We start from the raw sequence: 55205 nt of genomic DNA on the forward strand, positions 1-55205 counted from the left end.
TGACCGAAGGAGCAACCGCATGAGTGCCAACACCCGGATCGTCGTCGGCGTCGACGGCTCGCCCGCCTCGGAGCAGGCGCTGCGCTGGGCGGTCGACTACGCCAAGGCCGTCGGCGGGACGGTCGACGCCGTCACCGCCTGGGAGTACCCCGCCTTCTACGGCTGGGGCGGGACGGCCGTCCCCACCGGGGAGTCCCTCAATCCCGAGGAGCTGGCCGGCCAGACCCTGGCCGAGAGCGTCGCCAAGGCCGTCGGCACGGACCCGGGGGTGCCGATCAGCGAGAGCGTGATGCCCGGCAACGCGGCCGGCGCCCTGCTGCAGGCGGCCAAGGGCGCCGCGCTGCTGGTCGTCGGCAGCCGCGGTCTCGGCGGCTTCTCCGGCGTGCTGCTCGGCTCGGTCAGCCGCCACGTCACGGAGCACGCGCCCTGCCCCGTGGTCGTGGTGCGGGAAGGCCAGGTCGAGGCCCCGTAGCCGAGGCGCGTAGCGGCGAGGGGCCGGTGCCGCACCGGGCCGCCGCGCGGACCAGAATGGAGACATGCCAGAAGGTGACTCCATCTACCGCGTGGCGGCCCGGCTGCACGAGGCCCTCGCCGGTCAGCAGCTGACCAGCGCCGAGCTGCGGGTGCCCGCGCACGCCACCGCCGCGCTCGCCGGGCGCCGGGTGCTGGAGGTCCGCCCGCGCGGCAAGCACCTGCTCACCCGCCTCGAAGGCGGGCTCACCCTGCACACCCACCTGCGGATGGACGGCCACTGGGAGGTCTACCGCCCCGGCGAGCGCTGGACCGGCGGCCCCGCCTTCCAGATCCGCGCCGTCCTCGGCACCGAGCACGGCACCGCCGTCGGCTACCGGCTGCCCGTCGTCGAACTGCTGCGCACCGCTGACGAACGGCGGGCCGTCGGCCACCTCGGCCCCGACCTGCTCGGCCCCGACTGGGACCCGGTCGAGGCCGTCCGCCGCATCCTCGCCCGCCCCGCCCGGCCGCTCGTCGAGGCCCTGCTCGACCAGCGCAACCTGGCCGGGATCGGCAACGTGTACGCCAACGAACTGTGCTTCGTCGCCGGGGTCACCCCGTGGACCGAGGTCGGACAAGTGCCGCACCCCGACCGGCTGGTGGAGCGGGCCCGGCAGATGCTGGAGGCCAACAAGCTGCGCCCCGGCCACATCACCACCGGCGACACCCGGCCCGGCTACCGGCACTGGGTCTACGGCCGGGCGGGCCGCCCCTGCCCGCGCTGCGTCACGCCCGTGCTGACCGGGCGCCAGGGCGAGGCCCCGCGGGACCGGGCGGTGTTCTGGTGCCCGTACTGCCAGCGCGGGCCGGCCCCGACCGCCCCGGCTGCCAGAGCCGCTGAGGCCGGAACGTCCGCAACATCCGGCGCGCCTGCCGCGCCCGCCAGGTCCGTTAGGTCCGCTCGACCAGGGCGGGGTGCCGCGGGTCGTCTACCCGTACGGTGAGGTCGGCGGCCTCGGCGGGCCCGGTCTCCGCCTCGTAGCGGGCGAAGGCGGGCAGCGTCCACTGCTCGTCCGCCGGAGTGCGGCGGGCCAGCGCGGCCGGGGTGAGCGCCAGGTGGACGCTCAGTTCGAGCGGCAGCCAGCGGCCGAGCAGCAGGGCGCCGTCCAGCAACAGCACGCCACCGGGCGGGAGTTGGACGTACGGGGCGCGGGTCGAGCGGTCGGTGGCCGGGTCGCGCAGCGAGGGCAGCACCCGACCGGTGCCGCCCGGCTCCAGCGGGTCCAGCACCTCGCGCAACAGGGCGCCGTCGTCCAGCCAGAGGTCGTGGAAGGCGTCCGCGTCCCGGTGGCCGTACTCCAGCCGGATCGAGGCCGGGCGCAGGAAGTCCACCGCCGACACCCGTAGCGCCGGGCGGCCGCGCAGCCGCAGCGGCTCCACCAGGGCGTCGGCGAGCAGCCCGGGCCGGGCGGCCGCGGCGCCGTCCACGGCGACCCGCAGCCACCGCTCGCCGGCGCCGGGCAGCTCGGTGATCCGGTCGGCGAGCAGCTCGGCCAGCTTGTCGGGGGAGATCGGGTGTACCTGCACCAGCACATCCTGCCGCCCGGGGCGCTCCCGGCCCAGCGGTTTCAGGTCAGCGGTTCAGGCCGGCGCTCTCAGGTCAGCGGTTCAGGATCGCGCTCTCAGGTCAGCGGGAGCGCGTGCAGGACGTCGTCGTGGCCGGCGTAGAGGCGGGAGTCGTCGGCGGCCAGGTTCCAGACGTCCTTGCCGGGGCCGGAGTCGTGGAAGGTCCACCCCGGGGTGCCGGTCGCGGTGTAGATCGCCGCCACCCCGCCCGCCGCCGGACCGGGGACGTACAGCGTGCCGCCGACGACCAGCGGACGGCTGCGGTTGTCCAGCAGGAACGGCAGCTTGACGGACCAGAGCACCGCGCCGGTCCGTGTTTCGAGGCAGGTGACGACGCCGTCGTTGCGCAGGACGAAGACCCGGACGGTGTCCGGGACGGGCGGCAGGGCCCGCCAGGACTCCCCCCGGGCGGCGGTGTGGTTCCAGGCCGGCTTGCCGTCGGGGCCCAGCAGGTACACCCCGCCGTTGCTGTCCGGCACGAGGAAGCTCGTCCCGGAGGCGACGCACCAGCCGAAGTCCTGGGTGACGGCGGCGGTCGACACCTCCTCGCCGGTGGTGGCGTCCCGGACCACCAGCTCGATGCGTTCGCCGGTCGACCGGACGCAGGCCAGCAGGTTCTTGTTGTAGGGGGCGGTGGCGGCGACGGGCCGTTCCTGGTGGTCGACCGCGACGGACCAGAGCAGGGAGCGCTGGTCCAGCCGTACGGCGAAGATCCGGCTGCTCGGCGCCGAGGCGTCCGAGCGCGGCCAGCTCAACAGGCAGCCGTAGAGGACGCCCGCGCTCAGGCAGGTGAGCTGGACGTCCCCGTCCAGTTCCTCGGGCAGCGCCAGGCTCCAGTCGGCGGCCGGGTCGGTGAGGTGGTGGGCGTCCAGATGGCCGCGGGAGGTGGCGGTGAACAGGTAGTCGCGCCAGACCGCGATCTTTCCGGCGGGCAGTTCCAGGTCGCTCGGCCAGCCCTTGGGTGCCGGCGGGTCGAACACCAGCAGCCGTCCGGGACGACCGGTGCCCGGGTCGAGGGCCTGCCACCCCGCCTTGGAGAGGAACGCCGGCCCCTGGGGCGCGGCGAGCAGCCGCTCCGGGGTCATCACCTGCGGGCCCCGGTAGGTCCACAGCGGCGTCGGCCCGGACAGCGCGGTCGGCTGCGGCCGGCTCGGCGACGGCGAGGGCGTCGAACCGTCGCCCTCCACCCGGCCCAGCGCCCACGCCGCCCCGCCGGCCGCCAGCACCCCGGCCCCGATCAGCAGCCCGCGCCGGCTCAGCCGGGGGCCGTCACCGTCCGGACCCCCACCGCCGAGCACGTCCCCGGACACCGCGTCCGCACCGTCCGCCTCCCCGTCCCACTGCCAGGCGGCGTCCTGCACCGGCCCCTCGGGCGACTTCATCCGGTCCTCACTCCCACCCCCGGCGGCCACCGTGCCACCACCTGCCGGGGAGGATATCGAACAGTCCCCGAACCATCCCAAGCCACGACCGTGGCCGCACTAGGCTGGTGCGCCCGACCCAACGAGTACCGGCCCGCCCAGGAGGCCCGAGGATGTCCACCGCGACGGCCGAGCAGTACGACGGCTGGACCGAGGAGCAGTGCGCCGACGTGGAGATCGTCGGTGGGGAGGTGGTCGCTCGTCCGAGCCGCTCGGCCCGCCACAACCGGATCGCTCGGTTGGTGGCGAACGCCCTGGACGACGCGGGCGGGGCCGACTGGAACGCCGACTGCGGCTTCGACCTGCGGCTGCGGGACGTGCCGCTCGACAACCGCCGCCCGGACGTGGTGGTCTACCGGGCCGAAACGGTCGAGGAGATGCCGGCCAGGCCGGAGCACGTGCTGCTGTTGGTCGAGGTCGTCTCACCGGGCTCGGAGACCACCGACCGGGTGGTCAAGCCCGACCAGTACGCGAAGGCCGGAATTCCCTTCTACTGGCGGGTCGAGCAAGCGGCGGGCCGGGTGGCGGTCGTCCACACCTGTCTGCTGGACGAGGCGAGCCGGGTGTACCGGGCCGGGGAGGTGTTCACCGGACTGGTGAAGGCCGCGGTGCCGTACCCGGTGGAGGTCGACCTCACCGATCTGCCGTAGCGCGTCACCTGCACGGTGGAGTGGTTCGCTCGGCCGGGTGAGGGCGTCCGTGCCGGGGCGGGTGGGGCCGGTGGGCCGGCCGGGGCGGGCGGGGCTCGTCTTGACACGGTTCCGGGCCGGACGTAGCAAGGGAGCATGCGCGATCCGCGGCCGACCGGCGGGGACGCCGAGCCGGTCCGTGCGGCGGGCCCGGAGGCGGCGCACGCGCGGGACGAGCTGTTGGCGGAGGCCGTCCGGGAGGTGCTGGCGTCGACCGCGGCGTACGGGGCGATGGTGCACCTGCGCTCGCGGGACGGGCGGTCCCTGGTGCTGCGGACCCTCGCCGGGGTGCCGCTGTCGATCATGAGTCCGTTCCGCCGGGTCGCGGCCGCCGGGCCGCTGCCGGTCGCGGTCTGCTTCCGCACCGGGCGGACCGTCACGCTGTCCGACTCCGAGGACACCGTGCGGCGCTTCCCGCAGCTGGCCGTCGGGCTGCCGTACGACTTCGTCTCCGCCTGCGTGCCGGTGGGGCACGGCGGGGAGCGGTTCGGGGTGCTCAGCGTGCTGTGGCCCGCCTCGGACGACGGGGTGCCGGACGGGGACGGCGGGCGGCCGGAGGCGGTCGCCTCCCGGCTGGGCGCCGGGCTGGCCGGGGTGGCGGCGGCCGGGCAGCCGGTGGAGCCGGCCGGGGACGCCGCCGTGGTGGAGCTGTCGCCGCCGACGGCGGTGACCACCCGGGTCGGGCTGTTCGACTGGGACGTGGCCAGTGGCGCGCTCGCGGCGGACGTGCAGTTCCGGGAGATCTTCGGCTTCGGGCCCGGTGAGTTCGACGGCACGGTGCGCTGCCTGACCGGCCGGATCGCCCCCGGCGACGTGCCCGAGTTCCGGGCCGCCGCCCGCACCGCCCTGGAGCACGGCGAGGTGCTGGCGGCCCGGGTGCGGGTGCTCGGACCGGCCGGCCGCCCGTACCCGGTGGAGCTGTGGGCCCGGGTGCCCGGGGCGATCTCCGACGGCGGGACCCACCTGGTCGGCGCCGTCCTGGACGTCCGCGCCCTGACCGCGGCCGCCGCCGCCGTCGAGCGGCTGCACGAGGGCCTGCTCTCGCTCGACCCGGACGGCCTGATCAGCTACGTCAACCGGGCCGCCGAGCCGCTGCTCGGGGCCGGCGCCGAGGAGCTGGTCGGCCACCACCCCTGGGAGGTGCTGCCCTGGCTCGCCGACCCCTTCTACGAGAACCGCTACCGCGCCGCCCTGCTCTCCCAGCAGCCCACCGCCTTCCTGGCCGTCCGCCCGCCGGACGGCTGGCTCGCCTTCTCGCTCTACCCCGACCCGCACGGCGTCACCGTCCGGATGGTCGCCGCAGAGGCCCCGCCGGGCGCGGCCGAGCCGCCGACCGCCCTGGCGCCGCCCGCAGCCACGGCCGGTGCGGGCACGGGCGGTGCGGGCACGGGCGGCGTCGGCAGCACCCACCACCTGCTCCAGCTGGCCAGCGCGCTCACCGAGGCCGTCACCGTGCGGGACGTCTGCCGGGCGGTGGCCGAGGAGATCCTGCCGGCCTTCGGCGGCCAGGAGCTCGCCATCTACGGGGTGCGCGAGCAGCGGCTGCACCTGGTCTCGCAGAGCGGCTACCCCGACGGCTTCCTGGACGGCTTCGAGGGCACCCCGCTGGACGCCCGGGTCCCCGGCGCGGAGGCGCTCAGCACCGGCACCCCGATCTTCTTCGAGTCGGTGCGCGAGCTCGCCGCCGCCTACCCGGGCCTCGCCCTGGACGAGATGGGCGCCTGGGCCTTCCTGCCGCTGATCGCCTCCGGCCGCCCCGTCGGCAGCTGCATCCTCGGCTTCGACCGGGCGCACCCCTTCACCGTCGAGGAGCGCGGACTGCTCACCGGCCTCGGCGGCTTCATCGCCCAGGCCCTGGAGCGGGCCCGGCTGTACGACGCCGAGTTCGTGCTGGCCCGCGGCCTGCAACAGGCCCTGCTGCCGCACCGGCTCCCGCAGGTGCCCGGCATCCGCACCGCCGCCCGCTACCTCCCCGGCACCCAGGGCATGGAGATCGGCGGCGACTGGTACGACGCGATCGTCACCGGCGACGACCTCACCCTGGTGATCGGCGACGTCGAGGGCCACAGCGTCGGGGCGGCCGCCGCGATGGGCCAACTGCGCAGCGCGGTCAGGGCGTTCGCCAGTGGCGGCGAGCCGCCCGGCCAGGTGCTGGCCCGCACCAACCGGCTGCTGCTCGACCTCGACCCGGGGCTGCTGGCCAGCTGCTGCCTGGTGCGCCTCACCCCCGCCGACGGCACCGTGCGGATCGGCCGGGCCGGCCACCTGCCGCCGGTGCTGCGGCACCCGGACGGACGGGCCGAGGCGCTGTACGTGCCGGGCGGGCCGCTGCTGGGCGTGGACGAGGGGGCGGCGTACCCGGTCAGCGAGCTGCGGCTGCGGCCCGGGTCGCTGCTCGCCCTCTACACCGACGGGCTGGTGGAGGACCCGGCGCTGGCGATCGACCAGGGGGTGGACCGGCTGCGGGCGGCGCTGGCGCACGGGCGGGCGGGGGAGGCACTGGAGGAGCTCGCCGAGCGGCTGCTGCGCGAGGTCGGCTCGACCGGGCGGGTGGACGACGTGGCGCTGCTGCTCACGGCCTTCGGGACCGACGGCGGCGTGGGCGGCCTGGACGGCGGGACGGACGGCGGGGTGGGCGGAGGCCCGGGCGGCGCCGGAACGGCGACTTTCGTCGGCCCGGGCGGCGACGAAGGGTGACCGCGGCCGGGGCGGCCGCCCGGTTAGCCTCGACGGGTGGAAGCAATCGCACGGGCCTGGTCGACAGTGGTACGGACGGCGCTCCCGGGGCCCTGGCGCCCCCGGCGAGTGGTCGGCGAGGCCGTGGCGGCCCTGCTGATGGGCGTGCTGGCGGCCCTGCTGGAGTTCGTCGCCGCCACCGACCTGGCGGTGCCCTTCGGGCTGGCCGTCGCCGCGCTGTGGCTGCTGCGGCGCGGCTTCCCGGCGACGGTGCTGGTGCTGGCCGGGACGCTGGCGGGCTGGTCGCTCGGGCCGTTCCCGCTGCTGGTGTGCGCGGGCTGGGTGGCCGGGGCGCGGATCGGCCGGGTGTGGCGACTGGTCGGCGCCTTCGTGCTGAGCTACCTGATGTTCTCCATGTTCGGGATGCTCAAGGACGGCGCCTCGTACTCACCCAAGCTGATCATCGGCTTGTCGCTCGGCGTCTTCCTGGTCTTCGCCGGTCTGCCCGCCCTCTACAGCCGCTACCGGGCGCAGCGCCGCGCCCTGCTGGACGCGCTGCGCGAGCGCAACGACCAGCTGGTGCGCGAGCGGGCGATGGTGGTGCACCAGGCCCGGCTGCGGGAGCGGCACCGGATCGCCCAGGACATGCACGACAGCCTGGGCCACCAGCTGGCGCTGATCTCCGTGCACTCGGGCGCGCTGGAGGTGGACCGCACCCTCAGCGACCGGCAGCGGGAGGCGGTCGGGGTGCTGCGGCAGGCGGCGGTCGCGGCCATGCGCGAGCTGCGCGAGGTGGTCGGGGTGCTGCACGACGAGTCGACGGCGGTGCCGCCCGCGGTCGTCGGCGCCCCGGGGCCGGCGGGCTCGCGCGGCGGGGTCGACGGGATCGAGGGGTTGGTGGAGTCCTCCCGGGCGCCCGGGACGGTGGTGGAGCTCTGCGTCGAGGGGGAGCGGCGGCCGCTCGCGGCGGCGGTCGACCACGCGGCGTACCGGATCGTGCAGGAGGCGCTCACCAACGCGCACAAGCACGCCCCCGGCGCGCCGATCGCGGTCGCGCTGCGGTACGAGCCCGACGCGCTGGTGGTGGAGGTGACCAACCCCCGCGCGCCGGAGCTCGTGGGCGCGCGCGCCGGCGCGGGGCCGGTGGTGAGCGGGGGGCAGGGGCTGACCGGCCTGCGGGAGCGCGCCCGGCTGGTCGGCGGCATGGTGCACGCGGGCCCGACGCCCGAGCAGGGCTTCCGGCTGGCCGCCGTCCTCCCGTACGAGGGGGCGGAGGCCGAGGGCGCCGCCGCCCTGACGGCCGAGGAGGAGTGGGCGGCCGGCGGGCTGCCGCCGGTGGACGGCGCGGAGGACGGCCGGCGCCGCCCGGCGCTGGGCTGCGCGGCCGGGGTGGGGGCGGTGACGCTGGTCGTGGCGGGCCTGGTGGCCTGGGGAGTGGTGGCCTTCGTCCGGGGCGCCAGCGACTCGACGGTGCGGCAGTCGGTCTACGACCAGATCCGGGTGGGCGACTCGCGGGGCGAGGTGCTGAAGCAGCTCCCGCCCGGCAACGACTTCTTCACCTCCGACTTCCAGTCCGCCGGGCCGCCCCGGCCGGAGGACTCGCACTGCCGCTGGTACTCGCTGGCGAAGGAGGGCCAGGGCGACTCCTGGTCGGACAACCACGTGGCCCGGTTCTGCTTCAAGGGCGGGGTGCTGGTGGAGAAGGTGGAGTACGTGACCGGCTGACGCCGCCGTTCCGTCGGGGGCCGCGCCGGTCCGTCGCGCGGGGTCCGTCGCGCCGGCCCGCTTCCCCGGCCCCGGGCGGGAGGCGGGTGCGGCCGGGATGTGAGGATGGAGTTCCAGCCGCACCACCGTTCGAGGGGAATGACCAGCGTGATCCGAGTCCTCGTCGCCGACGACGAGCCGCTCATCCGGGCCGGGATCAGGATGATCCTGGGGTCGGCCGAGGACATCGAGGTGGTCGCGGAGGCCGCCGACGGCCGGCAGGCGCTGGAGCTGGCCCGGGCGCACCGGGTGGACGTCGTCCTGCTGGACATCCAGATGCCGGTGATGGACGGACTGACGGCGCTCGGGGAGCTCGGCAGGGTCGCGCCCGGCGCACGGGCGATCATCCTCACCACCTTCGGGGAGCGCGAGAACGTCCTGCGCGCCGTGACCGAGGGCGGCGCCGGGTTCCTGCTCAAGGACACCGCGCCGAACGAGCTGATCCAGGCCGTCCGGGCCGCGGCCGGCGGGAACGCCTTCCTCTCCCCGGCCGCCACCCGGCACATCGTGGACTCGCTGGCCGCCGGGCGCAGCGGCTCGGCGGCCGCTCGCAGCGCGCAGGCGCGGCGCCGGCTGGAGGTGCTCACCGGGCGTGAGCTGGAGGTGCTGGCGCTGCTCGGGGAGGGCCTGTCCAACGCGGACGCGGGGGCCCGGATCCACATGAGCGAGGCGACGGTGAAGACCTACGTCAGCCGGATCCTGGCCAAGTTGGGCTGTGAGAACCGGGTCCAGGCGGCGCTGCTGGCGCGGGACGCGGAGCTCGACGGCCGTAGCTGAGCGGGGTCGCGTGGTCGCGGTGGGTGTCGCCGGTGACGGATGCCACTCAATCGGCGGTCCGAATCGGGAACTCCGGATGGACTGGTGACGGTCCGTCATTTTCCGATTGCGGACGGTCGATGGTGTGCGGGAGTCCACGAACGGACAGATGTGAGCGCGGGCACGGAAATTGATCGTTCGATCTTTAAAATGCGGTCAAACCTGGTCGAACCGGGCGCCTTTTCTTGATCGATACCGCCGGTAACAGTCAACTGACCTGCGAGAACCAAGAATTGCTTGCTGAGCCCCGGATGTGCCCCTAGCTTTCTTGGCGGCGCAACGAGCGCCACCCGGGTTCACCCCGACGCACGGCCCGCCGACTGACCCCCGGCGCGAGGGCGGTGCCCGCCGACGAGACCGGCCCGAACGGGCCGTCGGCGAGTGGAGGTGGCCGGGGCGGCACGGCACGTCCGACACGTGCCCGGCCGCCCGACGAGCGAGGTGAGCGCAACCGACCGGCCCGTGTCCCGGGCCTGGTTCCGCCTGCCCGCCCGGGGCTTGCCGAGAGGACATTCATGACTTCCCGTCACGAGACCGCCGCTGCCACCGAGACCACCACCAGCAAGCGCAACCGCCTGCGGATGGCGGTCGTCGCGGGCGCCGCCGTCGCGGCCCTGCCGGTGGCCGGCCTCGTCACGGCCACCTCGGCCTCCGCCGCACCCTCCTCGACCTGGGACGCCGTCGCCCAGTGCGAGAGCGGCGGGAACTGGAGCATCAGCACCGGCAACGGCTTCAACGGCGGACTGCAGTTCACCCCCTCCACCTGGGCCGCGTACGGCGGAACCGCGTACGCCCCCCAGGCCAACCAGGCGACCAGGGCGCAGCAGATCGCCGTCGCCGAGAAGGTGCTCGCCTCGCAGGGGCCGGGGGCCTGGCCCGTGTGCTCCCAGAAGGCGGGCCTGAGCAAGGGCGGCGCCCCGGCCGCCGTCGACACCTCGGCGGGCTCGGGTGCCGCGGACCGGGCGGCGCCCGCCGCCAAGCCGGCCAAGCGGTCCGCGAAGGCGGCCCCCAAGGCCGCGCAGCAGGCGGCTCCGAAGGCGGCCGCCCCGAAGGCGCAGCCGCACGCCGCGCAGGCCCCGCAGGGCCGCCCGTCGGCCAAGCCGGCGCAGTCCGCTCCGGCGGCGGCGAAGAACGCCACCGGTGGCGAGTACACCGTCCGCAGCGGTGACACGCTGAGCGACATCGCCGCCAAGTTCGGCGTCGACACCGACGGCCTGTACGGCAAGAACGCCCGCACCATCGGCGCCGACCCGGACCTGATCTTCCCCGGGCAGACGCTGACCGTCTGACGCTCCACCACGCTGCGACGCGATCCGGCGGCCACCCCTGCGCGGGGTGGCCGCCCGGCGCGTTCGGGGTCCTGGCGCATCGGGTTCGCTGGAGCCCTGCACCAGTAAGGTCGTCTGATGGTCCGACTGATCAGTGACAGCGAGCTCAGCGCCTCCTCCGTGGTGGCCAACAGCACCATGAACCGCGAACGCGGACTCGGTGGCGTGAACAGCTACACCCGCGAGCTGGGCTTCGACCCCGCCGCCTGGCTCCGGGAGCACGGTGGCGCCGCGCCCGGCTGGCTGGACCTGTGCAGCGGGGAGGGACGGGCACTGGCCGAGGCGGCCGGGGCGCTGCCCGCCGGCGCCGAGCTGACGGGGGTGGACCTGGTCGGACCGCTGGTCCCGCCGCCCGTCCTGGCGGCCGGGGCACGGCTGCGGCTGGTGACGGCGGCGCTCGCGGACTGGGTGCCCGAGCGGTCGTACCAGCTGATCACCTGTGTGCACGGCCTGCACTACCTCGGCGACCAGCTCGGCGCGATCGCCCGCTCCGCCGCCTGGCTGGCCCCGGACGGCCGCTTCGCCGCCCACTTCGACCCGGAGTCGGTGCGCCGCCCCGACGGCTCCGGCGCGGGCCGGGCGGTGCTCGCCGCGCTGCGGGCGGCCGGGTTCGAGTACCGCGCGCGCCGTCACCTGCTGCTCCTGGACGGCGGACGGTCGGTCGTACTGCCGTTCGCGTACGTGGGCGCCGACCCGGCGGCCGGGCCGAACTGGACCGGGCAGCCGGCGGTCGGGTCGTACTACCGGCGGGCGGTCGTGCCCCCGGGGCGCGCGGAGTCGTGGGCGAACGCTGTAGTTGAACGTTGAACGCAACGTCTGAATACCGCCGGAGACGTCAAGGGATCCGGATCAGGATCGACTCACACACCGAGAGCGGAACGCCGGCCGGGCCCACGGCCGGGACGCGATCGGAACACGGTGCACGAGGAGATCCGAAGACATGACGATGAACGGTGCTGCGGCGCTCGACGGCAAGGTGGCCCTGGTGACCGGCGGCAGCCGGGGGATCGGGGCCGCGGTCGCGCTGCGGCTGGCCGAGGACGGCGCCCACGTGGCGCTGACCTACCAGGGCTCGGCCGAGCGGGCCGAGGAGGTGGTCGCCAAGATCACCGCGATGGGGCGGACCGGCTGGGCCGTGCGCGCCGACAGCGCCGACCCGGCGGCGGTTCGCGCCGCGGTGGCCTCGGTCGCCGAGCGGTTCGGACGGCTGGACATCCTGGTGAACAACGCCGGCGTGGGCGCCGGCGGGCCGATCGAGGAGGTCGGGTTGGAGGAGCTCGACCGGGTGCTGGAGGTGAACGTCCGGGCGCCGTACCTGTACGCCCAGGCGGCCGTCGAGCACCTGACCGAGGGCGGGCGGATCGTCGCCATCGGCAGCTGCGTGGCCCAGCGCGTCGTCTTCCCCGGCGCCGCGCTCTACGCGACCAGCAAGGCCGCGCTGATCGGCCTGACCAAGGCGCTGGCCAGGGAGCTCGGCCCGCGCGGGATCACCGCCAACCTGGTCCACCCGGGCCCGATCGACACCGACATGAACCCGGCCGACGGCGACTCCGCCGACTTCCAGCGCGGCTTCGTCGCCCTCGGCCGCTACGGCACGGTGGCGGAGGTCGCGGGCGCCGTCTCCTACCTGGTGGGTGAGGACGGCCGCTACGTCACCGGTGCGGAACTGTCGGTGGACGGCGGATTCGCCGCCTGACCTCCCGTTCGGCGGGGGTGGCGGTGTCGTGCCGGGCGGTCGTCGGCGACCGCGCTTACGATCGCCCGGCACGACCCGTGCGCCCCCCGACCGAGAGGTGTGCCATGACCGCGGTGGACGACCCGGCCGACCCGGTGGACCCGATCGGGCTGCTCGCCCGGGCCCTGGCCCAGACCGCCGGGCTGATCGACGGCACCGGCGTCGAACTGGCCGGCCACCCGACCCCCTGCCGCTCCTGGGACGTCGGCGACCTGATCAGCCATCTCCTGCACGACCTGGGGCAGTTCACCCTCCGGGCCGAGGGCGGGCAGCCGGACTGGAGCCGGCCCTTCGACCGGGTCGAGGAGGACTGGCTGCACGCCTTCGAGGCCGGGGCCGAGCGGCTGGTCGAGGCCTGGCGCGCCGCCGGGGACCTCACCGGCACGGTCGACCTCCCCGGCGGCGCCACCCTCCCGGCCCGCTTCCCGGTCGACCAGCAGACCACCGAATTCGCCGTCCACGCCTGGGACCTGGCCCACGCCACCGGCCAGTCCACGGCCGGCCTCGACCACGAGGTCGCGCAGGCGGCGCTCGACTGGGCGCACGGCGCCCTCAAACCCGAGTACCGAGGCGAGGAGGCCGAGCACCACGCCTTCGCCCCCGAGGTCCCCGCCCCACCGGACGCCCCGGCGTACGACCGGCTCGCCGCCTTCTTCGGCCGCGACCCCGCGGCGGGCACCGGTGGATAGGGTCCACCGCGGCTGTCCGCGGCCGGTGGGTCAGTGCGTCCGGCCGGTGGGTCAGTGCACCCGGCCGGTGGCCGCGGCGCGTTTGATGGCCTCGCGGATGCGGGGGTAGCTGCCGCAGCGGCAGATGTTCTGGATCTGGTCGATGTCGGCGTCCGTCGGGTCGGGGGTGCGGCGCAGCAGGGCGACGGCGGTCATGATCTGGCCGGGCTGGCAGAAGCCGCACTGGGCGACGTCGCAGTCGATCCAGGCCTCCTGGACGGGGTGGAGGGTGTCGCCGTCGGCGAGGCCCTCGATGGTGGTGACGGTGCGGCCCTCGCACTCCTTGACCGAGTGGGTGCAGGGCTGGAACTCCTGGCCGTCCAGGTGGCTGGTGCAGGCGCGGCAGACGCCCACGCCGCAGCCGTACTTGGGGCCGGTGACGCCGAGCTTGTCGCGCAGGACCCAGAGCAGCGGCATGTCGTCCGGGGCGTCGACGCTGACGGGCTGCCCGTTGAGGACGAAGGTGTGGGTGGGCATGGGGGTCGACGTCCTCAGAAGTTGATCGGGAAGGAGCGCGGGCTGGTGCCGGTGGCGCGGGCGTAGGCGTTGGCGACGGCGGCGGAGGCGGCGGGGACGCCCAACTCGCCGGCCCCGCCCGGGGATCCGCTGGGCGGCATCAGGTGGATCTCGACGGTCGGCGGGGTGTTGCGCTGCCGGGCGTAGTGGAAGTCGGCGTAACTCCCCTCCCGGAAGGCGCCGTTGTCGAGGTGGTTGCCGGCCTGGAGGACGACCGAGATGCCGTCGATCAGCGCGCCGGTCAACTGGGCCTCCAGGCCGCGCGGGTTGATGACCTGGCCGACGTCGGCGGCGATGACGGCCTTGGTGACCCGGGGGTTGGCGCGGTCGGTGGCGTCCAGTTCGACCAGGTAGGCGGCCCGGCCGCCGTTCTCGTCGTGGTAGCCGACGCCCTGGGCCTGGCCCTCGGGCATCGGGCGGCCCCAGTCGCCGGCCTTGGCGAGGGTGTCCAGGAGGGCCCGGCCGGCGGCGTCGCGCACCCGGGCGCGGCGGAAGGCGACCTCGTCCTGGCCCATCCGGCGGGCGAGTTCGTCCATCATGATCTCGTCGGCGACCCGGACCATGCCGGAGTAGACGGAGCGCCAGCTGCCGGTGTGCACCGGGAGCGGGAGTTCGGCGAGCAGCTGGGTGGGGATGCCGACGTTGTACGGGTTCTTCTCGGTGAGCAGGAAGAAGGCCTGGGCGAGGCTGATCCCGGCGACGGAGAGGTTGAACCCGGCGCCGGTGAGGGCCTCGCCGAGGCCGTGCGAGAGGTCGGTGCGCACGGTGGCGGCGCGGTGCTCCCAGCTGAGCACCTGGCCGAGGCCGTAGGTGGCGCGGATGCGGTGGTGGCTGGCGGGTCGCATCCGGCCGTGCCGCATGTCGTCGTTGCGGGTCCACATGAGCTTGACCGGGCGGCCGGCGGCCTTGGAGATCTGGGCGGCCTCCAGGGCGGCGTCGAAGAACAGCCGGCGTCCGAAGGAGCCGCCGCCGCGGACGACGTGGACGGTGACGGCGTTCTGCGGCAGGCCGAGTTCGGCGGCGATGGTCTGCTGGGCGATGATCGGGCTCTGGGCGGCGAACCAGAGTTCGGCGCGGCCGGGCCGGACGTCGGCGACGGCGGTGAGCACCTCCATCGGCGCGTGGTTGACGAAGGCGAAGTCGAACTCGCCGTCCAGGTACGGGGTGAGCAGCGGCGGCAGCAGGAACGGCGCGTGCGCGGCGCGCAGTCCGGCCCGGACGTCCTCGGTGGAGAGGCCGGCGGCCGGGCCGGGGTTCCAGGTGGTGCGCAGGGCGTCGCGGGCCTTGAGGGCCTGGTCGAAGGTCTCGGCGAGGACGGCGACGCCGGTGGGGATCTGGACCACGGCCAGGACCCCGGGCATGGCGCGGGCGACCGAGGCGTCCAGGGACTTGAGGGTGCCGTTGACGGTGGTCGGGCGGGCGACCACGGTGGGTGCGGCGCCCGGGATCCGGAGGTCCCCGGCGTACTTGGCGCGGCCGGTGACGATGTCGCGGGCGTCGATGCGGCCGGTGGGCCGGCCGACCAGGCGGCGCTGGTCGGCCGGCTTGGGAGTGGCGGACACGGCGGGCACGACCACGGTGGCGGCGTCGGCGGCGAGTTCGCCGAAGCGCAGGAGCCGGCCGTCGGGGGCGAGGACGGCGGAGCCGGCGGTGCGCAGGGTGGTCGCGGGAACCTTCCAGCGGTTCGCGGCGGCGGTAACCAGCCGGGCGCGGGCGGCGGCGGCCGCGGCGCGCACCGGCTCGTACAGCGAGCGCACCGAGTTGGAGCCGCCGGTGAGCTGGTAGAAGAGCAGTTCGGGGCGGCCGTCGGAGAGCGGCACGTCCACGTCGGTGAGTTCGGCGTCGAGTTCCTCGGCGACCAGCATGGCGATCGCGGTGGTGAGGCCCTGGCCGACCTCCAGCCGGGGCAGGTACAGCGCGGCACGCCCGGCGGGGGTGATTTCGAGCACCAGCAGGTGGGCGGTGGGCAGGCCGGCGAGGATCATCGCGTCGCCGAGGTCGAGGACGTCGGGGATGCCGGGCAGGCCGAGCAGTTGCGGGGGCGCGGAGGCGTCGCGGGTGGCCGCGGCGGTGCGTTCGGCGGCCCGGGCGGTGGCGGGCGCGGCGGCGTCGAGGCCGAGCCGGGCGGCGACGGTGAGGGTGGGGGCGGCCAGCAGGTAGGTGAGGAAGCGGCGGCGGTCGGCGGGCTCGGCGGGGTTCGCGGGGCCGGTGGGGCCGACGGGGTCTTCGTCCGGGGCCTCGCGGCCGGCGAAGCCCGAGCGGGCGGTGGAGGTGCTGATGGGAGGGGCCCTTCGAGCCGGAGACGGCGCCGGATCGGGCGGGCACGGACGGCCCCGGCCCCGGTGCCGGATGGCGGACGCCGTTGAGCATAGGAGGGCGTTACTGACGGGTCAACACGGCCAATCTTGGCCCTCCGGCCGGACGGTGGAGGTGTCCGGTCCGCTTCGTCCGGGGGAGTCGGAGCGGGTACGGAGGGGGCTTCGGCCGGGCGGCCGAGGCGCCGGCCGACCGCGCGGAGTGCCGCCGTACGATCAACAGGGCGCCGTCGTACGGGAGTTCACGGCTCGCCCGACGGTGCGGCGGGGCTCCGGAAGTGGACCGGGAAAATTCAAGATCAATGGACCTGTCGGCCGGTCCACTTCTTCCCTAGGCTGGGCCTCGCCCGACCGCCTGGATCCGACAGGAGAGAAGTGCCGAACCAGAGCGCCGCCCGGCTCGCCCTGCTGCCCCCCGCCGGCCCCCAACGCACGCTTGCCGCAGCCCAGTTGGCGAGCGCGGTGGGCGACGGCGCCTACTACACCTGCTCCGCGCTCTACTTCACCCGCGTCATCGGGATGTCGCCGACCGCCCTCGGCTTCGGACTCGCCGTCGCCTGGGCGCTCGGCTCGCTGGCGGGTGTCCCGCTCGGCGCCCTCGCCGACCGCCGCGGCCCGCGCCGCACCGCCGTGGCCCTCGCGCTCGCCACGGCCGGCGTGGTCGCCGTCCTCCTGGTCGTCCGCTCCTACCCGCTGTTCCTGCTCGCCGTCTGCCTCTACGCCACCGCCCAGTCCGGCCTCACCGCCGCCCGGCAGGCCCTGGTCGCCGGCCTGGTGCCGACCGCCGAGCGCACCGGACTGCTCGCCCACCTCCAGTCAACCCTCAACGGAGGACTGGCCGTTGGCGCCGCCATCGGCGGCATCGCGCTCACCGTCGGCACCCGGGAGGCCTACTTCGGGGCCTTCACCGTCACCGCCCTCGGCTTCCTGGCCGGTGCGCTGGTGCTGCGCCGGCTGCCCGAGGCCCCGCCCGCACCGGCCGACCCGGCCGCCGGACCACGACTGGCCGTGCTGCGGGACCGCCGCTACGCCGCCGTCACCCTGGTCAACACCGTGCTGCTGCTGCGGATGCCGATGCTCAGCCTGATCCTGCCGCTGTGGATCGCCCAGCGCGCCCCCGGCCTCGGCTGGCTCGGCTCGGCGCTGTTCGTGCTCAACACCCTGGCCGTGCTGGCCTTCCAGGTCCGGGCGGCCCGCGACGTCAGCGGACTGGACTCGGCCGTCCGGGCCGTGCGCTCCTCCGGGGTGCTGCTGCTCGCCTCCTGCGCGGTCTGCGGACTGTCCGTGCTGTCCGTCCCGGTGTGGGGCTTCGCCGCCCTGCTGGTGGTCGCGGCCGTGCTGCAGGTGGTGGGCGAGATGCGGCAGTCGGCCGGCTCCTGGCAGCTCGGCTTCGACCTCGCGCCGCCGGAGCGGATCGGCCAGTACCAGGGCTTCTTCGGCACCGGCGTCGCCGTCGCCCGCACCCTGGGGCCGCTGCTGCTCACCACGCTGCTGCTGGACGGCGGGCTCACGGGCTGGCTGGTGCTGGGCGGGGTGTTCCTCGCCGCCGGGTACGCGATGGGCCCGGTGGCCCGTTGGGCGGCGCGCGACCGCGACTACCTGCCCCCGGCCCCCGCGCCGTCCTCCTCGGCCGTCGGGGCCACCGCCGCCGAGGCGCCGTAGAGATCGTCGTCGCCGCCGTACGGCGCCGCGCGCCCGGCCCTGGAGGCCGGCCGCTCGGAGCGGTCGGCGAACAGGTCGTCCGGCGCGTCCTCCACCAGGCCGTCCGGCGTCTCCTCCACCAGGCCGTCCGACCGGACCGGCCGGCCGTCCCGCCGCTCGTTCCCGGTCATCGCACGCTCCAACCGCCGCTGCTGCTGTTCCGGATACGGCCGATGCTACTCCGCGGGCCCGCCGCGCAGCGCCCCGCGCGGGCCCCGCGCAGCGGGCCCCGGAAACCGCTGGCCCCCGCCCGCCGCCCGCTGGCATGCTGGCCGCGTGGACAGACCCCAGATCTGGCTCGACCTCGCCCCTGAGCTGCACCTCTTCGTCTCCGCGCCCCGGCGGGCCGGCCGCACCGCGCTGCGCACCGACGGCACCTCCAGCCTCGGCCACCTGGTCGAGTCGCTGGGTGTGCCGCTCACCGAGGTCGGCGCCCTGCTGGTGGACGGCCGCCCGGTGCCCGACTCGTACGTCCCGGCCGACGCCGACCAGGTCGGCGTCGCCGCCGTCGCCCGGCCGCAGCCCTCGCCCGCCCCGCCGCGCTTCCTGCTGGACGTCCACCTCGGCACCCTCACCCGCCGGCTACGCCTGCTCGGCATCGACGCCGCCTACGAGAACCCCGACATCGGCGACGCCGCGCTGGCCGCCCGCTCCGCCGCCGAACAGCGCGTCATGCTCTCACGCGACCGCGGCCTGCTGCGCCGCCGCGAACTGTGGGCCGGCGCGTACGTCTACAGCCACCGCCCCGCCGAGCAACTGCGCGACGTGCTCTCCCGCTTCGCCCCGCCGCTCGCCCCCTGGAGCCGGTGCACCACCTGCAACGGCACGCTGCGCACGGTGAGCAAGACGACGGTGCGCGAACAGCTGCACGACGGCACCGAGCGCTCGTACGACGCCTTCGCCCAGTGCGCGGACTGCGGCCAGGCCTACTGGCGCGGGGCCCACCACGCCCGGCTGGAGGCCATCGTCACCGACGCGGTGCGCGAGTTCGGGGGAGTCTCGGGGTAGCGGAGCCGGGCTCCTCGGGGTTCTCTCGGGGTCGGATACGGACCGCTGCGGATGGTGGGCCGTCCGGCGGGCGTGGTCTGATCGGCGACGGGGGACGAGCCCAGGAACTCCTTCGTACGAGAGAGGCCGGGTCGTCGGATGAACGATCAGCCAGTGCACCAGCCCGCACCGCACCACTCCTCCTCACCCGAGCACCAACCCTTCGAGAGCGCCGAGCCCGCCACCGCCCCGGTGGTGACCGCGCCCGACGGCGCCGTGGTCCGCCCGCTGCTGGTCCTGGACGGGCTCGGCAGCCTCGCGGTCTTCGAACTCGCCCCCGGGCAGGTCACCCACGCCGTGTCGCACGCCACCGTGCAGGAGCTGTGGCAGGTCACCGCCGGCCGCGGCGAGCTGTGGCGGCGCCAGGACGGCCGGGAGGAGGTCCACCGGCTCGCCCCGGGGGCGGCCGTCTCGATCCCGCTGGGCACCGCCTTCCAGTTCCGGGCCGACCAGGACGCCGACGGGCCGCTGCGCATCACCGCCGTCACCATGCCGCCCTGGCCGGACACGGACTCCGAGGCGCGCCCGGAGGAAGGCCCCTGGAAGGCGACCGTCCGATGAGCCGGGGGAGGACGGCCCAGCGGCGGTTACGCCGCACCGCCGCGGCCGCCGTCGCCGCGCTCACCCTGTTCGGCCTGGGTGCGGCCCCGGCCGTCGCGGACACCGGCACCGCCGCACCACACCTCCAGTCACGCTACGTGGCCATGCCCGACGGCGTCCGCCTCGCCGTCGACGTCTACCTGCCGAACGGCACCGAACCCGGGGCCGAGCTGCCCACCGTCCTGGTCACCCAGCGCTACTGGCGCGCCCGCGTCCTGGCAGGCCAGTCGGGCGGCACCAGTGGCGAGGCCGAGGCCTGGAACGCCAAGGGCTACGCCTACGTCGTCGCCGACCTGCGCGGCACCGGCGCCTCCTTCGGCACCCTGACCTCCGAACTGGGCGCGGACCTGGTCGCCGACAGCGGCCCGCTCAGCGACTGGATCGCCGCCCAGCCCTGGTCCAACGGCCGGGTCGGCACCACCGGCGTCTCCTACGGCGGCGACACCGCGATGCTCGCCACCGCCCTCGGCAACCACCACATCACCGCCGCCGCACCGATCTCCTACGACTTCGACCCCTACGAGGACCTGGTCCGGCCCGGCGGGCTGCTGATCGAGCCCCGGCTCGCCCCGTACGCGCTGCTGCTGCGCATCCTGGACCAGGCCGGCGGCACCACCTGCGAGACCAGTGCGCAGACCCGGCAGCTCTGCGCCCAGGTCGGCCTCACCGGCCTGACCCCCCGTCCGGTCGACGGCCCGGACGGACCCGCCCTGATGGCCGCCGCGCGCGCCGAGCACGCGAACAACGCCAACCTGGTCGACATGGCGCAGCAGGGTGTCCACCGCGACTACCGCAACGGCCCGCAGAGCTGGACGGTCGGCAGTGTCGGCGAGCAGACCGACGCCGTCGAGGACGGCGGCGTCCCGGTGCTGACCCGGGCTGGCTGGCTGGACGCGGGCACGGCCAACGGCGTGCTGTCCCAGTTCAGCGGCCTGTCCAACACCCAGGACGACTGGATCGGCCCCTGGAACCACGGCGCCGGCTGGCTCGCCGACCCGTTCCGCCCCGCCCGGCCGCTCACCCCGGCCGAGCACGAGCAGAACGACCAGCGCGTGGTCGACTTCTTCGACCGCTACGTGCGCGACGGCGCCCGCCCCGACGGCCGGCGGCAGGTGCACTACTACACCTTCAACGAGGACGTCTGGCGCACCACCACCCGCTGGCCGGTGCCCGGGACCCGCACCCGGCCCTTCCGGCTCGGCGCGGGCAACACCCTCACCGAGGGGCGGGCCGGGGGCGGCCCGGCCGGCTCCGACCTGCTGAGCCTGGACCCGACCGCCGGCACCGGCCCGCTCGACCGCTGGAACACCAACCTCAGCGGCAGCAAGGTGAGTTACCCCGACCGGGCGGCCGTGGACGGCAAGCTGCTCAGCTACACCACCGCGCCGCTGACCGAGCCCGCCACGGTCACCGGCAACGGCAGGGTCACCCTCGACGTCACCGGCCTGGCCGGCTCGGCGGACGGCGCCCTGCACGTCTACCTGGAGGACGTCACCCCGGACGGCCGCGCCACCTATCTGACGGAAGGTCAACTCGCGCTCGCCGACCGGGCTGTGGCCGACTCCGACGACAACCCCGACTGGCGCCGGCTGCGCACGCCCCGCAGCTACGCGGCCACCGACGCCACGCCCTTCCCGCAGGGGCGGGCGCAGCGGGTGGTGATCGACCTCCAGCCGGTCTCGGTGCTCTTCCGGGCCGGCGACCGGATCCGGCTCACCGTGGCCGCCGCCAACCCCGACTCCTTCCAGCTGCTCCCGGCCGACGGCCGCGCGCAGTACCGGATCGGCTACGGCGGGCACGGCGGCGAGTCCGGTTCGGTGCTCGAACTCCCGCTGGTGCAGCGGTAGTTACCTGCCCGCCAGGCCGAGGGTCCAGATGTGCGAGCTGTAGCTGCCCATCCGGGTCGGGTGGCGCTCGACCAGGGTCGCGGTCAGGCCCTCGGGGCCGCGGTGCAGTGAACCGGTGAAGCGGTGCCGGTCGGCGGGGTCGAGCGGGAGCAGTTCGGCGAGCACCGCGTCGTCCAGCTCCCGCCCGACGGCACGCAGCACTCCCGCGTCCAGCACCAGCAGGGTGCCGTCGGGCAGCACCAGCGGCTCGGGGGCCAGGGCGTCGCTCAGCAGCGGGCCGGGCTCGACCACCCCGCCGGGCAGCAGTCGCACCACCCGGCTGCCGGTGGGGTGGCGGCGGTCGGTCTCCACCACCCGCAGGCCGGTGCCGGCCGGTCCGGCCGTGCCGACCACGTAGTGGCCGTAGCTGTGCCAGGAGTCGACCACGGCGCCGTCCCGGTCGTGGGCCCTGGTGTCGAAGGCGCCGTAGCCCTCCAGCCCCAGGACGAAGCGCCCGTCGCCGAGCGCCGCACCGCGTTCCCCGCGCAGCTCGGCGACCGGCGTGCCGTCGGCGAGGTCCAGCAGCAGGGCCGGGCCGAGGTGGCCCCAGGCGGTGTAGTCGAAGGAGGTGGTGGTGACCAGCACCCGGTCGGCGGACAGGTGCGCCGCGTTCGGCCGGCCCGGGCAGGGGCGGCGCCAGCGGACCTCGCCGGCGGCGTCGACCCAGCTGAGCTCGCCGTCCCCGCCGTGCAGCGTCCAGCCCTCGCGCCGCGCCAGCGGCCCCGCCGGGCGCCCCTGCGGACGGCCGCCGGGCTCGCGGCGGTGGTTCATGACCGTGACCTGCCAGCTCCCCATGGTGCGGATGCTATCGGCTGGGCCCGAACGACGGGTGTCGTTTCGGTAGCCGCTCACGGCACCCTGACGGCGGACAATCTTCCCAGGACCAGTGGAGGAGGCGAGAGTGGAGCCCGTGGAACCCGTGGGGCCGGCGGAGTTCGAGGTGATGATCGAGATCCCGCAGGGATCGCGCAACAAGTACGTGATGGACTTCGACGCGGGCCGGATCAGGCTGGACCGCACCCTCTTCACCGCCACCCGCTACCCCGCCGACTACGGGTACGTCGAACGCACCCTCGGCGGTGACGGGGAACCGCTGGACGCACTCGTCCTCGGCGGCGAACCCGCCGTCCCCGGCTGCGTGCTCACCTGCCGGGCGGTCGGGATGTGGGTGATGCGCGACGAGCGCGGCCCCGACCAGAAGGTCCTCTGCGTCCCGGCCCGCGACCCCCGCTACGCCGACCTGCGGGACATCGGCGACCTGCGCGAGTTCGACCTGCTGGAGATCACCCACTTCTTCCAGGTCTACAAGGACCTGGAGCGCGGCACGTCGGTCGAGGGCTCGCACTGGGCGGGCCGGGACGCCGCCTACGCCGAGATCGCCGAATCGCGCGCCCGGGCGGCGGGCACCCGCTTCGCCCGCCCGGCCTGAGCCCGGGCCCACGGCCGGGCCCGGGCCCAGCGGTTCGTCGACTCAGAGCCGCGCGCTGCTCAGGATCGCGCGCACCTGGGCGGCGATGGCGGCCTCGTTCTGCTCGAACTCCGGTGAGGTGACGCGGTCCTGCCGGTCCGGGAGGCCGGTGAGGACCGGGGTGTGGAGGTGGCCCCCGGGCAGCGCGGGGGCGAGGTCGAGGCGCAGGCGGTTGGAGCGGTAGGCGACCTCGTTGGAGAGGTAGCCTCCGCCGCCCCCGGCGACGGCGCGGGAGCCGGGGGTCGGCCCGTCGGGGCGGTCGACCGGGGCGGTGGCGCCCGCGGGGATCTCGGTGACGGGGGAGTTGAGCAGCACGGGGTAGGGCTGCTGGACGGCCGTCATGGCGTCGGTGGGCAGGGTGGTGCGGATGAACTGCGGGCCGTCGCCGAGGCCCGGGGCGTCCACCGGGTGCTGCCGGGTGCCGCCGGAGAGCGCGGCGGCGTTGTCGGTGTACGGGTCGGCGGAGCGGGCGCGGCCGGCCCAGGCCTCCAGGGTGAACTTGCCGGGATAGCCCTGGCTGATGCTGGTGATCAGGTCGGCGGACTGTGGGCCGCCGGGCTCCAGGTGGGGGCCGAAGGCGCGTTCCACGATGCCCTGGTCGAAGTCGCGGTAGCGCACCGGCAGGACGACGGCCCGCACCTCGGCGGTGCTGCCGTCGGCGAGGGTGATCCGCTGCCCGTGCAGTTGCAGCACGGCCGCGCCGGAGGGGTTGGCGCGGCGCGCTTCGGTGTCCAGGCCGTACGGGTCGAAGCCGCTGACGAAGATCCGTCGGACGCCGGGGTCGGGTTCGTCGGCGAAGCCGTCGTCGAGGCCGCGCGAGGCGTCCTCGAAGCGGGCCCGCAGCTCGGCGTGGTCGACGTCGAACGGGGGCTGCCACTGGGCGAGTTGCACGGTCATGGCGAGTCGCGCCCAGTACAGCGGGCGGTCGTCGAGGGCGGGCAGTTCGCCGCCGGGCCGGCGGCCCTGGGCGCGGTCGAGGCCGGCCTGCCAGAGCTTGCGGCCCCAGCTGTCGACCACCCGCTGGGCGCGGTGGGCGGTGCGGGCGGCGCAGAGGGCGGCGGGGAAGTCGTGGAGCAGGTCGGCGAGGCCGGAGCGCTCGGTGAAGGCGGCGGTCCGGGCGTCCTGCAGCCGGGCCTGTTCGGCGTCCGGCGGTGCGGTGGTGACGGTCCGGCAGCCGGCCGGTGCGGCCTGGGCCCCGGCGGCGGGGGCGAGCAGCGCGGCGAGGGTGCCGACGAGCGCGGTCGCCAGGGCGGCGCGGCGGGTGGCGGAGCTCGCGGCGCGGCGGGTCATTGTCATGGCCACTGACACTAGGCGGCGGGCTGACACCCCGCCAGGGTGCCTGCGCCGTACCCGTAGGCTGAGCGGGTGACACCCCTCGATCCGACCGTGAAGTCCCTGATCAGCGACCCCTACGGCGCCTACGCCGGGCTGCGCGCCGAGGCGCCCGTGCACCGGGTCACCGGCCCGGACGGGCTGCCCGTCTGGTTGGTCACCCGCTACCCGGACGTCCGCCGGGCGCTGGCCGACCCGCGGCTGGCCCTCGACCGGTCGCACGCCGCCCCCGGCAACTACCGGGGCTTCGCGCTGCCGCCCGCGCTGGACGCCAACCTGCTCAACATGGACCCGCCGGACCACACCCGGATCCGCCGCCTGGTCGGGCAGGCCTTCACCCCGCGCCGGATCGCCGCCCTGCACGCCCCGGTCGAGCGCGTCGCCGAGCAGCTCCTGGACGCGGTCGAGGCGGCCGCCGGGCCGTCCGGCCGGGTCGACCTGCTCGCGGCCTACGCCTCCCCGCTGCCGATCACCGTCATCTGCGACCTGCTCGGCGTCCCCGAGGACGACCGGCAGGACTTCCGTGCCTGGACCGACACCCTGATCACCCCGGACCCGGACCGCCCCGAGCAGGCCCGCGCCGCCGTCAAGGCGATGCTCGGCTTCTTCACCGGCCTGATCGAGCGCAAGCGCACCAGCCCGGCCGACGACCTGCTCTCCGACCTGATCGCCGTCCGCGACGACGGCGCCCAGGGCGGCCAGGTCGAGGGCGGCGCCCAGGACCGGCTGAGCGAGGACGAACTGACCTCGCTGGCCTTTCTGATCCTCTTCGCCGGCTACGAGAACACCGTCCACCTGATCGCCAACGCCGTCCTCGCCCTGCTCACCCACCCCGAGCAGCTCGCCGCCCTGCGCGCCGAACCGGAGCTGATCGCGGGCGCCGTCGAGGAGTTCGCCCGCTTCGACGGCCCGGCCCCGCTGGCCATCCGCCGCTTCCCGCGCGAGGACGTCACCATCGGCGGGGTCACCGTCCCGGCCGGGGAGACGGTGCTGCTCGCGCTGGCCTCCGCCAACCGCGACCCCGAGCAGTTCGCCGACCCCGACCGGCTCGACCTGCGCCGCCGCGAGAACGGCCACCTCGCGCTCGGCCACGGCATCCACTACTGCCTGGGCGCCCCGCTGGCCCGGCTGGAGACGGCGCTCGCGATCACCGCCCTGCTGCGCCGCTTCCCCGACCTGGCCCTGGACACCCCGGCCGAGGAGCTGCGCCACCGCCCCGCGCTGCGGGCCCGCGGCCTGCTGGAACTCCCCGTCCGCATCGGGTCGCAGGGGCGGGAACCGGCGTGAGCTCTACAGCGTTGTCGTGGTCGAACAGCGTGATTCGGACGGTGGTGGAGGAAACCCCATGAGTGTGGCCCTGACGAAGGGTGGCAACGTCTCCCTGAACCGGCAGGCGCCCGGCGTGCGGTCCGTCCGGGTGTGCCTCGGGTGGACGGCCGGAGCCGGGTACGACCTGGACGCCAGCGCGCTGCTGTGCGGCCCGTCCGGGAAGGTCCTCACGGACCAGCACTTCGTCTTCTTCAACAACCTGCAGAGCCCGGACGGCGCGGTCCGCCACCTGGGCTCCGGCGGGGGCGGCGAGGACGCGGAGCGGATCGAGGTCCGGCTCGGGGACGTCTCGGCCCAGGTGGAGAAGGTCGCCTTCGCGGTGGCGATCTACGACGCGGCGCAGCGGCGGCAGAGCTTCGGCCAGGTGCGTCGTGCGTACGTGCGGGTCGTCGACGCGGACAGCGGCACCGAGGTGGCGCGCTACGACGTGACGCCCGAGACGGGCAGCGAGACGGCCATGGTGTTCGGCGAGCTCTACCGCAACGGCGCGGACTGGAAGTTCCGCGCGGTCGGGCAGGGCTACGCCTCGGGGCTCGCGGGCATCGCCACCGACTTCGGGGTCGACGTCCTGCAGCCCGCGCCGGCGGCTCCGGCCCCGGCCCCCGTTTCCGCGCCCGTACCGGTCGCGCCCGCGGCGCCGCCGGTCGTCCCCGCCGTTCCGAAGACCCAGCCAGCTACAGGGAGTTCACCCGTGACGTGTTTCTTCGACCCCACCCACGGCGCCGGTTCGGCCGTGGTGCTGTGGCAGCCGCAGTGGGGCGTGCCGCGCCAGGTCGAGACCTGCGCCGCCTGCGCCCAGCGGGTGCAGACCACCGTCCCGCCGTTCTACACCCCGCCGCAGGCCGGTTATCCGCAGGCCGGTTATCCGCAGGCGGGCTACCCGCAGCAGGCGCAGCCGCAGGTGCCCGCCCAGCAGCAGGAGCAGGGCGGCCGCCGCTTCGGCACCGGCGCGATGATCGGCGCGGGTGCGGCCGGCCTGGTCGGCGGCATGCTGCTGAACGAGGCGCTGAGCGACGACGAGCCGCAGGTGGTCGTCAACAACTACTACGAGGACGACGACTCCTTCTTCTAAGCCGCTTCCGCGCGACCGTCGGCGGTGACGCCCCCTCGCTCAGCCGGTGCGGTGCAGGTCGCACTGCTGCTGGATGGCCGAGGGGGCGTCGCTGCTGACGATGGCGACCTTCGGCACCGGGCCGGTGGTGGGGGCGTCCTCGGTGGTGCAGACGAGCTGCTGGATGGCGGGGGCGGACAGCGAGGCGGCGGGCCAGGAGAGCCGCAGGGTGACCACGCCGGGGGTGGCGGTGGCCTGGACCCGGCCGTCCTTGGGGAGGTCGCTGTACAGCCCGGTGCGCCGTTCGGTCTGGTCGGGCCCGGCCAGCAGGGTGTCCAGGGTCTGCTGGAGGTCCTCGCGCTCGGCGCTGGGCCGGATGGCGGGCCGGATGCCGTGCTGGTCGAGGAAGTACAGCCGGGTGCCGGGCTGGACGCCGGTGGCCGGCTGGCCGCTGCGGACCGAGCCGGTGGTGGAGATCGAGCAGCCGCCGGTCAGCAGCAGGACCGCGGCCAGCGGGACGAGTCGGCGGAGGGTCACCATTCCTCCTCCCCGTCCAGTCCGCGGGGCAGGACGAGGGTGAACACCGCTCCGCCGTCCGGCACGTTGGCGGCCTCGATGAGGCCACCGTGCAGCCGGGCGTTCTCCTGGGCGATGGCCAGGCCCAGGCCGCTGCCCTCGGAGCGGGCCCGGGACTTGTCGGCCTTGTAGAACCGGTCGAACAGGTGCGGGAGTTCGGTGGGCGGGATGCCCGGACCGTGGTCGGTGACGGTGAGCACCAGTTCCTCCTCGCTGCCCCGCAGGGCGAGCCGCACCGGCGGGCGGCCGTGGCGCAGGGCGTTGCCGACCAGGTTGGCGACGACGACGTCGAAGCGGCGCGGGTCGAGCCGCACGGGCAGGGCGGCGGGCAGGTCGAGGTCGACCTGCTCGCCCCAGCCGCGCAGGTCGAGGGTCTCGCGCACGGCGGTGGCGGCGTCGACGGTCTCGGTGCACAGCGGGGCGGCCCCGGCGTCCAGCCGGGAGATCTCGATCAGGTCGTTGACCAGCCTGGTCAGCCGTACGGTCTCGTTGCTGATCATGCGCAGTGCGGTGGCGGTGTCGGCGGGCAGCTGTTCGGCGTCCTCGTCGAGGATGTCGGTGACGGCGAGCATCGCGGCCAGCGGGGTGCGCAGTTCGTGCGAGACGTCGGCGGCGAAGCGCCGGCCCTGGGACTCGATGGCGCGCAGTTCCTCGATGGTGCCCTGGAGGGTGCGGGCGGTGTGGTTGAAGGTCTTGGAGAGCTGGGCGAGTTCGTCGTGCCCGGTGACGGTCAGCCGGGTGTCCAGCCGGCCCTGGGCCAGGGCCCGGGCGGCGTCGCCGAGCGCCCGGACCGGCCGCAGCACCTGGCGGGCGGCCAGCAGGGCGAGTCCGGCGGCCAGCACGGCGGCGAACGCCCCGGCCCCGGCGGCGCCGGCGAGCAGGGCGGAGGCGGCGCTCTGCTCGCGGTCGAGGGGGAGCAGGGCGAAGACGGTGAGCCCGGACGCCCCGGCGGGGCCGCCCTTCGCGTAGCTGACGGGGACGCCGACGGCGAGCCAGGGGTGGCCGTCGGCGGCGAAGCGCTGGAACGCGGCGTGGCCGGTGTCGACGGTGTGCTGGAGGGCCGGCGGGACGGCCACGGGCTGGGTCCACTCCGAGTGCTCGGCGCCGTAGGAGGCCAGCACCCGCCAGTCGCGGAAGCCGCCGGTGCCCGACAACTGGGCGGCCAGGCGGTCGAGTTCGCCCTGGGTGGGGGGGAAGGGCAGGGCCGGGGCGAGCACGTCGACGCGGCGGCGCAGCTCGTCCAGGGCGGTGTCCTTGGTCAGGTCGAGGGTGGAGGTGGTGGCGGCCCGGTAGGTGAGGGTGGCGGTGGCCAGCGCGCTCAGGGCGGCGACGGCGACGAAGGCCACCAGCAGGCGTGGCCGCAGCCCGGCGACGGCGCGGCGCAGCCGGACCAGCCGCGGCGGGTGCGGGCCCGTGCGCGGCGGCGGGTCGTCGGACGGTCGGGGCGCGGCGGCCGGTGCGGGGTCCGGGGTGGCGGCGGCGCTCACTGCGGCCCGAAGCGGCCGCGGCGGAGGCCGCAGCGCGGGCCGCGGCGCAGGCAGCCGCGCGGGCCGAGCGCCGGGGCCTCGGGTGCGGAGTCGTCGTCCTCGAACAGGAATAGCCGTGCCATGGGAGTCAGTATCGGGGGTTGACCTGGGGCAATGCGCCACGGGGGCGGTTCGGGGGTGGGTTCTTGCCAAAAACTCATACATCGCTCACAGGCTGCGCGGGCGCCGGTCAGTCGATGACCACCGCCATCTGCCCGTAGGTGGCGTAGCCGTCGGCGAAGTCCTCCTCGGAGACCGTGGTGCGGCCCCGGGCGGGATCGTTGAGCGACACCCTGCCGCCGCTGAACCCGGTGACCACGACGGTGTGCTCGGCCGGCCCGGCGTACAGCACGCTCCGGCCGTCGTAGGCCGTGTAGGTGGTGCTCCTGAGGTGGCGCCAGAGGTAGTCCACCCAGACGATCGCCGGGTGGCCGGCGGCCAGCTGGTCCTTGAGCTGCTGGACGGAGACGCCCGAGCCGTCCTGGCGCACGGTGAGCCCGTACGAGCGGGCGGCCGCGGCGACGGGCGGGGAGTAGACGCCGAAGCCGGTGCCGGCCGACTCCGAGCCGTCCGGGTCGCCGACGAAGGCTACGTAGGGGTCGCCGGACAGCGGGCCGGAGTGGCCGAACTCCGGATGGTCCCGGTCGACGCCGATCCGGTCCAGGATCTGCTGGTCGTCGGCCCTCACCCCGCGGGCGGCGAGGAGCATGCGCAGCGCGGCCGCCTCGCAGTCGTCGCCGAGCTGCTGCTCGTAGTAGGGCACGGACACGGCCACGGTCACGGCTGCGGGAGCGGCCGAGGCGGGGCCGGAGCCCGCCGCCAGGGTTGCGGTGGTCAGGACGGTGAGGCAGGCGGCCCGTGCGCGTGAGGTGATCGTCATGGGCATGACGCTACGAAGGATGGTTGCGCTCCGCAGCCGGTGGGCGGCGATCAGGTGACGGACCGTAGGCGCCGAGGCGCCCGTCTCGGCCCGCCTCAGCCCGTCTCGGCCCGTCGGTACGCCCCCGCCCGGGCGGCGGCCTCGGCGGCGGCCGCGGCGCGGTCGGCGGCGGCCTCGTCGAGCGGTTCGGCGGTGGTGAGCATCCGGTAGTAGAGCGGCGCCGAGACGGCCCGGATCACCTCGAACGGGTCGGTGCCGGGCGGGAGTTCGCCGCGCTCGACGGCCTCGGTGACGCACGGCGCCCACTCCTCGACCCGGCGCCGGTAGAAGTGCCGCAGCGCCTCGGCGGTGCCCGGGTCGCCGTTGGCGGCCACCAGGACGGCGCGGAACAGCGCGCCCTGCCGGGGGTCGGCCAGGGTGCGCCGGACCAGTCGGGCGTTGGCCCGCAGGTCCTCGGCGAGTGAGCCGCTGCGGGTGCGCGGCAGCGACTGCTCGGCCATGTCGGTGAGCAGGTCGGCGACCAGGGCGGTGGTGCTGCCCCAGCGCCGGTAGACGGTGGTGCGGCCGACCTCGGCGCGCTGGGCGAGGTCGCCGAGGTCGAGGCCGGCGAAGCCGTGCTCGACCAGGGCGTCCTCGGCGGCCCGCAGGACGGCGGCGCGGACCCGGGCGGTGCGGCCGCCGGGGCGGACGGTGCCGGGGGTGGAGGGCTCGGTGGGCTCGTCGACCATTAACGGGATTCCTGTTCCATTAGCTGGATGGAGTCTGCTAGCTTCGAGACATCCTAACGGAACGGGAGTCCCATTAGTGGCTCCGAGGGGAGAACCGTCATGACCACCACCACCACGGCACCCACCGGCATGGAGTACCGCCGCCTCGGCGCCTCCGGCCTCAAGGTCCCCGCCCTCAGCCTCGGCACCGGCACCTTCGGCGGCCGCGGCCCGCTGTTCGGCGCCTGGGGCAGCACCGACGTCCAGCAGGCCCGCCGCCTGCTCGACATCGCCCTCGACGCCGGGGTCACCCTCTTCGACACCGCCGACGTCTACTCCGACGGCGCCGCCGAGGAGGTGCTCGGCGAGGCCCTGCGCGGCCGCCGCGACCAGGTGCTGATCTCCACCAAGGCCGGCCTGCCGCTCGGCGACGGCCCCCAGGACGCCGGCACCTCCCGGGCCCGGCTGGTCCGCTCCGTCGAGGACGCGCTGCGCCGCCTCCGCACCGACCACCTCGACCTCTTCCAGCTGCACGCCTACGACGCCGCCACCCCGATCGAGGAGGTGCTGGCCACCCTGGAGGACCTGGTCCGCGCGGGCAAGATCCGCTACACCGGCGTCTCCAACTTCTCCGGCTGGCAGCTGATGAAGTCCCTCGACCTGGCCGAGCGCCACGGCCGCCCCCGCTACGCCGCCCACCAAGTCTACTACTCCCTGGTCGGCCGGGACTACGAGTGGGAGCTGATGCCGCTCGCCGAGCAGGAGGGCGTCGGCGCCCTGGTCTGGAGCCCGCTCGGCTGGGGCCGCCTCACCGGCCGGATCCGCCGCGGCGAGCCGCTCCCGGCCGGCAGCCGGCTGCACGACACCGCCGACTACGGCCCGCCGGTCGAGGAGGACCTGCTGTTCCGGGTCGTCGACGCCCTGGACGAGGTCGCCGCCGAGACCGGCCGCAGCGTCCCCCAGGTGGCGATCAACTGGCTGCTGCGCCGCCCGACCGTCTCCTCCGTGATCATCGGCGCCCGCAACGAGGAGCAGCTGCGGCAGAACCTCGGCGCCGTGGGCTGGTCGCTGACCCCGGAGCAGGTCGCCCGGCTGGACGCCGCCAGCGCCCGTACCGCGCCCTACCCGTACTTCCCGTACCACCGGCAGGAGGCCTTCGCCCGCCTCAACCCGCCGCTCGCGGGCTGACCTCGCCGGGGCTGACCTCGCCGGACCCGGCCCGGCGGGGCCCGCTCTCCAGCGCCTCGCGGCGGTCAGCCCAGCCGGTCGGCGGCTTCGAGGCAGGCGGCGATCGTCGGCTGGTGGGCCGTGCCCTGGCGGACCGCGGTCTCGATCGTGCGGGTGAGCGTGGTGTCCGACACCGGTCGTACGGTCAGCGTCGGCGGGAGGCGGTCGGTGGCGATCCGGGGGATGAGCACGGTGTGGCCGCCGCTCGCGGCGAGGGCGGTCATGGCGGCGAAGTCGGTGCAGGTGTGCCGCACCCGCGGGGTGAAGCCGGCCGAACGGCAGGCCTGGAGGACGGCGTCCCCGCAGGGGGTCTGCGGTGGGGCGGTGATCCACGAGGTGTCCGCGAGCTCCCGCAGGTCGACCGGCGCCCCCGTGCCGCCCGTGCTCGTCGCCGGGCCGGCGGCCGGGTGGTCGGCCCGCAGCACCGCGACCAGCGGATCGGTCCGCAGGGTGCGGGTCTCGATGCCGGGGTACGGGGGCGCGGCGAGGTTGGTGTAGCGGTAGACGAGCGCGACGTCGGCGCGGCGCTGGAGCAACAGCCGTACGGCGGCCTCGGGTTCGGCCTCGGTGATGTGCACCTCCAGGCCGCGGTGGGCGCGCTCCAGGGCCTCGCCGAGCGGGGCCGCGACCGGGACCAGGGCGCTCGGGAAGCAGGCCAGGTGCACCGGGCCGGTCGGTTCCCCGGCGCCGGTGCGCAGCCGTTCCCGGGCCTCGTCGAGCGCCGCGAGCACCGCCCCGGTGTCCGCGGCCAGCCGGTGCCCGGCCGCGGTGAGGTGGACGGAGCGTCCGGTGCGCTCCAGCAGGGCGGTGCCGGCCTCCTCCTCCAGCAGCCGCAGCTGCTGGGAGACGGCGGAGGGCGTGACGCGGTGGAGTTCGGCCACGGCGGTCACCGTGCCGTGCGCCTCCAGGTCGCGCAGGAGGACGAGCCGTCGGACATCGAGCATCAGTCCAGCTTAAGGGCCTGCTGTAGGAGATGTAGCTGGACGCGGGGGCGTGTGGACGGCGAACCTGACTGCCCCGACCCCAGTCCCCGAGCAGTACGGGAGTGTCTTCGTGCGCGCCACCGTGATCCACGGCCCCAACGACATCCGGATCGAGGAGGTGCCCGACCCGGTGGTCCGGCGGCCCACCGACGCGGTGGTGCGGGTGGTCAACGCCTGCATCTGCGGCAGCGACCTGTGGGCGTACCGGGGCGTCGCCGCCCGGGTCCCCGGGCAGCGGATCGGGCACGAGTTCCTCGGCGTCGTCGAGGCGGTCGGCCCCGAGGTGACCGGCTTCGCGCCGGGCGACTTCGTGCTCGCCCCGTTCGTCTGGTCCGACGGCACCTGCGAGTTCTGCCGCGAGGGCCTGCACACCTCCTGCCCCGAGGGCGGCTTCTGGGGGTCGGTCGGCTCCGACGGCGGCCAGGGCGAGGCGGTGCGGGTGCCGTTCGCCGACGGGACGCTGGTGAAGCTCCCGAAGGAGGCCGCCGGTGAGGAGAAGCTGCTGCCCGGCCTGCTCGCCCTCTCCGACGTGATGAGCACCGGGCACCACGCCGCGGTCTCCGCCCGGGTCCGCCCCGGTGCCACCGTCGCCGTGGTCGGCGACGGCGCGGTCGGCCTGTGCGGCGTGCTCGCCGCCCACCGGCTGGGCGCCGGGCGGATCATCGCGCTCGGCCGGCACGAGCGGCGCACCGCGATCGCCCGCGACTTCGGCGCCACCGACGTCGTCGCCGAGCGCGGCGAGGCCGCGGTCGAGGCGGTCCGGGAGCTGACCGGCGGACTCGGCGCGCACGCCGTGCTGGAGGCCGTCGGCACCGAGGAGTCGATGCGGACGGCCCTTTCCATCACCCGCGACGGCGGCACGGTCGGCTACGTCGGCGTGCCGCACGGCGGCTCGGCCGGCGTGGACATCTCGCAGATGTTCGACCGGAACGTCTCGCTGGCCGGTGGCGTCGCCCCGGCCCGCGCCTACATCCCCGAACTGCTGCCGGACGTGCTCTCCGGCGCCATCGACCCCGGCGCGGTCTTCGACCGCACCGTGGACCTCGACGGCGTCCCGGACGGCTACCGGGCGATGGACGACCGTACGGCGCTCAAGGTCCGCATCGCGTTCTGACCGCCCTGCCCCCCGGGCCGCGGCTGCCCTCTTGTTCAAAGTTGATCGACTGCCCTATCTTTTGCTCAGCTTCAAGCAACTCGTTGCAGATTCGAGCAGGGGGATCGATGGCCCACGTCGCCGCCGAGAACGTCATCGCCCTGGACATCGGCGGCACCGAGATCAAGGGCGCCGTGGTGGCGGCGGACGGCACGGTCCTGCGCAGTGAGCGCCGGCCCACCCGGCCCGCCCGCGGCGGTGGCGCGGTCATCGACACCGTGCTCGACTGCGCCGCCGAACTCACGGAACTCGCCCGGCGGGCCGGAGCCCCGCCGCGGGCCGTCGGCGTCGTCGCGCCCGGCCTGGTCGACGAGGCCGCGGGCACGGTGGTCAAGGCGGTCAACCTCGACTGGCACGACATCCCGCTCCGCCACCGGGTGGCCGAACACCTCGGCCTCCCGGTCGCGTTCGGCCACGACGTCCGGGCCGGCGGCCTCGCCGAGGCCCGCCTCGGCGCCGGGCGGGGCAGCGACTCCTTCGTCTTCGTCCCCGTCGGCACGGGCATCGCCGCCGCCGTGGTGACCGGCGGCCGCGCCCAGGGCGGCGCGCGCGGGATCGCGGGCGAACTCGGCCACCTGGTCGTACGGCCCGGCGGCGAGCGCTGTGCCTGCGGCGGCCGGGGCTGTCTGGAGACCGTCGCCTCGGCCTCCGCGATCGCCCGCCGCCACGCCCGGCTCACCGGCACCCCGGACCTCGGCGCCGAGGACGTGCACCGGCGGGCGACCGCCGGCGAGTCCGTCGCCGCCCAGGTCTGGGCCGAGGCGGTGGCGGCCCTCGCCGACGGCCTGGCCGCCACCGTCACCCTGCTCGACCCGGAGCGGATCGTGATCGGCGGCGGCCTCGCCCGGGCCGGGGCGGACCTCCTCGCCCCCCTGGCCACGGCACTCGCCGAGCGGCTGGCCTTCCGCACCCCGCCCCGGCTGGTCGCCGCCGAACACGGCCGCAGCGCGGGCTGCCTCGGCGCGGCCCTGCTGGCCCGGGACCTGCTGGCCGGGGACCCGTCGGCCGGGGACCCGTCGGCCGGGGACCCGTTCGTCCAAGCCCCGTCGCCCGTCGGAGGCACGCCGTGATCCTCACCGTCACCCTCAACACCGCCGTGGACGTCACCTACCGCCTCGACCGGGTGGCCCGGCACGGCAGCAACCGGGTCGGTACCGTCACCGAACGGGCCGGCGGCAAGGGCGTCAACGTCGCCCGGGTGCTCGCCGCGCTCGGCCACGACACCGTGGTCACCGGCCTGGTCGGCGGCGCCACCGGGAAGGCCCTGCGGGCCGACCTCGCCGCCGCCGGGCTGCGCGACGCACTCCAACCGATCGCGGGCCCCACCCGGCGCACCGTCGCCGTGGTCGAGGACGCCACCGGCGACGCGACCGTCTACCTGGAACCCGGCCCCACCGTCACCGCCGAGGAGTGGTCCGCCTTCACCCTCCGCTACCGCCGACTGCTGCGCACCGCCCGGGCCGTCGTCCTGTCCGGCTCGCTGCCCGGCGGCGTGCCACCGGACGCCTACGGGCAGCTGGTCGCCCTCGCCGCCGAGGCGCGGGTGCCCGCCGTCCTCGACGCCGAGGGGCCCGCCCTGCTCGCCGGACTGGCCGCCGGCCCCGCCCTGGTCAAGCCCAACGCGGCCGAACTCGCCGCGACGGCGGGCCCGGTGGACCCCCTCACCGGCGCCCGGCTGCTGCGCGCCGCCGGAGCCCGCGCCGTGGTCGTCTCCCTCGGCCCCGGCGGGCTGCTCGCCAGCACACCGGAGGGCGACTGGCGCGCCCGCCCACCCGAGGACGCACGCGGCAACCCGACCGGCGCCGGCGACTCGGCGGTCGCCGCCCTCACCGCGGGCCTGGTCGCCGCAACCCCGTGGCCGGAGCGGCTGGCCGAGGCTGTCGCCCTCTCCGCGGCGACCGTGCTCGCCCCGCTCGCCGGCAGCTTCGACCCGGCCGACCACCGGCGACTGCTCCCCCTCGTCCGGGTCCACCCGGTCCATCCGGCCGCACCGGGCTCCGCCCCGCAGGGAGAAGCGCACCCCTCGTAACCCGGCGGGTACGTCGGTGAATCGGCTGCGCCACCCTCGGACGCGGGCACCGCGGCGTGACCCTGGCCCGCGCACTGCGCACTGCGCGCGGTGCCCGGCGCTGGACGCCACCGACACCACCCCGGCCCTCTGACGGGGCGGCTGGAACGGGCGACGGGCCAGCGGTACGAAAGTGGTTGCTGAGGCGCGAATGGCTGCAGCATCTTCCGTTCGACCGGCCCGGCTGTCAGCATCGGCGCACACCGCCACCGCTGCCGCCATCTTCACCGCCACCGCCCGTGGGGCCCGAGGGAGTCGCCGATGCACCGCCGTGCCCCGTCCGGCCGGATCGACCTGCTGCTGCGCGGCGGCAGCCTGGTGGACGGCACCGGGGCTGCCGCCCGGCGGGCGGACGTGGCGGTCGTCGGCGACCGGGTGGCGGTCCTGGCGCCGGGGGCCGGGGCGGTGGACGCGGTCGAGGTGGTGGACGTCACCGGGCGGGTCGTCACCCCCGGCTTCATCGACGTCCATACCCACTCCGACGCCCTCACCGCCACCTTCGACGGCGCGGACCACGGCACCGAGGAGCTACGGCTGGCCCCGCTGCTCCAGGGCGTGACCACCGAGATCGCCGGGAACTGCGGCAGTAGTCTGTTCCCCGCGCTGCCGGCTCGGCTGCCCGCCCTCGCCGAGCACCTGCGGGTCACCTTCGGCCTCGGGCCGGTGCGCCCGGCCCGGGACTTCGCCGGCTTCGCCGCCGGGCAGCGGCCCGGCCTGCGGCGCAACCACCTGGCGTCGCTGGTCGGCCACGGGACCCTGCGGGCCGGGGTGATGGGCTTCGCGGACCGCCCGCCGACCCCCGGGGAACTGGCCGCGATGTGCGAGCTGCTCGACCGCTCGCTCGGCCAGGGCGCCGCCGGGTTCTCCACCGGTCTGATCTACCCGCCCGGCTGCTACGCCGGCACCGAGGAGATCGTCGCCCTGGCGTCGGTCGCCGCGCGCCACGGCAAGCCGTACGTGACCCACCTGCGGGACGAGATGTCCCAGGTGGAGAAGGCGCTGGAGGAGGCCCTGGAGATCGCCGCGCGCTCCGGCGCCGCGTTGCAGGTCTCCCACCACAAGACCGCCGGCCGGCACGCCTGGGGCGCCACCGTCCGGACCCTGGCCCGGCTGGACCGGGCCCGCGCCGAGGGCGTGGACGTGCTCTGCGACGTCTACCCGTACACCGCGGGCAGCACCGTGCTGTCCGCGATGCTGCCGCCGTGGGCGAGCGAGGGCGGGCCCGCCGCCCTGCTGGCCCGGCTGGGCAGCCCCGAGGTGCGGGAGCGGATCCGGGCGGACCTCGTGCACGGGGTGGAGGGCTGGGAGAACACCGTCGGCAACGGAGGCTGGGACCTGATCTCGGTCGCCGCCGCCCCGGCCCGCCGCTCCGCCGAGGGTCGGCGGATCGCCGAGCTGGCGGCCGAGCGCGGCGCGGACCCGGTGGACCACGTCTGTGAACTGCTGCTGGAGGGGCGGGGCGAGGTGACCATCATCAGCCACTCGATGCGCGAGGACGACGTCCGCCGGGTGCTGGCCAGCCCGCTGTCGATGATCGGCTCGGACGGGGTGCCCAAGCCCGGCCGCCCGCACCCGCGGTGGGCGGGCAGCTTCGCCCGGGTGCTCGGCCACTACGGGCGGAGCCAGGGGCTGCTGCCGCTGGAGCTCGCGGTGCACAAGATGACCGGACTGCCCGCCGCGCGCTTCCGCCTGGACGGGCGCGGGGTGCTGCGGGACGGCGCGGTGGCGGACCTGGTGGTGCTGGACCCGGAGGCCGTGCTGGACCGGGCGACCTTCGAACGGCCGCTGCTGCCGCCGGAGGGCGTGGAGACGGTGGTGGTGGCCGGGCGGGTCGCGGTGCGCGAGGGGCGGCCGACCGGGGCCCGGGCGGGTGAGGTGCTCCGGGTCCGGTGACACGTCGTGGCCAGACGGGAGCCGCCCGGCCCGACCACCCGCTCCGCCGGCCCGCTCAGCCCGCCCAGCGCCGTTCCAGCAGCGAACCGGTCTCCGCCGCGGCGGCGTCGAGTTCGGTGAGGAAGGCGTGCAGCACCGGGTTGCGGTTGGTGGCCCGGGTGGCCACCCCGATCCGGCGGTGCAACCGGGGGTGGTCCAGTCGGCAGACGTGCACCCCGGCGTCGTCGGCCAGGCCGAGTGCGGGGATCAGCGCCACGCCCATCCCGGCCCGGGCGAGGTTGACGGTGACCTGGTAGTGGTCGCTGCGGCAGCGCACCCGGGGGCGGAACCCCTCGGCCGCGCAGGCGCGTTCGAGCACCGGCTCGCCGATGCCGCCGCCGTGGGTGCCGATCCAGCTCTCGTCCGCCAGCTCCGCCAGCCGCACCACCGGGCGCCGCCCCAGCCGGTGCCGGGGCGGCAGCACGACCAACTGCGGCTCGGCGAAGAACATCCGCACCCGCACCGTCGCCTCCCGGCACCAGGGGTCCAGCGGGTGCTCGAAGACCACGGCCGCGTCCAGCCGGCCCGCCTCCAGGTCGGGCACCAGCTCCTGCGGCTGGCCCGTCACCAACTCCAGCTCCACCCGCGGGTACCGGGCCGCGAAGCCGGACAGCGCCCGGGGCAGCAGGTCCAGCCCGGCCGAGACGAAGAAGCCGACCCGCAGCACCCCGGCCGTCGCCTCGGCGTGTGCCCGCAGGTCGTCCCGGGCGACGGCCATCAGGTCGGCGATCGCCTGGGCGTGCTCGGCCAGCCGGGCCCCCGCCGCCGTCAGCCGCAGCGACTGCGGCGCCCGCTCCACCAGCGCGACCCCCAGCTCCTGTTCCAGGCGCGCGAGTTGGTGCGAGACGGCGGACGGGCTGAGGTGCAGTGCCTGCGCCGCGGCCACGATGGTGCCGCGGCGGGCGATCTCCAGCAGGACGAGCAGGCGGGCGCTGTTCAGCATCGGCCCAGACTAGGACCCGCCTTCCGGACCCTCCCCGGAACCCCGGGGCTCAGGCGCCCCGCTGGGCGTTCGCCGGTTCCGGGGCCGGCCGCGTGGTGCTGCCGTCGCCCGCGACGTCGAGGCGCAGCAGGTCGTACTCGGTCTCCCGGCGCACCACCAGCCGGGCCCGGCCGTCGCGGACGAAGACCACGGCGGGCCGCGGCAGTTTGTTGTAGTTGGAGGCCATCGCGTAGCCGTAGGCGCCGGTGACCGGGGTGGCGAGCAGGTCGCCGACCCGCAGGTCGGCCGGCAGGGCCGCGTCGTCGATGATCACGTCGCCGCTCTCGCAGTGCTTGCCGACCAGCCGGGCCCGGTACGGGCGGTGCGCCTCGGGGCAGCGCGGCAGGAAGGCCTCGTAGCCGGCTCCGTACAGCGCGGGCCGCAGGTTGTCGCTCATGCCGCCGTCCACGCTGACGTACGTGCGCACGTCCGGGATCCGCTTGACGGTGCCGACCCGGTACAGGGTCAGCCCGGCCCGGGCGGCTATCGAGCGGCCCGGCTCCACGCCGACCTCGCCCGTCCAGCCCGCGCCGCGCACCGCCGCGCGCACCCGCGCCGCCCAGACGGCGAAGGGCGGGGCGCTCTGCCCGCCCACGTAGGCCACGCCGAGGCCGCCGCCGACGGTCAGTCCGGCGACCGCGCTGTCCACCGCGAAGCGGGCCACCGCGGCGGCCCCGTCGGCCAGTTCGGCCGGGTCGAGGACCTGGGAGCCGACGTGGGCGTGCACGCCCTCCAGCCGGACGGCCGTGGAGGCCGCGGCCCGGCGCACGGCGGCCGCGGCGGCGCCGTCGGCGAGGCCGAAGCCGAACTTGGAGTCGTGGCCGCCGGTGCGGATCGCCTCGTGGGCGCCGGCCGCGACGCCGGGCGCCACCCGCAGCCGGATCCGGGCGGGCGGCAGGCCCTCCACGTGGTGCAGCCGCTCGATCCGCTCCAGTTCGTCGAAGCTGTCCACCACGATGTGGTGCAGTCCGGCGGTCATCGCGGTGCGCAGCTCGCCGTCGTCCTTGTTGTTGCCGTGCAGGACGATGCGGTCCGGCTCCACCCCGGCGTACAGGGCGGTGCGCAGTTCGCCGCCAGAGGCGACGTCCAGCAGCAGGCCCTCGTCGGCGACCAGCCGGGCCATGGCCGTGCAGAGGAAGGCCTTGGAGGCGTAGGCCACGTTGCCCGGGCCGAAGGCGGCCACCGCCTCCCGGCAGCGGCTGCGCAGGTGCTCCTCGTCGTAGACGAAGAGCGGGGTGCCGTGCTGGCGGGCGATCTGCTCCAGCAGGACGCCTCCGACGGCCAGGCCCTCGGGCCGGACCTCGGCGGTGAGCGGCAGCAGGCCCGGCTCGACGGGGGAGTCGGCGGACGGCGGGGCGGGCGGCGCAGCGGACACGGTTCTTCCTCCCGGCAGGCTGATTCGCTGCTCATCCTCGGGCCTGGGGGAGGGGGCGAGAAAGCGCATTCTTCGGGCCCTGAGCCGTACCTTCCTCGATGCTCGCGGGGTGTCGGCGGGCCGTCAGACCTTGGCGTCGTTCTTGTGGCGGGCGGTGGCCGGGAGGCCGTTGGCGAGGTCCTCGGTGAGGAGGCGCCAGGCGATGGCGTCGGCGGCGGTGCGGAGTTGGGGGCTGCGGGGGCGGCCGGCGTCGGCGTCGAGGCGGGCGTTGAGCCAGCCGGACCACGCGCGGGCGAGGGAGCGGACCTCCTGGGTGCCGGCCTCGGTGTGGGTGAGGCGGTCGCCGTCGCGGGTGAGGTAGCCCTCGGTGGCCATCCGGTCGAAGACCGGTTCGAGGACCTCGGGCGGCAGCTTCTTGCGGGTGGCGATGAGGTCGAGGGAGGCGTGGCCGAGGGCCTTGGTGTGGCCGGCCACCTCCATCAGGGCCCAGGCGCCGGCGAGGTCGACGCGGGTGTCGGCGTCGCCGACGATGGTCCGTACGGTGTCCAGGTCGATGTCGCGCACGATCTTGCTGACGGCGTACTCCAGGTGCGGGTCGGAGTCGCTGGTGGTGGGTTGGGCGAAGCCCTCGCCCATGTCGGTGGAGCCGGCCCGGGTGGTGTCGCGCAGCTGCACCTGCTTGAGGAACAGCGCGACCACGAAGCCGACCACGGCCACCGGGATGGTCCACAGGTACACGGTGTGCAGGGCGTCCGAGTACGACTGGATGATCGGCGCGGCCTGGTCGGCGGGCAGCTTGTGCAGGCCCTGCGGGCTCTCCCCGGCGTGCACCAGGACGGCCGGGTCGGCGCCGGTGAGCCGGGCGGAGGCGGCGACGCCCTTGGCGAGTTCGGTCTTGAGGCCGTTGGCGTAGATGGTGCCGAACACGGCGGTGCCGAAGGAGCTGCCGATGGTGCGGAAGAAGGTCACCCCGGAGGTGGCGGTGCCGAGGTCGGCGTAGTCGACGGTGTTCTGCACGGCGATGGTCAGCACCTGCATGCTCAGGCCGATGCCGACGCCGAGCACGAACATGTAGAGGGAGGCCAGCGCGGTGCCGGTGCCGGGTTCGAGCCGGGACAGCAGGTAGAGGCCGACAGCCATCACCAGGGTGCCGGCGATCGGGAACAGCCGGTACTTGCCGGTCTTGCTGACCACGTTGCCGCTGGCGATCGAGGCGATCAGCAGGCCGATCACCATCGGCAGCATCCGCACGCCGGAGACGGTCGCCGAGTCGCCGTCCACGTACTGGAGGAAGGTCGGCAGGAAGGTCAGCGCGCCGAGCATCGCGAAGCCGACGATGAAGCTGAGCACCGAGCAGACCGCGAACACCGGGTTGCGGAACAGCCGCATCGGCAGCATCGGTTCGGCGGCCCGGGTCTCCGTCCAGCAGAACAGTCCGAGCGCGACCGCGCCGCCGACGAACAGGGCGATGATCACCCCGGAGCCCCAGGCGTACTGGTTGCCGCCCCAACTGGTCGCCAGGATCAGGGCGCTGGCGCCGACCGAGACCAGGGCGATGCCCAGGTAGTCGATCACCGGCCGCACCGCCGAGCGCACCGAGGGGATGGTCCGGGCGGCCGCGATCACCACGACGACGGCGATCGGCACGTTCACGTAGAACGCCCAGCGCCAGGACAGGTGGTCGGTGAACAGCCCGCCCAGCAGCGGCCCGATGACGGTGGCCAGGCCGAACACCGCGCCGATCGCGCCCTGGTACTTGCCGCGCTCGCGCAGCGGGATGACGTCCGCGATCAGCGCCATCGCGGTGACCATCAGCCCGCCCGCGCCGATGCCCTGGACGGCCCGCCAGGCGATCAGCAGGGTCATGTTGGTGGACAGGCCGCACAGGAACGAGCCGCCGACGAAGACGATCGCCGAGACCTGGAAGATCAGCTTGCGCCCGTACAGGTCGCCGAACTTGCCCGCCAGCACGGTGGCCACCGTCTCGGCCAGCAGGTAGGAGGTGACCACCCAGGACATGTGGGCGGCGCCGCCGAGGTCCGAGACGATGGTGGGCAGCGCGGTGCCGACGATGGTCTGGTCGAGGGCGGCCAGCAGCATGCCGAGCACGATGGTGGCGAAGACGACGTTCCGCTGCCGTACGTCGAGCACCGGCGGGGCGGAGGGCTGGGTCTCGGTGGCGACAGTCATGCCGCCAGCCTCGGGCGGCTCGGGGCCGGTCGCGATCCGGTTCGTCCGTTCGGGTGAGCACCCCGCGCACCCGGGGCCGGACGGGGTTCGGGTGGCGACGGGGTTCGGCCCAGGTGAGGATGAGCCGGAGCAGAGCCGGCACCAGTCCGCGGACACCGGGAGGAGGCTCCCCATGACCGCCCCACCCTCCCGCGACGCGGAGCCCCCGCGCCCGCAGCCGCCCGGCGCCTCCGCCGTCGGCGGGCGGGCGGAGGCGCGGCGCTGGCGGGCGCTGACGGTCTGCCTGGTCGCCGGGTTCATGACCCTGCTGGACGTCAGCATCGTTAACGTCGCCCTGCCCACCGTCCGGGCCGGACTGCACATGTCCGACAGCGGCCTGCAGTGGGTGCTCAGCGGCTACGCGCTGGCCTTCGGCCTGGTGCTCGTCCCCGCCGGGCGGCTCGGCGACGCCCGCAGCCGGCGGGCCGTCTTCCTCACCGGGCTCGCCCTGTTCACCGCGGCCAGCGCGCTGGCCGGTGCGGCCCAGGACCAGGAGTGGCTGGTGCTGGCCCGGCTGTTCCAGGGCGCGGCCGGCGGGGTGCTGGTGCCGCAGGTGTCCGGCTTCATCCAGACCCTGTTCCAGGGCGCCGAACGCGGCCGGGCCTTCGGCGCGCTGGGCGCGACCATCGGGCTGTCCACCGCCGTCGGACCGCTGCTGGGCGGGCTGTTGATCCACGCGTTCGGCCCGCAGGACGGCTGGCGCTGGGTGTTCCTGGTCAACCTGCCGATCGGGCTGGTCGCCCTGCCGGTCGCCTACCGGCTGCTGCCGCCGCCCCGCCCGGCCGGCGAGCGGGCCGGGCAGCGGGACTTCGACCCGGTCGGGGTGCTGCTGCTCGGCGCGGGGACGGTCGCCCTGCTGCTGCCGTTCGTCCAGGAGCAGCAGTGGCACAGCCCGGCCCGCTGGCTGCTGCTGCCGCTGGCGGCGGTGCTGCTGACGGCCTTCGTCGGCTGGGAGCGCCACTACGCGCGGGAGCGGCCGGCCGGGCGGCGGCGCGAACCGCTGGTCAGCATGGCGCTGTTCGCGGTGCGGCCGTACGCGGCGGGGGTGCTGCTGTCGCTGGTGTACTTCGCCGGGTTCACCGCGATCTTCTTCATCTTCACGCTCTACCTCCAGGCCGGGCACCACTACTCGGCTCTGACGGCCGGTCTGGCGATCACCCCCTTCGCGGTCGGTTCGGGCGTGGCGGCCGCGGTGGGCGGGCGGCTGGTGAGCCGGTACGGACGCCGGCTGGTGGTGGCGGGGCTGCTGCTGGTGCTGGGCGGCCTGCTGGCCTCGGCGTTGGCGGTGCAGCTGTGGGACGGGCCGCTGGTGGGCTGGACGACGCTCGGCCCGCTGCTGGTGGCCGGTGCGGGGAGCGGTCTGGTGATCGCCCCGAACCAGACCCTCACCCTCCAGCACGTCCCGCTGACCCGCGCGGGCAGCGCCGGCGGTGTGCTGCAGACCGCCCAGCGGGTCGGCTCGGCGGTCGGCATCGCGGTCGTCGGCTCGGTCTTCTTCGCCCACGCCGGGGGGCGCCGCCCGGACTGGGCGCTGGCCTTCCAACTGGGCGTCACGGTCGCGGCCGGGCTGGTCCTGGCGGCGCTGCTGGTCGCCCTCGCCGAGGAGTGGGCGGGCCGGCGGGAGGCCGCCGGCCCCGTCAGTGGTGACGGCCCCGTCAGTGGTCGCGGCCCCGTCAGTGGTCGCGGCGCCGGATCGCCACCGCCGCGATGAGGACCGAGGCGAGCGCCCACACCGCGTAGCTGGTCCAGGAGCCGGCCACGGTGGCCGGGTAGTCGCTGGGGCGCATCCCGACCAGGGTGGTGCGGGCCAGGCGCTGCCAGGCCGGGAAGGGCAGGGCGTGCAGGAGATCGGCGGACCAGCGGTAGCGCTCGGTGACGAAGGAGGGCAGGAGGAACAGCACCGCGATGGTGCCGACCACCGCGCCCGCGCTGTGCCGGATCAGGGTGCCGAGGCAGAGCCCGACCAGCGCGCAGACCGGGGCGAACAGCGCGGCCGCGGCCACGTACCGGAAGGCGGTCGGGTCGGTGATCGACTGGCCGATGCCGCGGTCGGCCAGGACGGCCTGGGTGATGCCGAAGGAGACGCCCGCGGCGACGGTGCCGAAGCCGGTCATCACGCCCGCCAGCACGCCCGCCTTGGCCAGCAGCACCGCCCGGCGGTCGGGCACGGCGGCCAGGGTGGTGCGGATCAGCCCGGTCGCGTACTCACCGGCGATGACGATCGCGCCGAGGCCGCCCGCGACCAGCATCATGATGTCGGCGGAGCCGATGTGGAAGGAGTCGTTGAGCGCGGTCTGCGCCATCACCGCCGGATCGCCGTCGCCGGGCGTGTAGGTGTCGTGGGTGTACTGGGCCGCCTTGTAGTTGGCGGCGATGATGACGAGCGTGCTGATGCCGAGCACCCAGGGGATGGAGCGCAGCGACCAGAACTTGAGCCACTCGGCGGCGAGCAGGTCGCCGAAGCGGGCGCGGCGTACGGGGGTCGAGGAGCGTACGGGGGTGGAGGAGCGTACGGGGGTCGAGGTGTGCGGGGCGGTGTTCAACGGGGCTCTCCGGCGAGGTACTCGATGCTGTCGGCGGTCAGTTCCATGAAGGCCTCCTCCAGGGAGGCGCCGCGTTCGGTCAGGCCGTACAGCAGCAGGCTCTGCTCCAGGGCGAGTTCACCGATCCGTTCGACGCCCAGCCCGGTCACGTCGAGGCTGCCGTCCGGCTCGGGGCGGACGGTGGCCCCGGCGGCCCGCAGCACGGCCGTCAGCCGCTCGGGTTCGGCGGCGCGGACACGGACGGCGGCGCGGCCGGCCCGGGCGGCGAACTCGCCGAGGCTCTCGTCGGCGATCAGCCGGCCGCGGCCGATCACCACCAGCCGGTCGGCGGTGTGCTCCATCTCGGCCATCATGTGGCTGGAGACGAAGACGGTGCGGCCCTCGTCGGCGAGGCGGCGGAACAGGCCGCGCACCCAGAGCACGCCCTCGGGGTCGAGGCCGTTCAGCGGCTCGTCGAAGAGCAGTACGGGCGGGTCGCCGAGCAGTGCGCCGGCGATGCCCAGGCGCTGCTTCATGCCCAGCGAGTAGCCGCCGATCCGGCGCCCGGCGGCGTCGGCGAGGCCGACCTCGGCGAGCACCTCGTCCACCCGGCGGCGCGGGATCGCGTTGCTGCGGGCGAGGGCCCGCAGGTGGGCGCCGCCGGTGCGGCCGCCGTGCACGTCGCCGGCGTCGAGCAGGGCACCGACCTCGCGCAGGCCGCGCGGCAGGCCGCGGAAGTCCCGGCCACCCACGGTGGCGGTGCCGGAGGTGGGGGCGTTCAGGCCCAGCACCATCCGCAGGGTGGTGGACTTGCCGGCGCCGTTGGGGCCGAGGAAGCCGGTGACGTGGCCGGGGCACACGGTGAAGGTCAGCTGGTCGACGGCCGTGCGGCGGCCGTAGCGCTTGGTCAGTTCGGTGACTTCGATCATGGCCACCACGATGCCGGGGGAGCCCCCGCTGCCGCATCGGACCGGCGTCGACACCGCAGGTCGGCCCCGGTCGTACAACCAGGGTTGGATGACGGCGCCCGCACCCGTCGTTACGATCTTGGACCATGCCCACCACACCGACGCCCCCGCTGCTGCGGCGCGTCCCGCCCGAGGCCTGGGTCGCCCTCGCCTGGTGCGTGGCCGCCGCCTACCCCGCCGTGCTGCTCGGCGGCACCGCCCGGCTGCATCGGGGCGCCGCCCTGCACGGCGGCCTGGCCTTCACCCTGGGCGACACGGCGGTGGCCTTCCTCGGCGCGGCGCTGGTGCGCCGGCTGCCGGTGCTCTCGGTCGCCCTGCTGCTGTTCGCCACCTGGATGGAGACCGACGGCTTCTCGGCCCAGGTCCAGGTCTCCCCGGCCGCACTGCTGGCGGTGTACGTCGCGCTGTTCCTGATCACCGCCCGCTGCCCGCGCCGCAGTTCGCGGGCCGCCTTCGCACTGGCGGCGGTCTTCCTGGTGCTGCACATGGGCCTGGTCCACGGCAACACCGTCGGCATCTTCACCGGCACCCACATCGGCGAGGCGGACGGCGCCGCGCTGCTCGCCCTGGTCGCCTGGCTGGCCGGGCGCTCGGTGCGGCAGAACCGGGAGCACGCCGAGACCCTGAGCAGCCGGGTGGCCGCCGAGGCGGTGACCGCCGAACGGCTGCGGATCGCCCGGGAGATGCACGACACCGTCGCGCACAGCATGGGCATCGTGGCCCTCCAGGCCGGTGCGGCCCGCCGGGTGATCGACCGCCGGCCGGAGCGGGCCAAGCAGGCACTGGGCGAGATCGAGGCGGCCGGCCGGGAGACCCTGGCCGCGCTGCGCCGGATGCTGGTCGCGCTGCGCCAGGCCGACGGCGAGGTGTCCGACACCGTCCCGGCGGGCCTGGCCGACCTCGACCGGCTCGCCGCGGCCACCACCGCGGCCGGGGTGCGGGTGGAGGTGCGGCGCACGGGCGAACCGGGGCCGCTGCCACCGGAGATCGACCTCTCGGCGTTCCGGATCATCCAGGAGTCGGTGACCAACGTGGTGCGGCACGCGCGGGCCGCCGAGTGCCTGGTGACCGTCGACCGCAGCCGGGCGCAGGAGCTCCGGGTGGAGGTCACCGACCGGGGCCGGGGCCGGGGCCACGGCGACGCGCCCGGCAGCGGCTTCGGCCTGGCCGGGCTGCGCGAGCGGGTCGCCCTGCTGCACGGCGAGTTCGAGGCCGGGCCGCGCCCGGACGGCGGCTTCCGGGTCGCCGCCCGGCTGCCGGTCCCGCTCCCCGAGGGGGTGACCGCGTGATCCGGGTGGTGCTGGCCGACGACCAGCCGCTGGTGCGGGCCGCGTTGGAGATGGTGATCACCGAGACGACGGACGTCGAGGTGGTCGGCGAGGCGGGCGACGGCGCCGAGGCCGTCCGGCTCGCCGCCGAACTGCGGCCGGACGTCGTGGTGATGGACATCCGCATGCCGGGCACCGACGGCATCGAGGCGACCCGGCGGGTGACCGCGGCGGGCGGGCCGACGAAGGTGGTGGTGCTCACCACCTTCGACGAGGACGAGCACGTGTACGCGGCGCTGCGCGCCGGGGCCTCCGGCTTCCTGGTCAAGGACATGGCGCTGGACGACATCCTCGCCGCGGTGCGGGTGGTGGCCGCGGGGGAGGCGCTGATCGCCCCGAGCGTCACCCGGCGGCTGATCGGGGCGTTCGCGGCCCAGCAGCCGAAGCCCGCACCGGCCGCCGCCGCGCGGCGGCTGGAGGCGATCACCGAGCGGGAGCGGGAGATCCTCACCCTGGTCGGCCGGGGCCTGTCCAACACCGAGATCGCCGCCGAACTGGTGCTCAGCATCGCCACGGTGAAGACCTACATGACCCGGCTGCTCGCCAAGCTGGACGCCCGCGACCGGGTCCACCTGGTCATCCTGGCCTACGAGGCGGGCCTGGTCGCCGTCCCCGGCTGACCGGGCCCGCCCTTCCGGGGCTCAGTCCTTGACCGCCACGCCCGCGTACATCGCGATGTCCCGGTCGCGGACCGCCGGGGTGTGCGGGTCCGGCCGCCAGTGGTGGACCAGGGTGACGCCCGGGTCGAGCAGCCGGTAGCCGTCGAAGAAGGCCTCGGTCTCGGCCTTGTCGCGGATCTGCAGCGGGATGCCCCGGGCGTTGTACTCCCGGCCGACCCCGCCCACCCCGACCGGGTCGGTGTCGCCGGTGAACACGGTGAGGGCGAGGAAGCTGCCGGGCGCCAGCGCGTCCATGAACCGGCGGACGATGCCCTGCGGGTCGTCCTCGTCCAGCACGAAGTGGACGATGGCGATCAGCGAGAGCGCCACCGGCTGCGAGAGGTCGAGCACCTCGCGCAGCCGGGGGTCCTCGATGATCGACTCCGGGTTCCGGAAGTCGGCGTCCACGTAACAGGTGCGCCCCTGGGGCGTGCTGTCCATCAGGGCGCGCGCGTGGGTCAGCACGATCGGGTCGTTGTCGACGTAGCCGACCCGGGCCTCGGGGGCGATCGCCTGGGCGATCTCGTGCACGTTGGGCGAGGTGGGGATGCCGGTGCCGATGTCCAGGAACTGCCGCACCCCGTACTGCTCGGTGAGGTGGCGCACCGAGCGCTGCATGAAGGCGCGGGTGGTCCGCATGGACGTCGGCAGCGCCGGCCAGGCCTGGACGGAGGCGTGCGCGGCGGCCCGGTCCGCCTCGAAGTTGGTCTTCCCGCCGATGAGGTAGTCGTAGACCCGCGCGGAGTGCGGCACGTCCATCCGCAGGTCGATCGAGGGGTAGTGCTCGTCCGTCACGCTCTCGCTCCCCGTTGCTTCGGGCATCCGTCACCGGGCGCCAGGGCGGCCGGTCTTGGTGCGCATGGTAACGGTTCGCCGGTGTGACGGTATGACGAGGGCTCAGGTGAGGGGCGCCTCCGGACTGCGCACCTCCAGCCCCACCGCCTGCCGGGGCAGCGCCCCCGCCCGGCCGCCCCGCCCGGCCGCCAGCTCCACCGCCGCACCGATCCAGGCCGCACCGAACGCCCAGGTCGCCACCCACTCGCACAGGTAGACCGGCCGCACCGCCCAGTCGGCCCCGAACCCGGACAGCCCCGTCACCACCGCCGCCAGCAGGGCGACCAGGATCAGCACTCCCGCCGCCAGGTACGCCGTCGCCACCCGGGCGGGCTGCGCCGAGCGCGGATTGCGGAAGGAGTACAGGCAGAACAGCGCCAGCATCACGAACAGCAGCCCGGCGAAGGCCAGATGGAACACCCCGACCGTGCGCTGCAACCCGGTCGGGTCCGACGGCGCGGTCGGACACAGCGCGACCCCGAGCGCGAACACCCCGGCGGCCGTGCTCCACCGGTCGTCCCGCCGGTCCAGCCGGTAGCAGATCAGGAACACCCCGAGCGCGCAGAGGGCGCCCACGAAGACGTTCCGGGTGCCGCCGTAGTAGGCGGCGCTCATCGACGCGGGCCAGAAGCCGTCCGTGGCCCGCCCGGTGAGCTCGTCCGCCAGCCAGTTGCCCAGGGGCAGGGCCGGTGGCAGCAGCACGCCGATCGCGCCGACGCCGAAGCGCAGGAAGGTGATGGTCCGTTCGTCCTGGACGCTCTGTGGTCGGGATTCGGGGGATTCGATGCTGTTCGCGGCACTCCGGTCGTCGGTCACGGATGCCTCCTCGCTGGTGAGCGCGATGGTTGGCCGTCAACTGGTGTACCCGCAACCGGAGATCGACCACCACCGAATCGGGTGGTTTGGCGGGTCTCCACCACGTTCTCCACCACGCGGCGTCGGTCCACCACGAGGCCTCGGCCTACAACGCCGCCTCGGCGCCGGGTTCGAGGCGGAACTCGGCGTCGTCCGCGTCGTAGTCGTAGAGCTCGCCGTAGCGGCCCCAGTCGATGGCGGTCTCCAACTGGCGCCGGGCGTCCGCGGTGTCGTAGCCGGACCGCAGCAGGTCGAGGAAGAGGTCCTCGCGGAGCTTGTGGTCCCTGGTGGCGGCCAGGGACTGGACGACGGCCCGCACCAGCGGGGCCCGGCGGGCGGCCTGGCGGGCGAACAGCTGCTTCCTGGTGAGGATGTCGGCGGCGGCGAACTCGCGGCCGGCGGCCGTGATGGCGAAGCGGCCGTCGGTGGTGCGGGCGAGGTCGAGCAGGACGGCGGCGTCGACCAGCGGGAGCAGGTCGTCGACCTCGAAGTTGAGCTCGTCGGCGATCTCGGCCAGGCCCTCCTCGCCGCCGGTGGCCAGCAGGATCTCCAACAGGCCGGCCAGCCCGCCGACGGTGGCGGGCGGCAGCGGGGTGGTGATCGGGGTGACGGCCTGCGGGGCGGCGGGTTCGGTGGCGGGCTGCTCCTCGCGGCCGGTGAGGATGCCGTAGACGGTGTCGACCAGGGCCTCGAACTGGGGGGTGCGGCGGTCGCGCGGGCGGGGCAGGTCGACGGTCAGTTCGGAGCGGATCCGGCCGGGGTTGGAGGACAGCACGAGGATCCGGTCGGCCAGCAGCACCGCTTCCTCGATGTTGTGGGTGACGATCAGGATGGACTTGACCGGGGCCCCGCGGCCCTCCCACAGGCCGACCAGTTCGTTGCGCAGGTTCTCGGCGGTCAGCACGTCGAGGGCGGAGAACGGCTCGTCCATGAACAGCGCGTCCGGTTCGACCACCAGCGCCCGGGCGAAGCCGACCCGCTGGCGCATCCCGCCGGACAGCTCCTTGGGGTAGGCGCCCTCGAAGCCGTCCAGGCCGATCAGGTCGATCGCCCGCAGTGCCCGCTCGCGCCGCTCCTCCTTGCCCACCCCGCGCGCCTGGAGGCTGAGTTCGACGTTCTGCTGGACGGTCAGCCAGGGCAGCAGGGCGAAGGACTGGAACACCATCGCCACCCCCGGGCTGGCGGCCCGCAGCGGGGTGCCCCGGTAGGTGACCGTCCCGGAGGAGGGCGGGATCAGCCCGGCCAGGCAGCGCAGCAGGGTGGACTTGCCGGAGCCGGACTTGCCGAGCAGGGCGACGATCTCGCCCTCGGCCAGGTGCAGGCCGATGTCGTCCAGCACCGGCAGGGCCCGTCCGTCCGGGGTGGTGAAGGTCTTGGTGACGGCGGAGGCCTCGACGATCGTGGTGCGGGCGGGGGCGGGGGTCATCGCGTGGGGTCTCCTCAGAGGGCGTAGCGGGTCTCGGAGAGCCGGTAGAGCCGGCGCCACAGCAGCCGGTTGAGCGCGACGACGTAGCAGCTCATCACGCTCACCCCGACCAGGATCCTGGGGAAGTCGCCGGTGCCGGTGGCGTCGGCGATGTACGAGCCGAGCCCGGTGGCGGTCAGGTGGTGCGCGCCGTAGTCGACCACCTCGGCGACGATCGAGGCGTTCCAGGCGCCGCCGGCCGCGGTGATGCCACCGGTGACGTAGTACGGGAAGACCGCCGGCAGGACGAAGGCCCGCCAGCGCAGCCCGCCCCGGACCTGGAAGCCGGTCATCGCCTCGCGCAGGTCGCTGGGGATCGCGGAGGCCCCGGCGATCACGTTGAACAGGATGTACCACTGGGCGCCGAGCGCCATCAGCAGCACCGAGCCCAGGTTCAGCGAGATGCCGAGGGCGACGAACGCGACGGTGGCGAAGGGGAACAGGAAGTTCGCCGGGAAGCTGGCCAGCACCTGCACCACCGGCTGGGCGAAGCGGGTGACCTTCGGGTTCATGCCGATCCACACCCCGATCGGCACCCACACCGCGGTGGCCACCACGAGCAGCACCAGCACCCGCCCGAAGGTGGCCGCGCCGAGGGCGAAGGCGTGGCCGAACTCGCCGAGGCCGACGGTGCTGTGGACGTAGTCGAAGGCCCTCCAGGCGCCGAGGACCACCACGGCGGTGACCGCGCCGGCGAAGAACACGTCCCCGGTGCGCTCCCGGGTGGCGGGCCGGGCGAGCGGGTGCTCGGCGAGGCCGAAGACCCGGGTGGCCCGGTCCAGCGCGACCCCGACCGGCCGCAGCGGGCGGGCGGCCAGCTCCGGCAGGCTGGAGCGGCGCAGCAGGTCCAGGACGATGCTGCGCGGCCGGTCGGCGGCCTGCGACTCCTCCACCCGGAAGCGTTCGGACCAGGCCGTCATCGGCCGCCAGAACAGCACGTTGACGCCGATCACCATGACGACCATCACGCCGATCGCGATGCCGACCTGGCCCAGGTCGCCGTCGCCGATGGCGGTGGCCGCGTAGGAGCCGATGCCGGGCAGCGCGTAGCGGTGGTTGAGGACGCTGATCGACTCGGAGGCGGCCAGGAAGAACCAGGCCCCGCCGAAGCTCATCATCCCGTTCCAGACCAGCGGGATCATGCCGCTGGGCACGTCCAGGCGCCAGAACCGCTGCCACTTGGTCAGCCGCATCACCCGGGCCGCCTCGTCCAGTTCGCGCGGCTGGCTGACCAGCGAGTAGTGGAACGCGAAGGTCATGTTCCAGGCCATCGAGGTGAAGATGGCGAAGACCGACGCGCATTCGAGGCCGAGAGTGGAGCCGGGGAAGAGGTTGATGAAGGCGGTGACGGTGATCGACAGGAAGCCGAGGACCGGCACCGACTGGAGGATGTCGAGGACCGGCAGCAGCACCTTCTCGGCCCGCCGCATCCGGGCCGCGGCGGTCGCGTAGACGAAGGTGAACAGCACCGAGGCGATCAGGGCGACGAACATCCGCAGCAGCGAGCGCACCGCGTAGAAGGGCAGCCGGGAGGGGTCGGTGGAGACGGTGGCGGGGGCCTGTTCGGGCAGGAACGGGGCGTCGAGCGAGGGGGCGAGCCGCAGCAGCCCGTACAGCCCGGCCACCAGGGCGGCGGCGACCAGGACGTCCACCCAGCGCAGCCCGGGGCGGCGCCACACGCCGCGGGAGGGGAAACCGCCGTTGCCGCCGGCCACCCCTACCACCGTCCGTCCGCTCGCCGGCTCCTCGGCTCGTCCACCGCGCCGGGGTCGACCGCGCCGGTCCGACCGCGCACCAGCCTCGCGGCAGACGGACCGGCCCGCCACCGGAGCGCTGCTCAGGGGTGGCGGGCCGGGCGGGGCCGGGCGGGGCCGGGCGGGGCCGGGTGCGGGTCAGCCGGTCGGGGTGCCGGCCCGTTCGACGAGTGCGTTGAGCAGGGCCGCGCCGCGCTCGGCGTCGTCGACGCTGAGCACGAAGTCCGTCCCGCGCCTGGTGCGGACCACCAGGCACTCGCCGGAGCGCAGGAAGACGCTGGTGCCCCCGCGGAAGACCCGGAAGCCCCAGCCGCCGGCCTGACGGGCGTTGAGCCGGCCGACCCGGGCGGAGGCGATCTCCTCCGGGGCGAGGTGCCGGGCGGGCAGGCCGAACGGGCCGAAGCCGACGTGCAGGCCGTCGTCGCCCACCCGGACCCGGACGGATGAGCAGAGCAGCAGGGCGAGGGCGCCGAGGCCGAAGAGGACCACCGACGCCCAGTCCACGGACTCGGTGCGCCCGGCCGCGGCGAGCAGCAGGCCCGCCGCCGTGATCAGGCCCATCAGGGCGGCGACCACCTGCATCCAGTGGTTGGAGGCCCGGGACAGCCAGACCAGCCGCTCACCGGCCCTCAGTTCCAGCACCGGCCCGCCGGGCCGGGCGGGCCCGTCGGCGGCCGACCGGGTCGCCAGCCAGGCCAGCACGCCCGCCAGGCCCGCCGCGAGAGCGATCAGCAGCACCTCGATGCCCATCGGCGCGGCGTCCTGCCAGCGGGCCCGGTCCAGGTTGGCGCGCACGATGGAGGCCTGCGCCCCGCTCAGCAGCACCCCGGTGGCGGCCAGCACCGGCCCGGCGGCGCCGCGGGCGGGGCCGGGCCGGAACCGCAGCGTGGTGGCCAGACCGGCCGCGAGCAGCAGCCAGACGCCGGCCGGGAACAGCGCCGCGGCGGTCAGCGGCATCGAGCCGTCCGGCCGGCTGCCGCTCCAGTGCGTGGCCACCTGCTCCGGCAGCCGGTCCCGGGCGGTCAGCGGCAGTGCGACCAGCAGAGCCGTCACGCCGAGGATCCAGACCCCGGCCCCCCACAGCGCCGTCCGGCGCACCGGCCGGTCCGGGGCGGGTTCCCCGGCGGCTGCTTCGTCCTTCACGACATCCCCCTGATCAGATCCACGAGATCGTTCCTGCTGTAGCCGGCCTCGGCCGCGTCCGCGACCAACTGCCGTACCCGCTCGACCAGTTCGCTACGGGTGTCGGCATCGGTGGCGACCGTGATGCCACGGCCCCGGCGGAACTCCAGCACCCCCTCGTCGCGCAGGGCGCGCAGCCCGCGCAGCACGGTGTTGGTGTTCACACCGAGGGCCCGGGACAGCTCCCGGGCGGGCGGCAGCTTGTCGCCGGGGGCGCACTCGCCCTCCGCGACGGCCCGTCTGATCGCGCCCGCCACCTGCTCGTGCAAGGGGCGGGCGTCGCCAAGGTCCAGCTTCAGCAACATGGTGCTAGTGACGATAACACCATTCGGCCGTGGTGCTATCGGCCGCGCGGGGACGGACGGTTCAGCGGGGACGGACGGTTCAGGGGATGTAGAGGCTCTGCGCGCCGGTGACCCGGGTGTCGTCGCCGGCCGCGACGGTGTCGAGGACCTCCCCGCCGCAGTCCGCGCCGGAGTGGATCTCCACCGCCCGGTCGGTGAGGTTGTCGATGATGCTGCCGCCCTCGTCCAGGGCGTAGCAGCCGGAGGGGTCGGTCTGGGTGGTGCCGTTGATGGCGAGGTCCCCGGTGGCGGCGGCGGCCGGAACGGCGGTCAGGGCCAGGGCGGCGGCGGTCATCAGCGGGACGCCGAGGACGGCGCGAAGAGTGATGGTCATGTCGGATGCATAACCGTTCGAGGCGCGCGCCTCGCCGGGAAGGACCGGGTTGCCCCCGGAGGGCGCACCGGAGGGCGGGGAGCGCCGATCCGTGTGGCGGGGAGCGCCGATCCGTGTATGGAGTGCGTACGGAACGCCGTCCGGGGCGTCAAAGAGGCGTCAACGAGCGCCGGGCGGGCGGCCGGGAGGCGATTGGGTGGGGAGCGACGGAGGACCGAACCACACGAGGACGGATCATGCACGGCGACGGACGGCACCAGGACGGCACGGCACCCAGGGTGGTGGTCGGGGTCAGCGGGTCGCTGGGCAGTCTGGCCGCGCTGCACCGCGGCCTGGCCGAGGCCCGCGACCGCGGCGCGGTGCTGTGGCCGGTGCTCGCCTGGGAGCCGCCGGGCGGCGAACACGGCTACCGCCGCTCGCCCTGCCCGCAGCTGCTCGCCGTCGTACGGGAGGCCGCCGAGCGGCGCCTGGACGAAGCCCTGGAGGCGGCCTTCGGCGCGGACGGCCCCGACGTGCCGATGCAGCCCGTGGTGATCCGCGGCGAGAGCGGCCCCGCCCTGGTGCACGTCGCCGACCGGCCGGACGACCTGCTGGTGCTCGGCCGCAGCGGCGGCCCGCTGCGCCGCCGGCTGCGGCGATCGGTGTCCGCGTACTGCGCCCGCCGGGCCGGCTGCCCCGTCCTCGTCGTCCCGGTGCCCGCACTGCTGCACGACCTGGAGGCGCTCCACCGCCGCACCCGCTGGCACCTGCCGGTCGCCCCGGCGCCCGAACCGCTCGCGGCGAAGGGCCGGTGACGGGTGCGGATGTACTCGGCGCGCCCCGGCGGCAGCCGCTACCGGCC

The 55205-nt window shown here is 75.2% G+C and carries 52 protein-coding genes (1 of these 52 cut by a window edge); 27 read left to right on the plus strand and 25 right to left on the minus strand.

Features of this window, described 5'->3' with window-relative positions; genetic code table 11:
* The first annotated feature begins 19 nt into the window (after positions 1-19).
* Both ACFV8H_RS06790 and ACFV8H_RS06795 read left to right on the plus strand, forming a co-directional pair.
* On the plus strand, positions 20-472 hold the full coding sequence (locus ACFV8H_RS06790; RefSeq protein WP_380397088.1) for a universal stress protein: 453 nt from the start codon (positions 20-22) through the stop codon (positions 470-472).
* A 64-nt stretch (positions 473-536) separates the two neighbouring features.
* Complete coding sequence (locus ACFV8H_RS06795; protein WP_380397090.1) at positions 537-1457, plus strand: DNA-formamidopyrimidine glycosylase family protein; 921 nt, start codon at positions 537-539, stop codon at positions 1455-1457.
* On the opposite strand, the gene ACFV8H_RS06800 is transcribed toward ACFV8H_RS06795, so the two are convergent.
* A complete protein-coding gene (locus tag ACFV8H_RS06800; protein WP_380397092.1) occupies positions 1405-2040 on the minus strand; it encodes a uridine kinase in 636 nt (211 codons plus the stop codon). The genes ACFV8H_RS06795 and ACFV8H_RS06800 overlap by 53 nt on opposite strands.
* Before the next feature lie 95 nt (positions 2041-2135).
* On the minus strand, positions 2136-3461 hold the full coding sequence (locus tag ACFV8H_RS06805; protein WP_380397094.1) for a PQQ-binding-like beta-propeller repeat protein: 1326 nt from the start codon (positions 3459-3461) through the stop codon (positions 2136-2138).
* 152 nt (positions 3462-3613) lie between these two features.
* Between ACFV8H_RS06805 and ACFV8H_RS06810 the strand changes: the two genes are divergently transcribed.
* The 8 genes from ACFV8H_RS06810 to ACFV8H_RS06845 all read left to right on the plus strand — a co-directional run bounded on the left by ACFV8H_RS06810 (position 3614) and on the right by ACFV8H_RS06845 (position 13197).
* Positions 3614-4150, plus strand: coding sequence for a Uma2 family endonuclease (locus tag ACFV8H_RS06810; RefSeq protein ID WP_380397096.1), 537 nt, complete (start codon positions 3614-3616; stop codon positions 4148-4150).
* Positions 4151-4285: 135 nt separating this feature from the next.
* Entirely contained in the window at positions 4286-6886 is a 2601-nt protein-coding gene (locus tag ACFV8H_RS06815; protein ID WP_380397098.1) for a SpoIIE family protein phosphatase, read from the plus strand.
* 36 nt (positions 6887-6922) lie between these two features.
* Positions 6923-8590, plus strand: a complete 1668-nt coding sequence (locus tag ACFV8H_RS06820) for a sensor histidine kinase (protein ID WP_380397100.1) — start codon at positions 6923-6925, stop codon at positions 8588-8590.
* Between the two features lie 147 nt (positions 8591-8737).
* Positions 8738-9406: a response regulator gene (locus tag ACFV8H_RS06825; RefSeq protein ID WP_380397230.1), complete on the plus strand. Its 669-nt coding sequence runs from the start codon at positions 8738-8740 to the stop codon at positions 9404-9406.
* A 554-nt stretch (positions 9407-9960) separates the two neighbouring features.
* Positions 9961-10734, plus strand: a complete 774-nt coding sequence (locus ACFV8H_RS06830) for a transglycosylase family protein (protein ID WP_380397102.1) — start codon at positions 9961-9963, stop codon at positions 10732-10734.
* A gap of 117 nt (positions 10735-10851) precedes the next feature.
* The gene (locus ACFV8H_RS06835; protein WP_380397103.1) at positions 10852-11580 is read left to right on the plus strand and encodes a class I SAM-dependent methyltransferase; all 729 of its coding nucleotides are present in this window, start codon (positions 10852-10854) and stop codon (positions 11578-11580) included.
* Between the two features lie 133 nt (positions 11581-11713).
* Positions 11714-12469 carry an SDR family oxidoreductase gene (locus tag ACFV8H_RS06840; RefSeq protein ID WP_380397105.1) on the plus strand — a complete coding sequence of 252 codons (756 nt, stop codon included), beginning with the start codon at positions 11714-11716 and terminating at the stop codon, positions 12467-12469.
* Positions 12470-12573: 104 nt separating this feature from the next.
* Positions 12574-13197 carry a TIGR03086 family metal-binding protein gene (locus tag ACFV8H_RS06845; RefSeq protein WP_380397107.1) on the plus strand — a complete coding sequence of 208 codons (624 nt, stop codon included), beginning with the start codon at positions 12574-12576 and terminating at the stop codon, positions 13195-13197.
* A 51-nt stretch (positions 13198-13248) separates the two neighbouring features.
* On the opposite strand, the gene ACFV8H_RS06850 is transcribed toward ACFV8H_RS06845, so the two are convergent.
* Together ACFV8H_RS06850 and ACFV8H_RS06855 are read right to left on the minus strand one after the other, a co-directional pair.
* Positions 13249-13713: a (2Fe-2S)-binding protein gene (locus ACFV8H_RS06850; RefSeq protein WP_380397108.1), complete on the minus strand. Its 465-nt coding sequence runs from the start codon at positions 13711-13713 to the stop codon at positions 13249-13251.
* Between the two features lie 14 nt (positions 13714-13727).
* Positions 13728-15737: a molybdopterin cofactor-binding domain-containing protein gene (locus tag ACFV8H_RS06855; protein WP_380397110.1), complete on the minus strand. Its 2010-nt coding sequence runs from the start codon at positions 15735-15737 to the stop codon at positions 13728-13730.
* Between the two features lie 705 nt (positions 15738-16442).
* Here ACFV8H_RS06855 and ACFV8H_RS06860 point away from each other — a divergent pair.
* Positions 16443-17729, plus strand: a complete 1287-nt coding sequence (locus tag ACFV8H_RS06860) for an MFS transporter (protein WP_380397112.1) — start codon at positions 16443-16445, stop codon at positions 17727-17729.
* Here the strand turns inward: ACFV8H_RS06860 and ACFV8H_RS06865 are convergent.
* Positions 17663-17899, minus strand: coding sequence for a hypothetical protein (locus ACFV8H_RS06865; protein ID WP_380397114.1), 237 nt, complete (start codon positions 17897-17899; stop codon positions 17663-17665). The genes ACFV8H_RS06860 and ACFV8H_RS06865 overlap by 67 nt on opposite strands.
* Before the next feature lie 145 nt (positions 17900-18044).
* Here ACFV8H_RS06865 and ACFV8H_RS06870 point away from each other — a divergent pair, with 145 nt between their 5' ends.
* From ACFV8H_RS06870 to ACFV8H_RS06880, 3 genes are all read left to right on the plus strand, one after another.
* Positions 18045-18776, plus strand: a complete 732-nt coding sequence (locus ACFV8H_RS06870; protein WP_380397116.1) for a Mut7-C RNAse domain-containing protein — start codon at positions 18045-18047, stop codon at positions 18774-18776.
* Positions 18777-18914: 138 nt separating this feature from the next.
* Entirely contained in the window at positions 18915-19376 is a 462-nt protein-coding gene (locus tag ACFV8H_RS06875; RefSeq protein ID WP_380397118.1) for a cupin domain-containing protein, read from the plus strand.
* A complete protein-coding gene (locus tag ACFV8H_RS06880; RefSeq protein WP_380397120.1) occupies positions 19373-21262 on the plus strand; it encodes a CocE/NonD family hydrolase in 1890 nt (629 codons plus the stop codon). The genes ACFV8H_RS06875 and ACFV8H_RS06880 overlap by 4 nt, the downstream gene beginning before the upstream one ends.
* On the opposite strand, the gene ACFV8H_RS06885 is transcribed toward ACFV8H_RS06880, so the two are convergent.
* Positions 21263-22096, minus strand: coding sequence for a hypothetical protein (locus tag ACFV8H_RS06885; protein ID WP_380397122.1), 834 nt, complete (start codon positions 22094-22096; stop codon positions 21263-21265). It abuts the gene before it with no gap.
* A 148-nt stretch (positions 22097-22244) separates the two neighbouring features.
* Between ACFV8H_RS06885 and ACFV8H_RS06890 the strand changes: the two genes are divergently transcribed.
* Positions 22245-22730, plus strand: a complete 486-nt coding sequence (locus tag ACFV8H_RS06890; protein ID WP_380397231.1) for an inorganic diphosphatase — start codon at positions 22245-22247, stop codon at positions 22728-22730.
* A 42-nt stretch (positions 22731-22772) separates the two neighbouring features.
* On the opposite strand, the gene ACFV8H_RS06895 is transcribed toward ACFV8H_RS06890, so the two are convergent.
* Positions 22773-24065, minus strand: coding sequence for a pyroglutamyl peptidase (locus ACFV8H_RS06895; RefSeq protein ID WP_380397124.1), 1293 nt, complete (start codon positions 24063-24065; stop codon positions 22773-22775).
* A gap of 69 nt (positions 24066-24134) precedes the next feature.
* On the opposite strand from ACFV8H_RS06895, the gene ACFV8H_RS06900 reads away from it, so the two are divergent.
* Together ACFV8H_RS06900 and ACFV8H_RS06905 are read left to right on the plus strand one after the other, a co-directional pair.
* Positions 24135-25388: a cytochrome P450 gene (locus ACFV8H_RS06900; protein ID WP_380397125.1), complete on the plus strand. Its 1254-nt coding sequence runs from the start codon at positions 24135-24137 to the stop codon at positions 25386-25388.
* Positions 25389-25446: 58 nt separating this feature from the next.
* Positions 25447-26502, plus strand: coding sequence for a TerD family protein (locus ACFV8H_RS06905; protein ID WP_380397127.1), 1056 nt, complete (start codon positions 25447-25449; stop codon positions 26500-26502).
* Between the two features lie 39 nt (positions 26503-26541).
* On the opposite strand, the gene ACFV8H_RS06910 is transcribed toward ACFV8H_RS06905, so the two are convergent.
* The 5 genes from ACFV8H_RS06910 to ACFV8H_RS06930 all read right to left on the minus strand — a co-directional run bounded on the left by ACFV8H_RS06910 (position 26542) and on the right by ACFV8H_RS06930 (position 30191).
* Positions 26542-27021 (minus strand): GerMN domain-containing protein, encoded by a 480-nt coding sequence (locus ACFV8H_RS06910; protein ID WP_380397129.1) that lies wholly within the window; start codon positions 27019-27021, stop codon positions 26542-26544.
* Positions 27015-28544, minus strand: coding sequence for an ATP-binding protein (locus tag ACFV8H_RS06915; protein ID WP_380397131.1), 1530 nt, complete (start codon positions 28542-28544; stop codon positions 27015-27017). The genes ACFV8H_RS06910 and ACFV8H_RS06915 overlap by 7 nt, the downstream gene beginning before the upstream one ends.
* Positions 28541-28666 carry a hypothetical protein gene (locus ACFV8H_RS06920; protein WP_375884392.1) on the minus strand — a complete coding sequence of 42 codons (126 nt, stop codon included), beginning with the start codon at positions 28664-28666 and terminating at the stop codon, positions 28541-28543. Before ACFV8H_RS06920 ends, ACFV8H_RS06915 begins: the two co-directional genes overlap by 4 nt.
* Before the next feature lie 107 nt (positions 28667-28773).
* Complete coding sequence (locus ACFV8H_RS06925; RefSeq protein WP_380397133.1) at positions 28774-29463, minus strand: C39 family peptidase; 690 nt, start codon at positions 29461-29463, stop codon at positions 28774-28776.
* 95 nt (positions 29464-29558) lie between these two features.
* Positions 29559-30191, minus strand: a complete 633-nt coding sequence (locus ACFV8H_RS06930) for a TetR/AcrR family transcriptional regulator (RefSeq protein ID WP_380397135.1) — start codon at positions 30189-30191, stop codon at positions 29559-29561.
* Between the two features lie 129 nt (positions 30192-30320).
* Here ACFV8H_RS06930 and ACFV8H_RS06935 point away from each other — a divergent pair, with 129 nt between their 5' ends.
* Positions 30321-31358 (plus strand): aldo/keto reductase, encoded by a 1038-nt coding sequence (locus tag ACFV8H_RS06935; RefSeq protein ID WP_380397233.1) that lies wholly within the window; start codon positions 30321-30323, stop codon positions 31356-31358.
* A 65-nt stretch (positions 31359-31423) separates the two neighbouring features.
* Here the strand turns inward: ACFV8H_RS06935 and ACFV8H_RS06940 are convergent, their stop codons facing one another.
* Complete coding sequence (locus ACFV8H_RS06940; RefSeq protein WP_380397137.1) at positions 31424-32341, minus strand: LysR family transcriptional regulator; 918 nt, start codon at positions 32339-32341, stop codon at positions 31424-31426.
* Positions 32342-32450: 109 nt separating this feature from the next.
* On the opposite strand from ACFV8H_RS06940, the gene ACFV8H_RS06945 reads away from it, so the two are divergent.
* The 4 genes from ACFV8H_RS06945 to ACFV8H_RS06960 all read left to right on the plus strand — a co-directional run bounded on the left by ACFV8H_RS06945 (position 32451) and on the right by ACFV8H_RS06960 (position 37494).
* A complete protein-coding gene (locus ACFV8H_RS06945) occupies positions 32451-33494 on the plus strand; it encodes a zinc-dependent alcohol dehydrogenase family protein (RefSeq protein WP_380397139.1) in 1044 nt (347 codons plus the stop codon).
* 107 nt (positions 33495-33601) lie between these two features.
* Complete coding sequence (locus ACFV8H_RS06950; protein ID WP_380397140.1) at positions 33602-34603, plus strand: ROK family protein; 1002 nt, start codon at positions 33602-33604, stop codon at positions 34601-34603.
* On the plus strand, positions 34600-35562 hold the full coding sequence (locus ACFV8H_RS06955; RefSeq protein WP_380397142.1) for a 1-phosphofructokinase family hexose kinase: 963 nt from the start codon (positions 34600-34602) through the stop codon (positions 35560-35562). The genes ACFV8H_RS06950 and ACFV8H_RS06955 overlap by 4 nt, the downstream gene beginning before the upstream one ends.
* Positions 35563-35862: 300 nt before the next feature.
* Entirely contained in the window at positions 35863-37494 is a 1632-nt protein-coding gene (locus tag ACFV8H_RS06960; protein ID WP_380397144.1) for an amidohydrolase family protein, read from the plus strand.
* A 55-nt stretch (positions 37495-37549) separates the two neighbouring features.
* Here the strand turns inward: ACFV8H_RS06960 and ACFV8H_RS06965 are convergent, their stop codons facing one another.
* From ACFV8H_RS06965 to ACFV8H_RS06975, 3 genes are all read right to left on the minus strand, one after another.
* Positions 37550-38476, minus strand: a complete 927-nt coding sequence (locus tag ACFV8H_RS06965; protein WP_380397146.1) for a LysR family transcriptional regulator — start codon at positions 38474-38476, stop codon at positions 37550-37552.
* 49 nt (positions 38477-38525) lie between these two features.
* The gene (gene lysA, locus ACFV8H_RS06970) at positions 38526-39890 is read right to left on the minus strand and encodes a diaminopimelate decarboxylase (protein ID WP_380397148.1); all 1365 of its coding nucleotides are present in this window, start codon (positions 39888-39890) and stop codon (positions 38526-38528) included.
* A 123-nt stretch (positions 39891-40013) separates the two neighbouring features.
* Positions 40014-42080 (minus strand): MDR family MFS transporter, encoded by a 2067-nt coding sequence (locus ACFV8H_RS06975; RefSeq protein ID WP_380397150.1) that lies wholly within the window; start codon positions 42078-42080, stop codon positions 40014-40016.
* A gap of 172 nt (positions 42081-42252) precedes the next feature.
* On the opposite strand from ACFV8H_RS06975, the gene ACFV8H_RS06980 reads away from it, so the two are divergent.
* Positions 42253-43830: an MFS transporter gene (locus tag ACFV8H_RS06980; protein WP_380397152.1), complete on the plus strand. Its 1578-nt coding sequence runs from the start codon at positions 42253-42255 to the stop codon at positions 43828-43830.
* Here the strand turns inward: ACFV8H_RS06980 and ACFV8H_RS06985 are convergent.
* Together ACFV8H_RS06985 and ACFV8H_RS06990 are read right to left on the minus strand one after the other, a co-directional pair.
* Positions 43793-44662, minus strand: coding sequence for an ABC transporter permease (locus ACFV8H_RS06985; RefSeq protein ID WP_380397154.1), 870 nt, complete (start codon positions 44660-44662; stop codon positions 43793-43795). The genes ACFV8H_RS06980 and ACFV8H_RS06985 overlap by 38 nt on opposite strands.
* The gene (locus tag ACFV8H_RS06990) at positions 44659-45570 is read right to left on the minus strand and encodes an ABC transporter ATP-binding protein (RefSeq protein WP_380397155.1); all 912 of its coding nucleotides are present in this window, start codon (positions 45568-45570) and stop codon (positions 44659-44661) included. The genes ACFV8H_RS06985 and ACFV8H_RS06990 overlap by 4 nt, the downstream gene beginning before the upstream one ends.
* A 125-nt stretch (positions 45571-45695) precedes the next feature.
* On the opposite strand from ACFV8H_RS06990, the gene ACFV8H_RS06995 reads away from it, so the two are divergent.
* Both ACFV8H_RS06995 and ACFV8H_RS07000 read left to right on the plus strand, forming a co-directional pair.
* A complete protein-coding gene (locus ACFV8H_RS06995; protein WP_375884426.1) occupies positions 45696-46898 on the plus strand; it encodes a sensor histidine kinase in 1203 nt (400 codons plus the stop codon).
* On the plus strand, positions 46895-47557 hold the full coding sequence (locus ACFV8H_RS07000) for a response regulator (protein ID WP_380397157.1): 663 nt from the start codon (positions 46895-46897) through the stop codon (positions 47555-47557). The genes ACFV8H_RS06995 and ACFV8H_RS07000 overlap by 4 nt, the downstream gene beginning before the upstream one ends.
* Positions 47558-47578: 21 nt before the next feature.
* On the opposite strand, the gene ACFV8H_RS07005 is transcribed toward ACFV8H_RS07000, so the two are convergent.
* From ACFV8H_RS07005 to ACFV8H_RS07035, 7 genes are all read right to left on the minus strand, one after another.
* Complete coding sequence (locus ACFV8H_RS07005) at positions 47579-48418, minus strand: SAM-dependent methyltransferase (protein ID WP_380397159.1); 840 nt, start codon at positions 48416-48418, stop codon at positions 47579-47581.
* A 75-nt stretch (positions 48419-48493) separates the two neighbouring features.
* Positions 48494-49246 (minus strand): hypothetical protein, encoded by a 753-nt coding sequence (locus ACFV8H_RS07010; RefSeq protein WP_380397161.1) that lies wholly within the window; start codon positions 49244-49246, stop codon positions 48494-48496.
* Positions 49247-49391: 145 nt separating this feature from the next.
* Positions 49392-50711: a nitrate/sulfonate/bicarbonate ABC transporter ATP-binding protein gene (locus tag ACFV8H_RS07015; protein ID WP_380397163.1), complete on the minus strand. Its 1320-nt coding sequence runs from the start codon at positions 50709-50711 to the stop codon at positions 49392-49394.
* A gap of 14 nt (positions 50712-50725) precedes the next feature.
* A complete protein-coding gene (locus ACFV8H_RS07020) occupies positions 50726-52465 on the minus strand; it encodes an ABC transporter permease (RefSeq protein WP_380397164.1) in 1740 nt (579 codons plus the stop codon).
* A gap of 177 nt (positions 52466-52642) precedes the next feature.
* Positions 52643-53647 carry a DUF1648 domain-containing protein gene (locus ACFV8H_RS07025; RefSeq protein ID WP_380397166.1) on the minus strand — a complete coding sequence of 335 codons (1005 nt, stop codon included), beginning with the start codon at positions 53645-53647 and terminating at the stop codon, positions 52643-52645.
* On the minus strand, positions 53644-53991 hold the full coding sequence (locus ACFV8H_RS07030) for a GntR family transcriptional regulator (RefSeq protein ID WP_375884444.1): 348 nt from the start codon (positions 53989-53991) through the stop codon (positions 53644-53646). The genes ACFV8H_RS07025 and ACFV8H_RS07030 overlap by 4 nt, the downstream gene beginning before the upstream one ends.
* Positions 53992-54070: 79 nt before the next feature.
* Complete coding sequence (locus ACFV8H_RS07035; RefSeq protein ID WP_380397168.1) at positions 54071-54364, minus strand: hypothetical protein; 294 nt, start codon at positions 54362-54364, stop codon at positions 54071-54073.
* Between the two features lie 236 nt (positions 54365-54600).
* Between ACFV8H_RS07035 and ACFV8H_RS07040 the strand changes: the two genes are divergently transcribed.
* Complete coding sequence (locus ACFV8H_RS07040; RefSeq protein ID WP_380397170.1) at positions 54601-55158, plus strand: universal stress protein; 558 nt, start codon at positions 54601-54603, stop codon at positions 55156-55158.
* A gap of 9 nt (positions 55159-55167) precedes the next feature.
* On the plus strand, positions 55168-55205 hold the 5' portion of the coding sequence (locus ACFV8H_RS07045; RefSeq protein WP_380397172.1) for a hypothetical protein. The gene runs 373 nt beyond the window's last position; 38 of the gene's 411 nt are visible here — the first part of the coding sequence; the start codon lies at positions 55168-55170; its stop codon lies beyond the right edge, outside the window.

It is taken from the genome of Kitasatospora sp. NPDC059827, from assembly GCF_042731675.1.
GTDB lineage: Bacteria > Actinomycetota > Actinomycetes > Streptomycetales > Streptomycetaceae > Kitasatospora.

What these genes read in the sequence shown, in the direction of transcription:
- ACFV8H_RS06790 (WP_380397088.1), top strand. Translation starts at nt 20, where the DNA reads ATGAGTGCCAACACCCGGATCGTCGTCGGCGTCGACGGCTCGCCCGCC.
- ACFV8H_RS06795 (WP_380397090.1), top strand. Translation starts at nt 537, where the DNA reads ATGCCAGAAGGTGACTCCATCTACCGCGTGGCGGCCCGGCTGCACGAG.
- ACFV8H_RS06805 (WP_380397094.1), bottom strand. Translation starts at nt 3,461, where the DNA reads ATGAAGTCGCCCGAGGGGCCGGTGCAGGACGCCGCCTGGCAGTGGGAC.
- ACFV8H_RS06810 (WP_380397096.1), top strand. Translation starts at nt 3,614, where the DNA reads ATGTCCACCGCGACGGCCGAGCAGTACGACGGCTGGACCGAGGAGCAG.
- ACFV8H_RS06815 (WP_380397098.1), top strand. Translation starts at nt 4,286, where the DNA reads ATGCGCGATCCGCGGCCGACCGGCGGGGACGCCGAGCCGGTCCGTGCG.
- ACFV8H_RS06830 (WP_380397102.1), top strand. Translation starts at nt 9,961, where the DNA reads ATGACTTCCCGTCACGAGACCGCCGCTGCCACCGAGACCACCACCAGC.
- ACFV8H_RS06835 (WP_380397103.1), top strand. Translation starts at nt 10,852, where the DNA reads ATGGTCCGACTGATCAGTGACAGCGAGCTCAGCGCCTCCTCCGTGGTG.
- ACFV8H_RS06840 (WP_380397105.1), top strand. Translation starts at nt 11,714, where the DNA reads ATGACGATGAACGGTGCTGCGGCGCTCGACGGCAAGGTGGCCCTGGTG.
- ACFV8H_RS06845 (WP_380397107.1), top strand. Translation starts at nt 12,574, where the DNA reads ATGACCGCGGTGGACGACCCGGCCGACCCGGTGGACCCGATCGGGCTG.
- ACFV8H_RS06850 (WP_380397108.1), bottom strand. Translation starts at nt 13,713, where the DNA reads ATGCCCACCCACACCTTCGTCCTCAACGGGCAGCCCGTCAGCGTCGAC.
- ACFV8H_RS06855 (WP_380397110.1), bottom strand. Translation starts at nt 15,737, where the DNA reads ATGATCCTCGCCGGCCTGCCCACCGCCCACCTGCTGGTGCTCGAAATC.
- ACFV8H_RS06865 (WP_380397114.1), bottom strand. Translation starts at nt 17,899, where the DNA reads ATGACCGGGAACGAGCGGCGGGACGGCCGGCCGGTCCGGTCGGACGGC.
- ACFV8H_RS06875 (WP_380397118.1), top strand. Translation starts at nt 18,915, where the DNA reads ATGAACGATCAGCCAGTGCACCAGCCCGCACCGCACCACTCCTCCTCA.
- ACFV8H_RS06880 (WP_380397120.1), top strand. Translation starts at nt 19,373, where the DNA reads ATGAGCCGGGGGAGGACGGCCCAGCGGCGGTTACGCCGCACCGCCGCG.
- ACFV8H_RS06885 (WP_380397122.1), bottom strand. Translation starts at nt 22,096, where the DNA reads ATGGGGAGCTGGCAGGTCACGGTCATGAACCACCGCCGCGAGCCCGGC.
- ACFV8H_RS06890 (WP_380397231.1), top strand. Translation starts at nt 22,245, where the DNA reads ATGATCGAGATCCCGCAGGGATCGCGCAACAAGTACGTGATGGACTTC.
- ACFV8H_RS06895 (WP_380397124.1), bottom strand. Translation starts at nt 24,065, where the DNA reads ATGACAATGACCCGCCGCGCCGCGAGCTCCGCCACCCGCCGCGCCGCC.
- ACFV8H_RS06905 (WP_380397127.1), top strand. Translation starts at nt 25,447, where the DNA reads ATGAGTGTGGCCCTGACGAAGGGTGGCAACGTCTCCCTGAACCGGCAG.
- ACFV8H_RS06910 (WP_380397129.1), bottom strand. Translation starts at nt 27,021, where the DNA reads ATGGTGACCCTCCGCCGACTCGTCCCGCTGGCCGCGGTCCTGCTGCTG.
- ACFV8H_RS06920 (WP_375884392.1), bottom strand. Translation starts at nt 28,666, where the DNA reads ATGGCACGGCTATTCCTGTTCGAGGACGACGACTCCGCACCCGAGGCC.
- ACFV8H_RS06925 (WP_380397133.1), bottom strand. Translation starts at nt 29,463, where the DNA reads ATGACGATCACCTCACGCGCACGGGCCGCCTGCCTCACCGTCCTGACC.
- ACFV8H_RS06930 (WP_380397135.1), bottom strand. Translation starts at nt 30,191, where the DNA reads ATGGTCGACGAGCCCACCGAGCCCTCCACCCCCGGCACCGTCCGCCCC.
- ACFV8H_RS06935 (WP_380397233.1), top strand. Translation starts at nt 30,321, where the DNA reads ATGGAGTACCGCCGCCTCGGCGCCTCCGGCCTCAAGGTCCCCGCCCTC.
- ACFV8H_RS06940 (WP_380397137.1), bottom strand. Translation starts at nt 32,341, where the DNA reads ATGCTCGATGTCCGACGGCTCGTCCTCCTGCGCGACCTGGAGGCGCAC.
- ACFV8H_RS06950 (WP_380397140.1), top strand. Translation starts at nt 33,602, where the DNA reads ATGGCCCACGTCGCCGCCGAGAACGTCATCGCCCTGGACATCGGCGGC.
- ACFV8H_RS06960 (WP_380397144.1), top strand. Translation starts at nt 35,863, where the DNA reads ATGCACCGCCGTGCCCCGTCCGGCCGGATCGACCTGCTGCTGCGCGGC.
- ACFV8H_RS06965 (WP_380397146.1), bottom strand. Translation starts at nt 38,476, where the DNA reads ATGCTGAACAGCGCCCGCCTGCTCGTCCTGCTGGAGATCGCCCGCCGC.
- ACFV8H_RS06975 (WP_380397150.1), bottom strand. Translation starts at nt 42,080, where the DNA reads ATGACTGTCGCCACCGAGACCCAGCCCTCCGCCCCGCCGGTGCTCGAC.
- ACFV8H_RS06980 (WP_380397152.1), top strand. Translation starts at nt 42,253, where the DNA reads ATGACCGCCCCACCCTCCCGCGACGCGGAGCCCCCGCGCCCGCAGCCG.
- ACFV8H_RS06990 (WP_380397155.1), bottom strand. Translation starts at nt 45,570, where the DNA reads ATGATCGAAGTCACCGAACTGACCAAGCGCTACGGCCGCCGCACGGCC.
- ACFV8H_RS06995 (WP_375884426.1), top strand. Translation starts at nt 45,696, where the DNA reads ATGCCCACCACACCGACGCCCCCGCTGCTGCGGCGCGTCCCGCCCGAG.
- ACFV8H_RS07005 (WP_380397159.1), bottom strand. Translation starts at nt 48,418, where the DNA reads ATGCCCGAAGCAACGGGGAGCGAGAGCGTGACGGACGAGCACTACCCC.
- ACFV8H_RS07015 (WP_380397163.1), bottom strand. Translation starts at nt 50,711, where the DNA reads ATGACCCCCGCCCCCGCCCGCACCACGATCGTCGAGGCCTCCGCCGTC.
- ACFV8H_RS07030 (WP_375884444.1), bottom strand. Translation starts at nt 53,991, where the DNA reads ATGTTGCTGAAGCTGGACCTTGGCGACGCCCGCCCCTTGCACGAGCAG.
- ACFV8H_RS07035 (WP_380397168.1), bottom strand. Translation starts at nt 54,364, where the DNA reads ATGACCATCACTCTTCGCGCCGTCCTCGGCGTCCCGCTGATGACCGCC.
- ACFV8H_RS07040 (WP_380397170.1), top strand. Translation starts at nt 54,601, where the DNA reads ATGCACGGCGACGGACGGCACCAGGACGGCACGGCACCCAGGGTGGTG.